Raw genomic sequence first — 57671 nt, 5'->3', positions numbered from 1 at the left:
GGGCCCCACCTGCACATCGGCCACATCGCTGATGCGCACGGGATAGCCGCTGACCTGCGCAACCACGACATTGCGGAACTGTTCCACGGTCCGCAGGTCCGTCGACGAAACCACGGAAAACTCCCGGTCGCGGGATTCGATGCGGCCTGCCGGGATCAGCACGTTCTGCGAGCGCAATGCGCTTTCCACGTCCTGTGGGGTCAGTTGGAACGCCGCCAGCTTGGTTCTGTCGACGAAAATTCGCATGGACGGCAGGCGTTCACCGAACACACGCACCTCGGCGGCGCCGGGCAGCACGGAAAGTCGCGTCTTGATGTAGCGGTGGATGAAGTCCGACGCTTCGACCTGGGTGTAGTTGCCGGTCGTCACGCCGATGTAGATGATGGGAGTCGAGTCCGCCTCGACCTTGCTGATGATGGGCTCGTCGATTTCGTCCGGCAGCCAGCGCCGTGCGCGCGATACTTTGTCGCGCACATCGGCGGCGGCGGCATCGGGATCGCGCGACAGATTGAAGCGGATGTCGATCAGGCTGCGCTCGGAGCGGCTGCGCGAAGTCATGACGTCCACGCCCTCGATGCCCGCCAACTGGTCCTCCAGCGGCTTGGTCACCTGCGACTCCACCACCTCCGGCGAAGCTCCCTTGTAGTCGGTAATGACGGAAACCATCGGTTCGTCGATGGCGGGGTATTCCCGCACGGTCAGCCTGTCGTAGGAGATCAGGCCTACCAGCACGATGATCAGTGTCAGAACGGTGGCGAATACCGGACGACGGATGCAGATATCGGAAAGAACCATGGCCGCCTCTTTTTCCTTCAGGAAGCGGCGGACGCCGCATCATCGCCCTCGATGATCAGCACCTTGCTGCCATCCGATATTTTCTGCAGGCCGGATACCACGACCTTGTCTCCCGCAGTCAGGCCGGCCACGATCTCGACCTGCCCGTCGCGGCGCTGGCCGATCTGCACGGCCAGCCGCTGGACATGGTCATCCACGACCCTGTAGACATATTGCGTCTGCCCCGACGGCGACAGGGCGGCTTCGGGCACGGTCAGCGAAGGCTCCTCGGAAAAGCGCAGCAGCACGCGCGCGAACATGCCGGGGCGCAGCAGGCCGTCGGCATTGTCGACCGAAGCGCGCATCAGCAGGGAGCGGCCGCCCACGTCGACCACGGGACTGATCGCCCTGACCCTGCCCGGGCGCACTTCGCCAGGAAGGGCGTCGAATTGCAGCGTCAGCGACATGCCCACATTGACCTGCGCCAGATATTGCTCCGGAATGCGGAAATCGACATTGAGGGGGTCGATGGACGCCAGCAGCACAATATTGTCGCCCACATTGACGTAGTCGCCGACGGATACGTCGCGCAAGCCGATCACCCCGTCGAAGGGCGCAACGATGACCGTCTTGTCCATGCGGGCCTTGGCCAGCGCCACGGCGGCTTCCTGCACACGCATCTGGCTGGCCGCCTCGTCCCGCCCCTGCTGGCTGATGAAACCCTTGCGGCTCAGTTCGCTGGCCCGGCGGTGCTGGCTGCTGGCAAGGCTCAGATTGGCCTGCGCCTGCGCCAGCTCGGCCTTGACCACGCTGTCGTCCAGCCTGACCAGCACATCTCCCCTGGAAACGCGGCTGCCCTCGGAAAAGCGTATTTCGCTGATGCGTCCGGCGATTTCAGAGCGGATCTGCGCGGAATCCTCGGCCCTGAGGTTTCCAACCGCGGAAATGCCGCGCACGAGATCGCGCAGTTCGACCGTGGCGACCTCGATCCGCACCGCCTGCGCCTCGCTGGGCGCCGCCGCCTTCGGTTCGCCGCCGGACACTGCCGTCCGGCCGGAGCCATACCAATGCGCGGCTCCGGCGCCAATGGCTGCGCCGGCGACCAGAATGATCAATACACCGGGAATGTTGAGTTTCATCAGTTCTAGAATATTCGTATCGGAGGAAACGTCCAGCCAGGGCCGGTACGGATAAATGCAGAATGTATCACCTGATGACCTCGTGCTGAACGGGATGTTTCAGAAATACTGATTCTTTTTCGTATCAGCCGCCGAACTGCGCCGCGCCCTGGTTGGCAAGCATGTCCGCCCGCTCGTTGCCGGGGTCTCCCGCATGCCCCTTGACCCATTGCCAGCGCAGCTCATGCCGTTGCGCCAGATCGTCCAGCGCCTGCCAGAGATCCGCATTCTTCACCGGCTTGTTGTCGGCGGTGCGCCAGCCGCGCCGCTTCCAGTTGGACAGCCATTCCGTCATGCCTTTCTGCACGTATTTGGAATCGGTATGGATCACGACGCTGCAGGGACGCTTCAGCGCCCCCAGCGCCTGTATGACCGCCATCAGCTCCATGCGGTTGTTCGTCGTCTCCGCTTCGCCCCCGAACAAGGTTTTCTCGTGCGGCCCCTGCCGCAGCAACACCCCCCATCCGCCCGGCCCCGGATTGCCCTTGCAGGCGCCATCGGTCCAGATCTCCACTGTCCTGCTGTCCACTGCCTTGCTACTCACACTCGGCTTCCTGATTCATGCTGAATGATTTCCATTGCTCTTTCCGTCGATGTCGCGGCGATTGCCGCTCCTTGCCGCCCGGCCGCATCGCCGCTCTCGTGTGCCTGCCTGCTCGCGACCGCCGCCTGCCGCCGCTCCCGACGCTTGCGCTTGCGCTTCCAGGCGGGCGCCACCAGGCGCATGCCTGCCACCCGTTTAACGGCGGATACGGCATACGCCGCGCCGCATACCGGCCACCAGCGGTCGCCGGCGTGCTCCATGAACGCCCAGCGCTCCAGCCATTTCTGCGTCTGGCACAAGGGGGCGTAGCAGCCGAAGCGGCCGCGGTCGATCTCCAGCTGCAGCAGCTTGCACCAGTCCTTCAGGCGCGCGACCGAAACCTGCTGGTGCACGGGAGACGGCAGCAGCGGGTCCAGGCCGGGAATGCTCTCGCGCAGCCCCCAGAGGCTCCAGGGGTTGAACCCCGTCATGACCAGCCTGCCCTCGGGCACCAGCACCCGCTCGGCCTCTCGCAGGATCTGGTGCGGCGAGGAGGAGCACTCCAGCACATGCGGCATGACCAGCAGGTCGACACTGTCCGAATCGAACGGCAGGTTCTCGGGTTCCAGCACCAGCGATACTCCCGCCGCCCTGTTGCCCGGCGAAGATTCCTGGTGCGTCCTGGCCTTGAAGGGCATGCGATTGGCGGAAAGCAGATCCCATTCCGGCAAACCGATCTGTATGGCATGATAGCCAAAGACATTCGCCACCATGGCATCGACCTGCGCCTGCTCCCACCTCCGGACATACCTGCCGGCGGGAGATTGCAGCCACTGCGCGAGTTCTACAATTGTCGATTGATCCAATGCCACTTCCGCTCCTGACGGACGATGAACAGATACACAGAAGAACACAGATGAACAGCCAAACAGAACGAAAGATCGCCGGCGCCACGCTGGTTCCCCTGCCCGCCCTCTCTGACAACTACATCTGGCTGCTGTCGAAAAACGGCAAGGCGCTGGTCGTGGACCCCGGCGAGGCCCGTCCTGTACTGGATTATCTTCATAGGCACGACCTGGCGCTGTCGGCCATCCTGCTCACGCACCACCACGGCGACCATACAGCCGGGGCTGCCGAATTACAACAGGCTACGGGCGCTCCCGTCTACGGCCCTGCGAGAGAAAAACTTCCGGTCTGCGACCATCGCCTCTCGGAAGGCGACACTATAACGCTTCCCGAGTTCGGGCTGACGCTGTCCGTCCTGGACGTGCCCGGACACACCGCCGGACACATCGCGCTGCATGGCCGTATCGGCGGCGAGCAGCCTGTGCTTTTCTGCGGCGACACCCTGTTCGCAGCCGGCTGCGGGCGCCTGTTCGAGGGCACTCCCGCGCAAATGGTCGAATCTATGGGTAAACTACGGTCTTTGCCGCCAGACACCCTGGTCTGCTGCGGACACGAATACACTTTGTCCAATCTGCGCTGGGCCCTGCATGTCGAGCCCGGCAACGGCGCACTGCAACAGCGCCGGGACCAGGCTTCGAGGCTGAGGGATAACGGATTGCCCACGCTGCCGTCGACGATAGGCGACGAGCTGGCCATCAACCCGTATCTGCGACTTTCGGAGCCTGCCGTCATTGCCGCGGCATCGGCGCACGCCGGCGCCGCGCTTTCCTCGGATGTCGATGTATTCGCCTGTCTGCGTGAATGGAAGAATAACTTCAGATAATGCCCTGCATCCAATGACGATCCTGCGTACCCTGCTCCTGGCAATGGCCGTCCTTCTCGGCGGCTGCGCCGCGACACAGTCGCCATCCGATACCACCTCCGCCAAGACGAGCTATCTTGCGGCGCAGACGTCCCGCAGCACCATCGACCTGACCAAGCCGCCGCGCGACATGTGGGACCGCATCCGCCGCGGATTCGCCATCCCCAACCTGGAAGGCGAGCTGACGGACTACTGGACCAACTACTACGCCTCGCACCCCGAAGCCATTCAGCGCATGAGCCAGCGCGCGGGGAAATTCCTGTACTACATCGTCGACGAGCTGGACAAGCGCGGCCTGCCCTCCGAACTGGCGCTGCTGCCCTTCGTCGAAAGCGCCTACAACCCCACGGCATTGTCCCGCGCCAAGGCGTCGGGCCTGTGGCAGTTCATTCCCAGCACAGGCAGGCACTACAATCTGCGGCAGGACGCGTGGCTGGACCTGCGCCGCGACCCGATCGCCTCCACCCAGGCCGCGCTGGACTACCTGAGCTACCTGTACGATTTCCAGGGCGACTGGTATCTCGCCCTCGCCTCCTACAACTGGGGCGAAGGCGCGGTCAAGCGGGCCAGGGATCGCAACACCGAGGCCGGCCTGGACGCCGACTACGCCTCGATCCGGATGCCCGACGAAACGCGCAATTACGTCCCCAAACTGCAAGCCATCAAGAATATTGTCGCAGACCCGCAACGCTACGGCATCACGCTGCCGGAAGTCGCCAATATCCCCTATTTCGTCACCGTCAAGAAAACCCGCGACGTCGATATCGCCATCGCGGCGCAACTGGCGGAAATGCCGGAAGAAGACTTCAAGGCGCTCAATGCCGCGCACAACCATCCCGTCATCCTGGCCGAGCACAACCCGACCTTGCTGTTGCCTGCCGACCGCGTCGACATCTTCAATGCCAACCTGCAGGCCTATCAGGGCAAGCTCAGCACCTGGAACACCTACAAGGCCAAAAAAGGCGAATCCTACGCCGAAATCGCCAGAAAACATGGCATAACCCTGGGCCAATTGCGTAAAATCAACGGCCTTGGCAGCAAAAGCACCCGCGCTGTCGCCCAGACGCTGCTGATACCCTCCCAGCAAGGAGGCATCCAGTTGGCATCGCTGGACAGCTCTCCGCAGCCGTCCGCAACTCCGCAAGCGCGGCAGCGCAAGGGAGACGTCACTGTGCTGCGCCGCCAGGCAAACGTGCGCACGCATACGGTAAAGCGCGGCGACACATTGTTCTCCCTAGCGAAACGCTACAGCACGACGGTAGAGGAATTGCGCAAGCTGAATAATCTGAAAGGCAACAATCTTGCGCTCGGAAAGCGGCTGCGCGTTCCCGGCACGAATATCCGCGGCTAGGGGCGATCCCGCCCCGGCCCGCATCGACAACCATCATCTGAGAAAACATACATAGGATCTGCATCATGGGTTTCTTGAGCGGAAAACGCATCCTGATCACAGGAGTCATCTCGAATCGTTCGATTGCCTACGGCATTGCGCAAGCCTGTCGGCAACAAGGCGCCGAGATCGCGCTGACCTACGTCGGAGAACGCTTCAAAGAGCGTGTGGAAGAATTCGCCGAGGAATTCGGCACCAACATCGTCCTTCCCTGCGACGTCGCCGAAGACGAGCAGATCGACGGCCTGTTCCGCGAGCTCGGCAAAGTCTGGGACGGCCTGGACGGCCTGGTGCACTCCATCGGATTCGCTCCCCGCGAATCCATTTCGGGCACGGTCCTCGACGGCATGACACGCGAGAATTTCCGCATCGCCCACGACATTTCCTCGTACAGCTTCGCCGCCATGACCAAGGCCGCGCTGCCGATGCTGGAAGGCCGCAAGAGCTCGGTGCTGACCATGTCCTACCTGGGGGCCGAGCGCGCCATTCCCCACTACAACACCATGGGCATGGCCAAGGCTTCGCTGGAAGCCAGCGTACGCTACATCGCCGCCGCGCTCGGCCCCCAGGGCATCCGTGCCAACGGCATTTCCGCCGGCCCGATCAAGACGCTGGCCGCCGCGGGCATCAAGGACTTCACCACGATCTTCAAGTTCGTGGAAACCCATGCGCCGCTGCGCCGCAACGTCACCATCGAAGATGTAGGCAACGTCGCGGCGTTCATGCTGTCTGACCTGGCCGCCGGCATCACCGGGGAAATCACGCACGTCGACGGCGGCTTCAATGCCGTGGTGCCCGGCATGTCGCCCGACGACCTGCCCTGATCCCTCCCTGGATCCCGCACGCGTCCGCTATGCCCGGCGCGTGCGCATCCGGCCCTCCTGCCAGGCCAGCCAGAAATAGCAGGCCGCGCCCATGAACAGCACGGCCGCTGCCGCCGCCAGGGACACCTGGAAACTGCCGAACATATCGTACAGATAGGCTGCCAGCACGGGCCCCACGATCTGTCCCAGAGCGTAGGCGGCTGACATCGCTCCCATCAGCGCAACCACTCTCTCCCCTCCCAGCCTGCGGGCCTCCCGCATGCCGAACAGCGTGATGGCCGTAAAGGGCAATCCCAGCAGCGCGCTGCCCAGTCCGAAACCGGACAGGCTGCCGAACAGAATCGTGATCAGCACGCCGGCTCCCTGCACGACATAGGCCGCGCCCAGGAGGACGCTCTGGTTCCAGGCCACCGGCAAGCGCGTCACCAGCAGTGCGCCAAGCGCCACGCTCAGGCCGAACAGGGGCCACAGCCAGGCCTGTCCCGGCTGCCCGGGCAAGGCCAATTCCGCCATGACGGGAAGAAAGGTTGCGGTAATGATGTAGCCGAACCCCGCAAGGCTGTAGCAAAAGATATGCATGCCCACCAGCCAGCGCGGAGGCCGCACAGTCGCCGTCGGCGAAACCTGAGTTTGAGTTTTCTTGCTATCGGCCGGCGCAGCCGCCCTTCCGGCGCCGCCGGATACCCGGCGCGCCGTGTCCTTCCACGCCAGCCAAGCGCCGGCGAATGCAATCGCCGCGCTGCATAGCCATCCGGCATCGGCATGCAGGCCGATGGACTGCACATAGGCCCCCGCGATACCGCCCACCATGATGCCCAGCCCCGGACCGACGTACATGATGCCGCCCAGGTCGCCGCGCCCCATGGCCGCCAGCCACGACAGGCACCAGCCCGAAATCGTCACGAAAGCCACGCCCATCGCCACGCCGGCCAGGAGCCGCAGCGCGGTCCAGGCGATCATGCCGTCCGCCAGCCCCATGCCCGCGGTCAGCGCCGCCAGCGCCATCAGGCTCGCGCGTATCGTCTGGCGCGAATCGACGCGCACAACGGTGCAGAGCAAGGCCCCGAGGAAATAGCCGATATTGTTGGCGGAAGCCAGCCAGCCGCCCTGCACCATATTCACTTGCCGTGCGTCGAGCATCATGGGCAGCAGCGGCGTATAGATGAACCGGCCTATGCCCATCGCCACGCCCAGCGCGACCATTGCCACCAGCGCAATGCGCCACGGCGATGGCTGGACGCCAGCCGCCTCGGGCGGTTTCATGTTCATGATGGCCTGAGGGTCAGTGCCGGGCCGCGACGCGACTCTCCACGGCTGCCTCCGCGCCAGCCGGCGCATCGGGTCCGGGCTGCGCCTTCTGCTGGGCGCGAACGCCGATATGGCGCTGGCGCCTTGCCCTGGCCAGCAAGACCTGTTTCTGGCGCTCGCGGAATCGCTGCAGTTGCTCTTCCGTGTGCTTGCCATGGCACGACGGACAACTGACACCTTCTTCGTACATCGGCGATTCGCGGTCGGCAAGGCTCAGCGGCATGCGGCATGCGCGGCAAAACGTATACTCACCCTGCCTCAGCCCATGCCCGACGGACACCCGCTCGTCGAACACGAAGCACTGTCCGTTCCAGCGGCTGTTCTCTTCGGGCACGGTTTCCAGGTACTTGAGGATGCCGCCTTCCAGGTGATAGACATTATCGAAACCCTGCGTGCGCAGGTATGCGGTGGATTTCTCGCAGCGGATGCCGCCGGTGCAGAACATGGCGATGCGTGCCTTGCCATGCAGCACGCCGCCTTCGCGTGACTGCTCCTTCACCCACTCCGGAAACTCGGTGAAGGACGCCGTTTTCGGATTGACGGCCCCTGCGAACGTGCCGATGGAGACCTCGTAGTCATTGCGCGTATCCACCACCACGACATCGGGGTCATCGATGAGCTCATTCCAGTCCTCGGGCCTGACGTACTGGCCGGCCATGGTCGCGGCATGGATGTTGGGCACCCCCATGGTGACGATTTCGCGCTTGAGCTTGACTTTCATGCGGTAGAAAGGCTGCGAATCCGCCCAGGATTCCTTGTGCTCCAGAGAGGCGAGCCGGGGATCCTGGCGCAGATGGGCCAGAACTGCGCGTATGCCCTGTTCGGGCCCGGCGATGGTGCCGTTGATGCCTTCTTCGGCCAGCAGCAGCGTGCCCCGGACGTCGCGCGCTTCGCAGAAGGCGAGCAGCGGCGCGCGCAGGTCGGCGAAATCGCTCAGATGGACGAATTTATAGAGGGCGGCAACGAGATACTGGTTGGACATTGTGCGGGCTATGAAAAATGCAATACGGGCCGCGAGACGGCCCGGGGGTTTTCTATTTTAGCGCCGGCAAAGCCGACATACAGACCGATTCCGATTTCTATGCAAAAATAGCGCGCATTATGCTGAACGACATTATCAATTACACCCTTCCCTTTTCTTTCACGATCCTGGTGGCCTGCGCGCTGACGTGCCTGGTATCGATGCTGATGATTTTCCTGTTCCGCATCCGCCGCATCAACGAAGCCATGCAGCACCCGTATCTCAAGAAACTGCCCTGGGAGCGGCATACCTTCGGCATGCGCGCCACGATCCTGCTCGATTACTTCCTGCGCATCATGTTCCCCCGCCGGAAGAAAGGCATGGCGGGCCAGGCCAACCTGCTGCTGGCCCACATCGACCCGACGGACGTGCCCAACTCCCTGAAATGGCCTATCATCGGCATGTGGGGCGGCTGCCTGCTCGGACTGATCGTCATGCCGCTGCTCTGGGTCATGATCTACCTGAAAATGAACGCCGGGCTTTGATTTCCCGGAACCGACCTCCGGAACGCCAGAGCGCGGACGGCGGCAGCGACGCAAAGAGACGACGAACAATGAAACGCGCAATTGAACACAACGCTTCGGCCAGCAGGTTCGAATGGACGGAAGACGGGCATTTGTGCATACTCGAATACGTGCTGTCGGGCTCGACCATGGACATCACCCATACGCTCGTCCCGCCGGAAGCGGGCGGCAGGGGCATCGCCGCCGATCTCGCCAATGCCGCCCTGGACACGGCGCGCGAAAACGGCTGGCGCGTCATTCCCAGTTGCTCCTACGTCGCCGTTCATATCCGCAGGCACAAACAGTACCAGGATCTGCTGGCCTGACGCCTGTCGGCCGTTTAAACTGATCCTATACGCAACAGTCCGCCGCCCCGCGGCGCTACAGCCATGACCAGGATAAGCAAGACAGACGAACAATGGCGCGAAGCGCTCAGCCATGACGAATTCATGGTAACGCGCCGCAAAGCCACCGAGCGCGCCTTCACCGGCCGCTACTGGGATACCGTCGACATGGGCATCTACCGCTGCGTCTGCTGCGGCACCCCCCTGTTCGCCTCCGATACGAAATTCGACGCCGGCTGCGGCTGGCCGAGCTACTTCGAACCCCTCGATCCCGCCAATGTGCGCGAGGAAACCGACACCTCCCACGGCATGATCCGCACGGAAGTGCTCTGCAACGTCTGCGACGCCCATCTGGGCCACGTATTCCCCGACGGCCCGCCCCCCACCGGACTGCGCTACTGCATCAACTCGCTGTCGCTCGTGTTCGAGCCCGCCGACGAAACCTGAGCCTCCGCGCTTTCTCCAGCCCTCTTTTTCTCTCGAATCAACCTCTTCTATCCATGGATCGCCTCTGCGGCGTATCCATGGCGCGACATCTTTCCCATCAAGTCTTATATAAGATACAAGACATTTGCCAGGACTCCAGCTTAGCTCTACAATTGACGATAACTTCCACCCAATCGAGAAAGAGACACCAACATGCTGGAAAACTATCGCAAACACGTCGCCGAGCGCGCTGCGCTGGGCATTCCTCCGCTGCCCCTGTCCGCACAGCAGACCGCCGATCTGATCGAACTGCTGAAGAACCCTCCCGCCGGCGAAGACCCGGCCTTCCTCGTCGAGCTGCTCACGCACCGCGTGCCAGCCGGCGTGGACGATGCGGCCAAGGTCAAGGCATCGTATCTGACATCGCTGGCGCTGGGCGAGGAAACCTGTGCCCACATCTCGGCCAAGCATGCCACCGAGCTGCTGGGCACCATGCTGGGCGGCTACAACATCGGTTCGCTGATCAAGCTGCTGGATAACGCCGAACTCGCCGCCACCGCAGCCGAAGGCCTGAAGAAGACCCTGCTGGTCTTCGACGCCTTCCATGACGTCAAGGAAAAGGCCGACCAAGGCAATGCATACGCCAAGGCCGTGCTGCAAAGCTGGGCCGACGGCGAATGGTTCACCAGCCGCCCCGAACTCCCCGAAAGCCTGACCATCACGGTCTTCAAGGTTCCCGGCGAAACCAATACTGACGACCTGTCGCCCGCTCCCGACGCCACGACGCGTCCCGACATCCCTATGCACGCCCTGGCCATGCTGAAGAACCGCCGCGAAGGCGCGGCGTTCGAGCCCGAAGAAGACGGCAAGCGCGGCCCCGTCGACTTCATCAAGTCCCTGCGCGACAGAGGCCACCTGGTCGCCTACGTCGGCGACGTGGTCGGCACCGGCTCTTCGCGCAAGTCCGCCACCAACTCCGTGCTGTGGTTCACGGGCGAAGACATCCCCTTCGTGCCCAACAAGCGCTTCGGCGGCGTCTGCCTCGGCAGCAAGATCGCTCCCATCTTCTTCAACACCATGGAAGATGCCGGCGCCCTGCCCATCGAGCTCGACGTTTCCCAGATGGAAATGGGCGATGTCGTCGAACTGCGCCCCTACGAGGGCAAGGCCCTGAAGGACGGCAAGGTCATCGCCGACTTCGAGATCAAGTCCGAAGTCATGTTCGATGAAGTCCGCGCCGGCGGCCGCATCCCCCTGATCATCGGCCGCGGCCTGACGACCAAGGCGCGCGAAGCCCTGGGCCTGCCGCCCTCCACGCTGTTCCGCCTGCCCAAGAATCCCGTCGATACCGGCAAGGGTTTCAGCCTGGCGCAGAAAATGGTCGGCCGCGCCTGCGGCCTGCCCGAGGGTCAGGGCATCCGTCCGGGCACCTACTGCGAACCCAAGATGACCTCCGTAGGCAGCCAGGACACCACCGGCCCCATGACCCGCGACGAGCTGAAAGACCTGGCCTGCCTGGGTTTCTCGGCCGACCTGGTCATGCAATCGTTCTGCCACACCGCCGCCTACCCCAAGCCCGTCGACGTCAAGACACACCACACGCTGCCCGCCTTCATCAGCACGCGTGGCGGCATTTCGCTGCGCCCCGGCGACGGCGTGATCCACTCGTGGCTGAACCGCATGCTGCTGCCCGACACGGTCGGCACCGGCGGCGACTCGCACACGCGCTTCCCCATCGGCATCAGCTTCCCCGCCGGCTCCGGGCTGGTGGCCTTCGCCGCCGCCACCGGCGTCATGCCGCTGGACATGCCTGAATCGGTGCTGGTGCGCTTCAAGGGTAAGCTGCAGCCCGGCGTCACGCTGCGCGACCTGGTCAACGCCATTCCTCTGTACGCCATCAAGCAGGGCCTGCTCACGGTCGCCAAGCAAGGCAAGAAGAACATCTTCTCCGGACGCATCCTTGAAATCGAAGGCCTGCCCGACCTGAAGGTGGAACAGGCGTTCGAACTGTCCGACGCTTCGGCCGAGCGTTCCGCCGCAGGCTGCACGGTGCGCCTGAACAAGGAACCCATCATCGAGTACATCACCAGCAACATCACGATGCTGAAGTGGATGATCGCCAATGGCTACGAAGACGAGCGCAGCCTGCGCCGCCGCATCGCCGCCATGGAAGAATGGCTGGCCGATCCCAAGCTCCTGCAGCCCGACGCTGATGCGGAATACGCCGCCGTCATCGAAATCGACCTGGCCGACGTCCACGAGCCCATCGTGGCCTGCCCGAACGACCCCGACGACGTCAAGACGCTGTCCGAAGTGGCCGGCGCCAAGATCGACGAAGTGTTCATCGGCAGCTGCATGACCAACATCGGCCATTTCCGCGCGGCATCCAAGCTGCTGGAAGGCAAGCGCGACATTCCCACCAAGCTGTGGGTGGCGCCGCCGACCAAGATGGACGCGGCCCAGCTGACCGCGGAAGGCCACTACGGTGTCTTCGGCACCGCCGGCGCCCGCACCGAAATGCCGGGCTGCTCGCTGTGCATGGGCAACCAGGCGCAGGTGCGCGAAGGCGCTACGGTCATGTCGACCAGCACGCGCAACTTCCCGAACCGCCTGGGCAAGAACACCAATGTGTACCTGGGCTCCGCCGAACTGGCCGCCATCTGCTCGCGCCTGGGCCGCATCCCGACCAAGGAAGAGTACATGGCCGATATCGGCGTCATCAACGAGAATGGCGACCAGATCTACCAGTACCTGAACTTCGACCAGATCGAGGAATACCGCGAGATCGCGGAATCCGTCTGATCCCGGCCGAGACCGGCGCTCCGCCAGCCCGCGCAGCCCCAGGCCCGCGCGGGCTTTTTCATCGCCAGGCCTTTTCCCGCCTGGCGCAACAGATTACCCACGGCAGCGCTTACTGCCCTAAAATGACTGCATACGCTGCGTTGCATTTCTCTTCCGGAGCCAATCATGCCGCATTCTCTGTTCGATACCCTGCAAACCTTCCCCATCGGCCGCAAGAAAGGCAAGTTCTATTCCCTGCCGCAGCTCGGCAAAGCGCTCGACGTCGACCTGTCGAAGCTGCCCGTCTCCCTACGCGTCGTGCTCGAGGCGGTGCTGCGCAACTACGACGGCGAGCGGATCACCAAGAAACACGTCCGCCAGTTGGCCACCTGGAAGCCCAAGGCCAAGCGCACGGAAGAAATTCCCTTCGTCGTCGCGCGCGTCGTGCTGCAGGACTTCACCGGCGTTCCACTGCTGGCCGACATCGCCGCCATGCGCTCCGTGGCGCAGCGCCAGGGCAAGGACCCCAAGCGGATCGAGCCGCTGGTGCCCGTGGACCTGGTCGTCGACCACTCCGTCATGATCGACTACTACGGCACGCCCGACGCGCTGGACCTGAACATGAAGGTCGAATTCCAGCGCAACCGCGAGCGCTACCAGTTCATGAAATGGGGCATGCAGGCCTTCAAGACGTTCGGCGTCGTGCCTCCGGGCTTCGGCATCGTGCACCAGGTCAACCTGGAGCACCTGGCGCGCGGCGTGCATCGCGATGCCAACGACGTCTATTACCCTGACACCCTGGTCGGCACCGACAGCCACACCACCATGATCAACGGCATCGGCGTCGTCGGCTGGGGCGTGGGCGGCATCGAAGCCGAGGCCAGCATGCTGGGCCAGCCTCTGTACATGCTGACGCCGGACGTGGTCGGCGTCGAGCTCAAGGGCCAGCTGCGCGGCGGCGTGACAGCCACCGACCTGGTGCTGACGCTGACGGAATTGCTGCGCCGCAACAAGGTCGTGGGCAAATTCGTGGAGTTCTGCGGGCCGGGCACCTCCAGCCTGTCGGTCACCGACCGCGCCACCATCGGCAACATGGCCCCCGAGTACGGCGCCACCATGGGCTTTTTCCCCGTCGATGACCGCACCATCGAGTACTTCCAGGGGACCGGCCGCTCCAAGGACGAAATCGACGCCTTGCGCGCCTATTTCAAGGCGCAGGGCATGTACGGCATTCCCAATGCCGGCGACATCAAGTACAGCCAGTTGCTGACGCTGGACCTGTCCACCGTGGCCCCCTCGCTGGCCGGCCCCAAGCGCCCACAGGACCGCATCGAGCTGGGCAGCGTGAAGTCCCGCTTCATCGAGCTGTATTCCGAGAAGTCCACCAGCGGATTCAGCCAGCCTCCCGAGAAGCTGACCCAGCCCGTACGCACCTCGTCGGGCATCGAGCTGCACAACGGCGACATCCTGATCGCCGCCATTACTTCCTGTACCAATACCTCCAACCCCAGCGTTCTGCTGGCCGCCGGCCTGCTGGCGAAGAAAGCTGTCGAGGCGGGCCTGAAAGTCGCGCCGCACATCAAGACATCGCTGGCCCCCGGATCCCGCGTCGTCACCGACTACCTGCGCAAGACCGGCCTGCTGCCCTACCTCGAGCAACTGGGATTCGACGTGGCCGCCTATGGCTGCACCACCTGCATCGGCAACGCCGGCGACCTGGCGCCGGACTTCAATGCGGCCATTCTGGAGAACGATCTGGTCTGCGCGGCCGTCCTCTCCGGCAACCGCAACTTCGAGGCCCGCATCCACCCGAACATCAAGGCGAACTTCCTCGCTTCGCCGCCGCTGGTCGTCGCCTACGCCTTGGCCGGCACGATGCTGCGCGACCTGATGAGCGAGCCCATCGGCCGCGGCAAAAACGGCGACGTCTGGATCGGCGATATCTGGCCGTCCAGCGAAGAAGTCCTGGCGCTGCTGCCCACCGCCATGAACCCCGAGGTTTTCCGCGGAAACTATGCCGAAATCCGCACCAACCCCGGCGAACTCTGGAAGAACATCGAAGGCGGCGAAGGCGATGTCTATACGTGGCCGAAATCCACCTATATTGCCGAGCCCCCGTTCTTCACCGGCTTCTCCATGCAGCCGTCGTCCGTCGAGCCCGTGCGCAACGCCAGGGTCCTGGCGATTTTCGGCGACTCCATCACTACGGACCATATTTCGCCCGCCGGCTCCATCAAGGAAAACTCGCCCGCCGGCAAGTGGCTGCTGTCCCACGGCATCATGAAGCAGGATTTCAACAGCTACGGCTCGCGCCGCGGCAACCACGAAATCATGATGCGCGGCACCTTCGCCAACGTGCGCATCAAGAACCTGATGATTCCGCCCAACCCCGACGGCAGCCGCTTCGAAGGCGGGGAAACCATCCACCAGCCCTCGGGAGAACGCCTGTCCATCTACGATGCCGCCATGAAGTACGTGACGGAAGGCACATCCACCGTCGTGATCGCCGGCGAAGAATACGGCAGCGGCTCGTCACGGGACTGGGCGGCCAAGGGTACCCAGCTGCTGGGCGTCAAGGCGGTGATTGCTCGCAGCTTCGAGCGCATCCACCGCAGCAATCTGGTCGGCATGGGCGTGCTGCCGCTGCAGTTCAAGGGCGACGACAGCGCAGCTTCGCTCGGCCTGAACGGCACGGAAACGTTCGATATCTCCGGCCTGGAGAACGGCATCAAGCCGCAGCAGGACGTCACGCTGACCATACGCCGCACGGACGGCAGCGTGCAACAGATACCCATGCTGCTGCGCATCGATACCGCCACCGAGGTCGATTACTATCTGCACGGCGGCATCCTGCCCTACGTCCTGCGCGGACTGCTGGCCGAATAAAGCCATCCGTTCACGGTTACACTAGCGGAACCCGGCGATAAACACGCCGGGTTCTGTTTTCCATTCTTTTTCGTATCGCATTCATGTCCATTCTGTCCGCATCCCGCCCCGCGCGCCTGAGCCGCGACGCCCAGCGACTGGTTTTCCTTGCGCAGGCGCTGGAACTCTCCGGATCCCGCATCGAAGACATATATTGGGAAAAGCTGTTGCTCACGCATCTGGACAAGCTGCTGCGAGGCCGCCAGAACCGCACTGTAGAAACGGCGCTGGAGCACCTGCTGTCGGCCAATTCCAGCGCCTACGAGGTGCTGGCGGAACAGGCGGAAACGGCTTCCGAATCCCTTGCGCTGACGCGCTCCGGCGTCGAATACGACGTATTGCTGGTTTCCGCGCCGGTGCTGGCCTGGACGCGGTACCAGCTGCCGTCCGTCGCCCTGAACCCGTCGCAACAGGAAGCGCTCGTCGCACACCTGAGAGAACACGTCGTCTCGGCCGATGCCAAGGTCGCCATCGTTCCCTACATGATCGGCTTCGAGCAGATGCCGCAATCCTTCCACGACACATGGGCATGGACGGACCGCCTGGGCAGGCAGGCGCTGGGAATGTCCGTTGAACCGCACCCGGCCCAGCGCAACCCGGAAAACGACAGCATGCTGGCGGATACGCAATTCCTGATCGCGGCCGTTGTCGTGCCCAAGGGCGAACCCGTCTTCCGCTGGCAGACCAGTCCGGACAGCATCGGCCCGACGCGCGAAACCTGCCACAAGTTGTGGCAGCAGGCGGCCGGCGAAGTCCTGGCGCCGCTGTATACCGCATGCCAGACCGAACTCCTGCTGCCGGACGCCTTCTACATGACCAATCGCGAAGCCGACCGCCGCATCCGGCCGCTGTCCATCATGGCCTCCGTCGCCTGGCTGCAGATCGCCACCCCGTTCACTGCGCACCAATTGCGCGCCTGCATCGCCGCCTGCGGCAATGAAAACGTGGAGGAATACCGCATCGGATTCAGTCCCTTGAATTCGAACGATGTCATCTACGGATGCATCTGGCCCGTGCTCAGCCGGGAAGAAGCCATGGCCGACAGCATCGACAGCGACCAGCCCAGCGTGTCCGACGAAATCGCCGCACTGCTCAAGCAACTGGACATCCACGAAATCAAGCGGCTGCCCGGGATCCTCCCCAGCGAATTCTGCGAAGACTGCGGCGCCCCCTATTTCCCCAACGCCCTGGGAGAGATGCTGCACCCGGAACTGCCGGAAGACGCGGACACCGGCCCCGTCCAGTTCCACTGAGCAAGCCTGCGCCGCCGGCGCAGGCTGCCCGACAACCGGTCAGCACGAGGCTTCCAGCAGTGTCGACAGCCCCCGAATCCACTTCGCATTCCTTGGCAACGGAAACAGCCGGCGCATCCGGCCAATGGCCTCGCTCCTTCGATATCTTCTGCCGCGTCATCGACAACTACGGCGATATCGGCGTGTGCTGGCGCCTGGCGCAGCAACTGGCTCGCCACCCGGGCGGGTTTCGCGTGCGCCTGTGGGTGGACGATCTGCAAAGGTGCCGCTCCCTGGTTCCGGAAACCGATGCCTCGCTGCCGTACCAGACCGTCCGCCAGGTCGAGCTCGTGCACTGGACGGATGCGCCGCCGCCATGCGAGCCCCGCGACGTCGTCATCGAGGCGTTTGCCTGCGACCCTCCCGGCGACTTCCTGCGGAAAATGACGCAGGCAAACGCCTGGATCAACCTGGAATACCTGAGCGCCGAGGATTGGGTGGAAGGCTGCCACGGACTCGGCTCGCCGCAAGAGATCTCCGCATCACCGCTTCAAGGCGATGGGACGATCCATGGAGCGGCCATGCCCGCCGAAGCAGTCCCCCGGAAAAAACTGGTCTTGAAAAAGCGATTTTTCTTTCCCGGCTTCACACCCGGCACCGGCGGTCTGCTGCGCGAACCCGATCTCCTCGCCAGGCGCCGCGCCTGGCTGGCGCAGCCCTCGCTGCGCTGGCAACTGCTGCGAGACCTTGGCGTTTCCTCCGACGCCATCGCCCGTCTGCGGCAGGACGCGCTGCAGGTCCTGCTGTTCTGCTACCCGCACGCTCCCGCCGGGCAGTTGCTGGAGCGCCTGTCGGCAGCGCATGGGCAGGCCGTCATCCTGCTGCCGGAGGGCGTGCGCGCCGATATCCCCTCGGCGCCGCCCGCCAATATCCGGATCCAGCGCATCCCGTTCGTTCCCCAGGAGCATTTCGACGCCCTGCTGTGGAGCAGCGACCTGAACTGCATCCGGGGCGAGGATTCCCTGGTGCGCGGCCTGTGGGCGGGACGCCCCCTGCTCTGGCATATCTATGCCCAGGACGAGAACGCTCATCTGGAGAAGCTGGACGCCTGGCTGGCGCGTTCCCCCTATCCGCCCGACGCGCAGGCGCTGATGCGCAACTGGAATCGCCAGGACGGCGGCGCGTCATGGCCGGCATTTCCGTCCGGCGACGCCTGGCAAGCCTGGAAGGACAGCGCCGGAGTATGGCTGGAGACTCTTTCCTCCATGCCGGATCTGGTGTCATCCCTGCTGGACATGCTGCGGAAAGAAGCCGCTTGCGCATAACGCGGATCCCTGCAGTCCGCTCTTTCCGCGCGAGAATCCCGCGAACAGGGTAAAATGCCAGGTTTCACACAGCGCGAGCTGCGTCACGACCGGACAACCATCGCTTCACAGGTCACTTCGCAGCCCCCCATCCCCGGAGTCATCTAAGTTTATGAAAACCGCACAAGAACTGCGTGTCGGCAACGTTGTCCAGGTTGGCGGCGAAGCCTTGGTCGTCCAGAAAGCCGAATACAACAAGTCCGGCCGCAACGCCGCCGTCGTGAAGCTGAAGTTCAAGAACCTGCTGACCGGCAGCGGCAGCGAAGCCGTGCACAAGGCCGACGAAAAATTCGACGTCGTCCTGCTCGAGCGCAAGGAATGCACGTACTCCTACTTCGCCGATCCCATGTACGTTTTCATGGACAGCGAGTACAACCAGTACGAAATCGAAGCCGACAGCATGGGCGACGCCCTGAACTACCTGGAAGAAGGCATGGAAGTCGAAGTCGTGTTCTACAACGAGCGCGCCATTTCCGTCGAGCTGCCCACCATCGTCGTGCGCGAAATCACCTACACGGAACCCGCCGTGCGCGGCGACACCTCCGGCAAGGTGCTCAAGCCCGCCAAGATCAATACCGGCATGGACATCAACGTCCCGCTGTTCTGCGAGATCGGCGACAAGATCGAAATCGACACGCGCACCGGCGAATACCGCAGCCGCGTTTAAGCAGATATCTGCATACGCCGCATACGAAGCGGGCCTCTTGCGAGGCCCGTTTTTCTTTTCACTTATTGCTTGAGATATTCGGTACCGCCGATATTCAGGACGCGCCCATTGAATGAGCACGCCGAGCTGCCGCCCGGCATGGACTGGCGCCGGATCACCCTCCCCCCGGCATCCTTGTAGACAGCCTCGTCGTAGGTAAACTGCAAGCTGTCGCGCTCCCCTCTGTAGGCGAAGTTCACTTCGAAGAAATACCGGGTCGACCCGCCAGTGGTCGCCTGCCAGAAGTGTCCTCGTCCATTCCCGTCGAAACGGATTCGGCTCAGATTGCTCGAAGTGGCGAACTGGCCATTCAGGGCCGAGCAGCCGTCGGGCGGCGCAGAGGATGCCGAAGCGGAAGCCGCGGCGAGCGCCGGCTGCGCCGCAGGCGGCGCGGGGACGGCCGGGCTGGCTTGCGGGACCGCCTGCTCAGCCGCCACGGCGGCGAGCTCTTCGGCTTGTTTTACCGCATCGGCCAGACTGCTGCTGCGCCAGCCGACCTTCTTTTTGTACTCGACTGCGGATGCGATCCGCTCGCCTTCGAAATAGTGGCAGGATGTTTTCCTACCCTGGGGCAGCACGCAATCGTAGCTGCCGTCGAAGGCCGAAGTATCCATGCCGGGGACACCTTCGATATTGGTGCCGTCGGCCAGGCCCAGCGAACCTGAGCCTTGCGGCGCATCATCCTTGAACGAGCCTGTCCAGCGCCGGCCATCCGGATAGTTCATGACGCCCTCTTTCGGGCCCATGCCTTCATAGGCGCCATGAAACTCGCGTCCGTCCTTGTACCGGGTAGTGGTGTCCGGAGGAACTTCTCCGCTTGCAATATCGTAGCCTTCGATCTGGCGTCCGTCGTCAAACACCGGTTCACCGGCCAGCTTGCCGTCTTCCTGGACGACGGCTTCTTCGACGACCGCAATCCTTTCGTCGCCTTTATACAGCGTCAGCCGGCCTTTGTCCGCGGGGGCATTGTTTTCGCGCGGACCTTCATAGCGTCCCGTTATGCCGGGAATGAGCATGACGGGCAGCGGATTGAAGGTTTGGCGGATGCCTATTTTCCGCGTGGGAACCGATGACCCGGCCTCCTGGGCGGCTTCTTCCTGCTCCAGGACATCCACCTTGTTGCGAAGCATGGAAATGCGCACGAACACAACCGTGGGCTGGCCGGCCTTGATTTGCACGAAGCCATCGTACACAGGCTTATCTCCGAGCGTAACGCTCACATGATAGTGATCGGGCCACAGGTCCGCCTGCATGTGCTCGCCCGCCTGCATCACCGCTGAAAGCAGCGGCTTGAATCCCTTGTTGAATTTTGCGCTCAGTATCTGGATACGCCAGCCATGGTAGTCGCCCCAGCCGGTATCCTCGAGAATGAAATGCAGACTGCCCGGTGCATACCGATTCGCAGCCGGGGGATTCGCCGGCTGGACCAGGGCGGGCGCGGGGGCCGCCTGCCCGGAATGGGCAGGCACGGCTGTCGGCGCAGGTGTGCGAAAAGCGGAGTGGATGCTTTCCAGCGTTTTGCAGCCGCCCAGCAGGCCGCATGCAATGAATAGTGGCGCGTAGCGATAGCCGACGCGCAGGTTTCTTGTTTTTATCATGGCGTTCCTGTCAGTCCGTGCATTGCGGCGTACCGCAGCCGCTGCTGCAGAGCCCTTGAACCTTGCTGAAATCATTCACCATATTGCAGGCGTAGATGCGGGTCATCTCTTTCTTGGCCGCCAGGCATGAGGCGGTCTTGTAGCTGATCGACACTGTGGAAGACTGGCCGCTTGGGCAGCTGAAACTGTACGAGGTCGTCTGCCCCGGAGTGCTTGCCGCCGCACCAGGACGACCGGAGACTGCGGAGACAGCCGAAGCCGATCGCAGGTTGGCGCCGGTAGCGGCGCCAGTCGCATAGCTGCCTGATTTCTCGCGGGTCAGGCTGGCCAGGGCGTCGGTTTGCCCCTGGCTCATGACGTCCTTGAAAAGCGCCGTGCCTATTTCCATGCGGTCCGCGCCGGGAATATCGGCGGAAGCCAGCATGAGGCCGCCAAGGCCCAATGCCAGCAGTTGTCCGAAATTGAACATCGATTTTTCGGACGCCTGGGCTTCGCGGGCAAGGCGCAGCTGCTCTTCGCGATAGTTCGCGACTTGCCGCTGGTAGCGTTGTTCGATGCGCTCCAGATAGGCCGGCGTAGCCTTGATGAAATACAAAGGCGTGGCATAGAAGCTGTTTTCCGCCACGTAGATGCCGGTGTCCTGCACGCCATCGTGGCGCGTAAAGGAGCCGATCATGACGAACGTGGCCGAAGAAGGCGCCCTGCCGCCTTGCACGGGCGGATCCTGGAAATACAGGAAATCCCCGCGGTACAAGCCGTTGTTGGCTTGCGCGACGCCATAGTGGAAATTGGACTGGTAGCTGCCTTTATCGTAGGTATAGCGCTTGGCCTGCGTATAAGGGTCTTCGTGTATTTTCCAGCGGCCTTCGAATACGTCATTGCCTCTGCTCATGACGCCTTCGACCGGCGACATGTCCCCGCTGCGCAAGCGGTAGGCGAACGTTTCCGGGCTCAGGGTGTCGCCTTGCCGGAGCTGCTCAAGCCTGCTGGCCTGTTGCTGGCTGCGTATTTCCCGATCCGCCGCCAGCTTGGCGCGCTCTTCCGCCGTGTAATGGGCATAAGGGTCGTAGGCGGTCACGCAGGCGCCAAGACTCGATGCGGTCAGGAGCAGGACGGTGAATTTCGAAATGCGCATGGATAATCTCCGATCGTGCGTCGCTGCAAGGCTCGCAACGCGGCGATCAGGTGTCTGGGCACTCGACGGCCTGGATCATTTGTCCGTTTTGAAAGCACAGCTTGCCCATGCCCATTTTTATGACGCCTGGATCGAAATTTTCTATCCAGCCATGCTGCTGATGGTTCTTGTACCTGGCGCGAGTGGCGAGCTTGCCGTCGTTATAGTGGTCCCTGACGACGCGATCGCTACCGATCGCCCGGCTGACGATTGTCATTGCGCCTATAGGCGATCCACCCGACCATGAGAAATCCACTGAAGGGCTTGCCGGCACGGAATCGCTGTCCAGGCTCTGATAGTAGACGGAATAGAAGGGAAGCTTGGGATGTCCGCTTTTTACCTCGATCAGCTCTCCGGAACTCAGGCGATTGAAGCTGGTCGTCAGAGTCCAGCGGGAAGTAAGATGTTCGCCTACGGGATTGCCTTTGATGAACACGCCCGCGGAGCGCTGTTTGTTTTCCGTGGTAACGACTATCGTGTCGAACACGACACGAACCTTCGTTTCAGTCATGTATTCCACCGGCCCATTGAACATGCCGCCCTGAGGGCAGGCTCCTGACAGTACGGCCATCCGGGAGACTTCGGGCGGCGGCTCGGCTTCCAGAAGGTGCGCCATTTTGGCGTAGGCGAGAGGTCCGGCAGTCGCGCGAGTAATGCCTCCATGGTCGAGCGGACATAGCGTACCCTGGCTCAAGTCGAAGAATGCGGGGCCGGCATCGATGGCGCGGGCCAGATCGTTCTCCGCTCGGCCGATAAGCGCGGACGCATCGGGATCAGCCACAGGCGGAAGGCGCTTGCCTTGCCCGTAGGCGCTATTCATGGAAAGCGCCATGCCCATGGCAAGGCCGGCTGCGCCCAAGGGGCGAAGTGACTGGATAACGCGCGCGATGCGGAATATCGGCATATTCGTCCTTGACGGCATGAGCGTGACGAAACGAGATGCCGTCCAGTCTATGACATGCCAAAAGATGGAAATCCGGTAATGCAAAATACTGCTGCCCGGAGCATCATAGTGACAGTTTTTTTATTATGCAAGCATTTTGATACAAACTGTCTGACGAAAAAACGGGACGGGAGCAGCCCGTGAAACGCGCGAGTGCAAACGCTACTGCATCCTGTCGTCGTCGAGAAAGTCCGGGATCGGCACGACCTCGATGCCGTCTTCCGCCAGGGATTCGCGCTCCTTGCGGGTTGCCGTGCCCCGGATGGCGCGTTCTTCGCTTTCGCCGGAATGAATGCGCCTGGCCTCTTCCGCGAAACGGTCTCCCACGTTTTCCGTGGCCCTTACGGCCGCGCGCAAATGCCTGAGCAGCCTGGCCTGCATCTTCGCCATCTCCGATCCGGCCGGCACCGACATGGCGGAAATGGTTTCTCCGGACTTGGCAGCCGCAGAGCCGGTCTGCGCCTGGGCGGCGCCCTTGCCCAGGTTGATGCGCGCCGCCGACAGCTTACGTTCGATGTCGTGCCCGCCGCAGACGGGGCAATTCAGCAATCCTCGCGCCTTCTGGTCTTCGAAGGCGTCGCGGGATGCGAACCAGCCTTCGAACACATGTCCGTTGGCGCACTGCAGATCGAACACTTTGAGAGCCATGAAATCCAACCGTGGGGGCAAAATCGCAATAATGAGCGCAATGCCTTGATTGTAAAGGCATTGCATCCAGCATACGTCTCATATCCAAGCCTCGCCTGACATATATCAGTCTCAAGTCAGACGCGGCACGCTGTCGAGCAGACGGCGAGTGTGATCCGAAGCCGGCTGGCGCAGGACGGCATGGACGTCCCCCGTTTCCACCAGCACGCCTTCGTGCATGACGGCGATGCGATCCGCCAGATACTCCACGACGCCGAAATTATGCGTGATGAATAAATAGGAAACCTGCCGCTGGCGCTGGATCTGCCGCAGCAGGTCAAGTATCTGCGCCTGCACAGAAACATCCAGCGCCGAGGTCGGCTCGTCGCACACCAGGACGGCTGGATCGACCGCCAGCGCCCTGGCGATGGCGACGCGCTGCCTCTGTCCGCCCGAAAACTCGTGAGGGTAGCGGGAGGCTGCATTGGATGGCAGGCCAACATCGTCGAGCAGCGCGCGGATGCGCTGTACGCGTTGCTGCCCCGACCAGTCCGGCTGCAGCGCCCGCATGCCCTCCTCCAGGCTGTCGCCGACCGTCATGCGCGGATCCAGCGACGCATAGGGGTCCTGGAACACGACCTGTATGGATCGCCGCAGCCGGCGCAATACCGCGCCCTTCGCCGCCAGCAGGTCTTCTCCCGCCAGCGATGCCCGGCCCCGAACCACTGCCGAGCGCTCCAGCAATCGCAGCAGCGCCTTGACCAGCGTCGTCTTTCCGCATCCCGATTCACCCAGCAGCGCCAGCGTCTCGCCCCGCGCCAGATCCAGGGACACGCCGCGCACCACATCCCGGCCAGAAGCGCGTCCACGCCACCAGGCCCCCGGCTGCAGATAGGAGACGTGCAGGTCGCGGACGGACAGCAGCACAGAGCCCGGCTCCGCCTGCCTGCTGCCGGCCGCCGCTCGCGTCACAGCAGCATCGCCCTCGGGCTGCGCCGTGCCGGGCAGGCCATCCAAGGCCTGGGCAAGCGCCTTCCAGGGATCTTGCCCAAGCCGGGTCGATGCCTCGGGCGTGAGCGGGCGCCCGCGCTTTTCATAAGTGGGGATGGCGTCCAGAAGTTCTCTCGCATATGGATGGGAAGGATCCTGGAAGAACTCCCGCGCCGGCTGCGTGGCGACGATGCGGCCATGGCGCATCAGCGCGACGTGGTCCGCCACCGTGCGCACCACGGCGAGATCATGCGTGATCAGCAGGATGGCCAGTCCCATCTCCCGCTGGATGTCCTGCAGCAGCTCCAGCACCTGCGCCTGCACGGTCACGTCCAGTGCGGTCGTAGGCTCGTCCGCGATCAGTACGGCGGGACGTGCGGCCAGCGCTATGGCGATCATGATGCGCTGTTTCTGCCCGCCGGAGAACTGGTGGGGATAATCCTCCAGCCGTGCCGCCGCGTCGGGGATGCCCACCCTGTCCAGCCACCATTGCGCGCGCTCCCGCAATGCGCTTCCCCGCAAGTCCGTATGCTGGCGGAGCATCTCCATCAGCTGGCTGCCCACTGTCATGACGGGATTCAGGCAACTGGCCGGCTCCTGGAAAATGATACCGATCCGTGCCCCGCGCACCTGACGCATGATCCGTTCCGGCAATGCATTGAGCTCGATGCCGTCCAGGAAGGCCTGTCCGTCCGACAGGAACACGCCTTCGGGCAGCAGGCGCAGCAGCGCCAGCGCCGTCATGCTTTTGCCGCAGCCCGACTCGCCCACCAGAGCGAACGTCTGGCCGCGCGACAGCGTCAACTGCAAGGCGCTGACGGCTTGCTTCGTGCCGTCGTCGCCCGCGATGTCCACGCAAAGATTTTTCACGCAGAGCACAGGCTTGTCCGGCGCGCCTGCCTGATTGCTTTCAGGCAGGCCTTCGGATACGGGAAAGAGTGCGTCCCTGTCTGTCTGCCCGCTCATGCGCCCGCCTCCTTGTTGCCCCGCCGGAACCGCCCGACGCGAAAGCTGCCGGCCAGGCGCCGGCGGCGCGGGTCGAATGCCGTCTGCACAGCATCGGCGAACAGGTTGGCGGACAGCACCAGCGCCAGCAGGAATGCGAATGCCGCGCCCAGGTTCCACCAGATCATGGGGTCGCGCGACATTTCCAGCCGCGCCGCATCGATCATGGTGCCGAACGACGGTGTGCTGGGATCCACGCCGATGCCCAGGTACGACAGCACGGCCTCGTACAGCACCAGTCCGGAAAATTCCAGTGTCATGGTGATCAGCACGATATGCATGAGATTGGGCAGGATGTGCCGCCGCATGATCGTCCAGTGCCCAACACCGAAGGCGCGCGCGGCCTGTACGTAGTCCAGCTCGCGCAGCTTCAGGGTTTCCGCGCGCAGCATGCGGCACAGTCCGGCCCAGCCGGTCAATCCGAGGATCAGGCACAGCAGGAACAGGCGCAGGTCGGCGCGCGCCGCCATGGAATCGAACAGGTCGGGATGGGTATCGATATACACCTGCATCATCAGCACGCACGCCGCGATCAGCAGCACGCCGGGCACCGAGGTCAGCGTCGTGTAGAGGTACTGGATCAGGTCGTCGATCCAGCCGCGGAAATAGCCGGCGGCGATGCCGAAGAAGATCGCGGGCGGCAGCATGGCGATGGTCGTCAGCGAACCGATCACCAGCGCCGTACGCACGCTCTTCAGGGCCATCCACAGCACATCGTTGCCGGTGCGGTCCGTCCCCATGACGTGGTAGTGCGTGCCCAGGCACAGGACCAGCGCAATGCACAGGCCGAGCAGGCTGAAGGTAATCCATATCGCCCGCCAAGGCTTGTCTGTGCGTCCCCTGAACCAGTCCAGCCGCGCGGCCTTTCTCCCCCCCGCACGACACAGGCTGAGCAGCACAGCCATCAGCAGGCTGGCCAGCAAGGCGTAGACGACGGCCATCAGCGCCCGCTGCCGCAGGTCCGCGCCGTGATCCGACTCCTGCGCCAGGTGCGCGCCGGCATGTACGAGGCGCTGGAAGTCCCGCACAGGCTCGCCGTCGATCAGCCGCGTCTCCTTGGTGAACTGCCGCACGGCCAGCGGCGCGGAGTACGTCGTTTCCCGCTGCCCGATGGACAGGCCCGACAGCACGTCGTCCAGCACGGAGCGGGTCACCGGGGAATGCACCCTGGCCAGGCTGCCTTCCATCGCGGGCAGCAAGGGGCGATAGTGCACGGAATCCAGTAGTCCCACCAAGGCGAAAAAGGCCAGCACGACAGCCGCGCACATGGCCGACGGCGTACGCGCCACACTGGCCCAGGCCATGCGCAGCGCCGGCAGCCGGCGCGCATGCCGCGCATACAGCAGCACGGCCGCCAGCATGACGTACAGGAAGACATCGGTCCAGAGGAAAACAAAAGCCGGCATGGTTCCCCTCCCCTATTCGAACCGGATCCGGGGATCCGCGAGCGTGTAGGAAATATCGGCCAGGATCAGGCCGATCACGTACAGGGTCGAGCCCAGGAACACCATGGCCCGGACGATGGAGAAATCCTGCGCATTGATGGCGTCGATGGTATAGCTTCCCAGCCCCGGGATGCCGAAGAAGGACTCGGTGATCAGGCTACCCATGAACAGCAGCGGGATAGCGGACACGGTGCCTGTCAGGATGGGCAGCATGGCATTGGGCAGCACGTGGCGGAACAGCACGACGCGCTCGGCCAGCCCCTTGGCCCGCGCGGTGCGTACATAATCCCGCGAGATTTCCTCCAGGAACAGCGTGCGGTAGAAACGCGACTCGCCGCCCATGCGCGAGATTATGCCCACCAGGACGGGCACGAACAGGAAGCGCAGGCTGCCCCAGCCCTCGATATAGCCGGAATACGGAACCCAGTTGAGCACCTTGGCGAACAGCCATTGCCCGGCAATGATGTAGAACAGTCCGGAAATGGACAGAAGGATCACGCACAGCACCACGCCGGCGAAATCCAGCGCCGTCCCCCGGAAGAACACCATGCCCAGCGCGAATGCCACGCATACGCCCAGCCCCAGGATGAAGGTAGGCAGGGCCAGCGCCAGGCTGGGGCCCATGCGGTTGCGTATCTCGCGGCTGATGGAGTGTCCGCCATCGGAGAATCCGAAATCCATGACCAGCAGAGGCACCGAACGCGCGTAGAACACGGTATCGGTCAACTTCTGCGCGCCCTGCGCCTGCGCGTTGTACCAGAGCGGCTTGTCGTATCCGCGCTCGCGCTTCCAGTTGTCGATGGCCTCCTGGCTGACGCGCTGCCCGCCGATGGCCAGGCGCGCCATGTCGTCCGGCGTGTTCACGGCGAAGAACAGCACGAACGTCAGCAGGTTCACGCCGATCAGGACCAGCACGCCGTACAGCAGGCGCCGGAGAATATAGCGCATCATGATGGCCCGCCTCCCTTTTTGTCGCCGCCAGGCAGCGCCGGGCGCGACTCGCGCCTGCGCACCAGCCATGCGCCTGCGGCAACAACCACGGCCAGCACGCCGATCAGCAACGGCAGCGGCCACCATGACGGCGCATTCCATCGCCTGACGCTGGCGGCCCGCGCCTCGGGATCCAGGCGGTAGTAGCGCAGCATGTCGCGCACCATCAGGCTGGGCTTGGCATTGTGGACCCAAGCCTGGAAGGCGCCGCCCGCCATGGGATAGAAGCCGAACATCCACGGCGCATCCTCCTGGACGATGCGCACCATGCGGTCCACGGTTTCCGCCTTTTCCGGCCCGTCGTCCTGATAGCGCATCTGCTCGAACAGCCTGTCGTATTCAGCGTTGCGGTAGTTCGTTGCGTTCTCTCCACCCTTGTCCGCCTTGGAGTGCGGCCCGTACAGCAGGAACAGGAAGTTTTCGGGATCGGGATAGTCCGCCACCCAGCCCATGATGAACATCTGCGCCGTGCCGTTGCGCATCTTGTCCTGGAAGCGGTTCCAATCGGTGGCCCGCACTTCCAGCTGCACGTTCAGCGCGGCCATCTGGCGGCGCATCCAGTCCAGCATGGGACTGGAGCCCATGCCGCCGGTCGCGTCAAAATACAGGATCAGGGGCGCCCCGGTTTGCGCATTGCGGCCATCCGGATAGCCGGCTTCGCGCAGCAGCCGGCGCGCCTCGTCCAGCGGCTTGCGTACCGGCCTGCCGTTCTCCACGTCGTACAGGAAAGGATTGGGGTTTTCGTCCGGAGGCTGGTAGCCCAGCACGCCGGGCGGCACCGGCCCGTGCGCGACCTCGGCCTGCTCGTTGCGGAAGATGGTGACGTACTGTTCCCAGTCGAACGCAATGCTCAGGGCGCGCCGCAGCTTGCGATTCTTTTCCTGTTGCTCCGGGCTATCGCCCTGCCCCACGACCGGATCCTTCCAGTTGAAGCCCAGGTAGAATACCTGCGCCTCCGTCGTGTTCACCAGCTGGATGCCGCGCTCGTTATAGAGCGACGCCTTTTCCGGAGAGTCGTCGGCGGCCACGCGCATGGCGACGCCGTAATCGCTGCGGCTGATCTCGGGGATGTCGTAATAGCCCTGCAGGAACTTGCCCATCAGCGGCACGCCTTCCTTTTCCAGCGTCATGACGACACGATCGATGAACGGCGTGGGCTTGCCGCAATCGTCCAGCCACCCCGCCGCACGGTCCCGCTCTTCTCCTTCGCAGGGATAGGGCTCGTTGCGGTAATTCGGATTGCGCACCAGGACGTGCCGGCGATTGCGCAACGACTCTTCCAGCATATAGGCGCCGGTTCCCACCGGCCATGTCTCCATGGCGAAGCCCCGCTCCGCCATGCCGGGCTGCAGATAGAAACGCTCGGCCTCCCACGGGATGGGGGCGGTGAACGTCATGGCCAGCCAGTAGCGGAACTGCGGATACTTGCCGATGACCCGTATCCTGAGCGTGTGATCGTCCAGCGCTTCCACGCCCTCGAAGCCATGCTCGCGCAGATCCAGCCATTCCCGCCCCTTTCCAGGCCCGTCGGCGTCCAGCGCCCTCAGACTCTCTCCGTACGCGCGCATGCCGACGACATGCTCCGCCATCAGACCGTAGACCGGAGAAAACACCCGGGGGCTGGCCAGCCGGCGAAACGCATAGACATAATCGTGCGCGGTCAGCTCCCGGCTGCCCAGGGCATCAAAGTCCGCGATCCGCTCGAGCCCCGCCAGTTGCTCCGGCGTCATCGGCCAATAGACATAGCTGCCATCCCCGCGCTGCGCAAACGCGGGATGGGGCTGGAACCGTATGCCTGGCTTGATGGCGATGTCGTAGACGCTGACGGCGACCTCGTCGCCCGGGGCGTCCTCCGGCAATTCCCCGCCCTGCGCATCGTAATAGCGCGGCTCGACCAGGGACACGGCCGTTCCCGCCTCCAGGCGGTAGGGACGCGCCAGGTAGGAGTAGCGGAACAGCGGTTCGTAGATGGAATAGGTGAACGGCGTCTCATCCGCCGAATAAGAGCCGGCCGGATCCAGTGTCTTGGGCGAGCTCTCGGCGAAGGCGGTGTAAAGCGTGTTTTCCTGGAGTTCGCCGAGCGCGTAGGGGCTGTTGACGGGCTCCTGCGTGCAACCTGCAAGAAGCGCCGCAAAAAATACCCCCACGCTGCGCCTTCGGCTTGCTGCCCCCCGAGGGGGCGCTTTTTGCCTAGGGAGCGGCCCGGCAGCAAAAAAGGCCGCGCCTGCGAAACGCCGAAGGCTGCGGCGCAAGCGGGAAGCGAACGCGGCGATTCCCTTGCAGTAGCGAGACGGACGCATCGGATTCAGCAACGCGTTTGCCTCCAGCATTCGTAGCGCCAGACCCAGGGCGCGACAGGATCGCGATCGCGCCACAGTCCAAGGCGCTGGTCGCGCGCCTGCCGTTCAAGCCCGCCGATGGTGGGATCGCGCAGGAATTTTCCCTTGCCCTCGCGGTTGGCCCATGCCATGCCGCTGGCGACCAGGCGCTGGTTCGCCGTGCCCCCGTCGGGCAGCGGCACATCGCAGATATGGCGCTCGAAGCGATCCTGCTCGAAGCAGCGCAGGCTGAGCTTTTTACCGGCGATCAGATCCGACAGCGCCTCGCGCGAAGCATTGGCGAACGGCTGGCCCGGCTGCTCTCGCGAGTGCGTGGTTTCGGGAGCATCGATGCTGGCCAGGCGCACGCGCTCCTGGCGTTTTCCGGACAGCAGCGTGAAGGTATCGCCATCGGCCACGCGCACGACCTCGCCCGCCAGCGTATAGGCGCCCTGGCTGTCGGCCGCCGGTGCGCCGGCCTCCTGCCGCGCATTCAGCATGCCGGCAAGTCCGGACACCAGCACCAGGCCGGCCGCCCACGCATACGATCGCCACCGCTTCCGGTTCATTCTTCTTCCATGTTCAGGCAATGGCCGCGCCCAAATCGCGGCAAGTGCTAAAGTAACAAAAACTCGGCCTTCTGTGCCGTTTCCGCCGTCCGCATGCGAAGAGAAATCACTGCCGGAATCATAAAGGAGTCTCGATGAACGAGCGTCGTATCGCCGCTGTCGGCGCCCTTGCGCTGATGATCGCCGTCGGAACCGGCGCGTTTGGCGCGCATGCGCTGCGCCGCGTGGCAAGTCCGGAAATGGTGGCGGTCTGGCAGACGGCCGTGCTCTATCAGTTGGTGCATGGCCTGGGGCTGCTGGCCATCGCGGCGCTGCTGCCGCGCTTTTCCTCCAGGCTGCTGCCCGCCGCCGCATGGCTGATGCTGATCGGCATCGTGCTGTTCAGCGGTAGCCTGTATGTGCTGGTGTTGAGCGGCGTTCACTGGCTGGGCGCCGTCACTCCAATCGGCGGCAGCGCCTTCATCGTGTCCTGGCTGCTGGTGGCGCTGGCCGCGCTGCGGTCACGCTGACAGTTGGCCGAAGCGCAAGCATTCAAGCCGTCTCTCCACATCCCGCCATGCAAAGACCCTAGAGCACCGGAATCACAATCAGGGACTCTAGGGCCGGTCGCCGCCTGTTGCGAAGATCAATCCAGCGTCAAAATAGTCGCTCCAGTCGTCTTGCGGCTTTCCAGGTCGATATGCGCCTGGGCGACGTCTTCGAGCCGATAACGCTGGCCGATGTTGATGCGGATTTTCTTCTTCTTGATCATGTCGAACAGCTCATCGGCCGCCGCCTGCAGCTTTTCGCGCGTATTGACGTGCGCCGCCAGCGTGGGGCGCGTGACATACAGCGAGCCCTTGGCCGCCAGGATGCCAAGGTTCACGCCTTCGACGGGGCCGGAGGCATTGCCGAAGCTGACCATCAGGCCGCGCGGCTGCAGCGAATCCAGCGAGGCCAGCCAGGTGCTCTTGCCCACGCCGTCATAGACGACAGGCACTTTTGCGCCATTGGTCAGTTCCAGCACGCGCGCCGCCACGTCTTCCCTGGTGTAGTCGATGGTTTCCCATGCGCCGTGCGCCTTGGCGAGTGCGGCCTTTTCGGGGCTGGACACCGTGCCTATGAGCTTGACGCCCAGGGCCTTGGCCCATTGGCAGGCGATCAGGCCGACACCGCCGGCCGCGGCGTGGAACAGGATGGTCTCGCCGCCCTGCAGGCGGTAGGTCTGACGCAGCAGGTATTGCGCCGTCAGGCCCTTGAGCATGGCGCCCGCGGCCTCTTCGAAACTGATCTGCTTGGGCAGCTTGACGAGCTGGTTAACCGGCATGTTGCGGGCTTCCGCATACGCGCCGATCGGACTCTGGCCATAGGCGACGCGGTCTCCCACCTTCAGGTGCTTGACGCCGGAGCCCACGGCCTCGACAATGCCCGCGCCTTCGAAACCCAGGCCATGCGGCAGATCGTGCTTGTACAGGCCCGTCCTGAAATACGTATCGATGAAGTTCAGGCCCAGCGCCTTCTGGCGGATGGTGACTTCGTTTTCCTGCGGGGCGGGTACCGTCACCTCGACCAGTTCGAGGACTTCCGGACCACCGTGCTGCTTGATTTGAATGGCTTTGACCTGGGTTCCCACAGCGATCTCCTTGGCTAAGACTGCATGCTTATGCAATGATGCCGCATAGTTTATCGCCGAATCGCATTTTTATATATGCCGCGGCGGCGTATTTTCACAGCTTTCCATGACTCGAAAACAAGCCTTGCTCTCCATTCACCTGTCGGCGATTCTCTTCGGGCTGACGGGGATTTTCGGCGAGCTCATCCATGCCAGCGCCTCCATGATCACGGCCGGCCGCGCCGGCTTCGCCTGCCTTGCGCTGTATGCCTTCATGCGCTGGCAGAACCAGCCCCTGATGCGCGGCGTGGACGGCAGGACATTCCTGCTGCTGGCCTCGGCCGCGCTCATGCTGGCCGTCCACTGGGTCACATTCTTCATCGCCGTGAAGGTGGGCGGCGTCGCCATCGCCACGCTGGGCTTCGCCAGCTTTCCCGCGTTCATCACGCTGTTCGAGCGCTTCGTCCTGAAAGACGCCGTCGGCACGGAGGAATGGCTGATCCTGCTGCTCGTCACTGTGGGCCTGCTGCTGGTCACGCCGTCGTTCGACTTCCAGGATGAAGCCACCGTCGGCCTGGGCTGGGCGGTGCTGTCGGGCCTGACGTTCGCGCTGTTCACCCTGCTCAACCGCGTTACGTCCTCGCGGCTCGCCGCGGAGCAGGCGGCCTGCTGGCAGAACCTGCTGGTGCTGCTGCTGACCCTGCCCTTCGTTACGGACGATCCGGCCGGGCTGGGCGCGATGGACTGGATGTGGATCGCCATGCTGGGCGTATTCTGCACCGGCCTGTCTCATTATCTGATGGTTGGCAGCCTGTCCGTGCTGAATGCGCGCAGCGCCGGCATCATCATTGCGCTGGAACCCGTGTACGCCATCGCGTTCGCCGCCCTGCTGTTCGCGCAGTATCCCTCCGTGCGCATGCTGCTGGGCGGCGCGATCATGGTCGGCGCCATCATATGGTCGGGGCTGAGAAAACACGCCCCGGCATAATGGCAAGAAGGCCCGGACCGCATCCGGCCTGGCCTTGCCTGTGCGGCGCCTGGCCGCGAAAGCAATAATTACTCTACAACCACCGTCGCCAGCTTGCGCGATGCGATCAGGGCATGGTCGTATTCCACGCCGACGCCCGGAAGCTGAGGCACGGGCAGCGTGCCGTCCTTGGCGATGGAGTGATAATTGTCGTTGTAGCCGCAGGTATAGACGAGCGGCGACGGATCCTCCATGGCCGGCGATACGTTGGCGACCTCGTACCAGGAGGTGTTCTGCATGGCGGCGATCAGGTGCCTGTGCACGGGGCTGGGACCGTGCGGCTCGACGTTGACGCCGATGGACTCGGCGAAGCGGATGGTCTTGAGGCATCCGGTCACGCCCAGGTCGTACCGGACATCGACGCGCAGCAGGTCGGTGCCGCCATTGAGCAGGAAGTCCGCCTTGGCCTCCGGGCCAGGCACGTGCTCGGTCTGCAGGATGGGGATGTTCAGCGCCTCGCGCAATTGCTTGTGCGCGTGGATGCCGATGCCCAGCGGGCGCAGCGGATCTTCGTACCATTTGAAGCCGGCATCCTCGCACGCCTTGCCGACGTAGATCGCATCCGACAGCGAATCGAATACGCAGGCGGGATCCAGCATAAGTTCCACCTTGTCGCCCAACACCTTGCGCAGGTTATGGACGTTCTCGGCCTCTTCGCGCTTGTTGCCCTCGTGCCAGCTGTGCATCTTGAAGCCGCCGAAGCCAAGATCCAGCACGCTGCGCGCAAAGTCGGCCACGGCCTCCTTGGAAGACAGGTTGCCCAGCCTGTCGCCGTTGTGGCAGGAGAAATAGGCCGGGATGTTCTTGCGGAACCCGCCCAGCATCTGGTAGAGCGGGACGCCGTAGGCCTTGCCGGCCAGATCCCACAGCGCGGTGTCGAGGAACGATAGACCATAGTTGTGCGCCGGACGCGCAGCGCGGCGCGCCTTGCGGAAGATTAGCTCGCGCTCGTGCCATTGATGGCCGATGGCGCTGCGCGCCGCTTCCACCGCCTGCTCGGGCGCGCCCGCCATGGTGAAATCAACATACTCGCCCGTCAGTCCGTCCTCGGTATGCACCTGCACCAGCAAGCCCTTGCGATCCGTGACCACGTCCGGCTGATAGACCAGCGAACCGGAGATCGGATAGTTGTAGTCCCGGGCGAAATTCGGGCAAGGCAGCGTGAAAGTCGTGACTTCCACTTTTGTGATGCGTGACATGAAGCAGGCCTCCTGGTGATTGGCGATGAGTGAGTATCCAGTGCGCGGCGCTACCGTCCGCTCGCTTGATGTACAGGATTTTGATCCAATAATATAGGATCGTCAACAAAATCATGCATGATTTTGTTGAATGTGCACACGATCCTGATGATAGAATCGGCGCGGCAACATGTGAGACAGGAGAAAACATGGTTTCCGGCACAAAGCAGGCGGCAGCGGGAACGCAGGACAAGCCAAAGCGCCTCTCCCTGGCGGACAAGACCTATGCTGTGCTGAAGGAGCAGATACTCGACCAGCGCCTGGCGCCCGGCGCCCGCCTGAACATTGATGCGCTGGCCCGCGAACTGAATGTCAGCTCCTCGCCGCTGCGCGAGGCCCTGTCGCACCTGGAAGCCGAACGCCTGGTGAACTACGCCACCAATACCGGCTACTCGGTAGCATCCAGCCCCACGCCGCAATTCCTGCGCGATCTGATGGAATACCGGGCCGTCACCGAAGGCTATTGCGCCCGCATCGGCGCCGCCACGGCGACCGAGGAAACGATCCAGGCCATGAAAGAAACCGAGCAGGACATGCGTGCGATGCGCGAGCTCGGTTCCAGGTTTCGCGACTACAAGGAATACACGGAACTGGACAGCCTCTTTCACGGGCTGATCGTCGACAGCGCGCGAAACGAGGTCCTGTCCATGACGTACCGTTCCATGCATGCCGTGCTGACGCAGGCCCGCATGTCGCTGTTCCGCGATGCGGGCAGCATCGGCTCGGATGCCGCCATCGAAGAACATGCGGAAATCGTGCGCGCCTACGAAAGCCGCGACGGCGCGCTGGCGGAAGCCGCCGTGCGCAAGCACCTGAAAGGCTCCCAGGACCGCATGTTCGAGGCATTGCAGCGCAGGCAGGGACTGGACAATCCGCCTCTGCCGAGGTGGGCTCCCGGCCAGGACGCGGGCTCCCGCTGAAACCCGGGGCGGAAGAAAGCCCAGTCCCGCCGATACAGGTGCGCCGCCGGACCTAGGGCCTGTTAACACTAAAAGGAGCCTGCTCACCCTGCGGGCTGGCTGGTTATCGGGCAGCATGCGTCGTTGCCCAGGCCTTGCGTGGAACCACCACGCGGCGACCTGTGCGCCTAGCCTGCCGCCCGATAACCAGCCAGTGTGAGGCTCCTTTTAGTGTTAACAGGCCCTAGCGCTTGCGCCCTACCAGCGAACCCAGCACGCCGCGCAGCAGCTTGCCCGCCTCGCGCCGGACCATGCTCTTGACGGTGGACTGGACCAGCCCGTCGCGCTTGCCGCCGCGTGGTCCGGTCGAGCCGAACAGGAAATCGTTCACGGTGCCCAGCAGCCCGCTATCTCCCGCCTGCTGCGCCGCCTTGGCGGATCCCTGGGACCTCTCTCCCGCGCCTTTCTCGGCGCGCGCCAGCAGGATTTCATAGGCCGACTCGCGGTCCACCGCCTTGTCGTACTTTCCCCCGAACATGGAGCCATTGCGCAGGGCCATGCGCTCGACATCGCTGGCCGGTCCGATGCGGCTGCCCGGCGCCAGCATCCATACCCGTTCCGTCACGGACGGCTGCCCCTTTTCGTTCAGCATGGACACCAGCGCCTCGCCCACGGCCAGCTCGGTAATGGCCGCCTCGATGTCCAGCTCCGGATTGGGCCGCATGGTCTGCGCCGCTGTGCGCACCGCCTTCTGGTCGCGCGGCGTGAACGCCCGCAGGGCATGCTGGACGCGGTTGCCCAACTGGCCCAGCACGGTCTCCGGGATGTCCAGCGGATTCTGCGTGACAAAGTACACGCCCACGCCCTTGGAGCGAACCAGCCTGACGATCTGCTCGATCTTCTCCAGCAGCGCCTTGGGCGCGTCGCTGAACAGCAGGTGCGCTTCGTCGAAAAAGAAAACGAACTTGGGCTTCTCGGGATCGCCGATTTCCGGCAGGTTTTCGTACAGTTCCGCCAACAGCCACAGCAGGAATACGCCATACAGGCGCGGCGACTGCATCAGCCGGTCCGCCGCCAGGATGTTGACCACGCCCTGCCCGCCGGCGTCTGTGCGGATCAGGTCGAAAATGTCCAGCATGGGCTCGCCGAAGAACCGGTCCGCCCCCTGGGATTCAAGCTGCAGCAGGCTGCGCTGGATCGCACCTATCGACGCGGCCGATACGTTGCCGTAGCGCGTACGCAGTTCCCCCGAGCGCTGGCCGACCTCCTGCAGCATGGCGCGCAGATCCTTCAGATCGAGCAGCAGCAGGCCTTCCTCGTCGGCCACGCGGAACACGATGTTCAGCACGCCCTCCTGCGTGTCGTTCAGCTCCAGCATGCGGGCGAGCAGCAGCGGCCCCATGTCCGATACGGTGGCCCGCACGGGATGCCCTTGCTCTCCGAAAACGTCCCACAGCGCGGTGGGGCAGGCGCCCCATTGCGGCTCGGGCAGGCCCAGCTTGTCCAGCCGCTCCTGCAGCTTGGGATTCATGGATGCCGCCTGCGAAATGCCTGTCAGGTCTCCCTTGATGTCCGACATGAACACGGGCGTGCCCATGCGCGAGAAGGCCTGCGCCAGCAACTGCAGCGAAACCGTTTTCCCCGTGCCGGTGGCGCCGGTGATGCAGCCATGACGGTTGGCCAGCTTCGGCAGCATTTCCACGGTCGCATGGGAGTTCTTTGCGATGACGACGGGGTCGGACATGAAGCACCTTGAGATGGGTTGAATACGCATGCCGGCCAGCGCAGGCCGGACTTCCGTTGCCGGAGCATAACGCCGAATAGCGGCAGACCGCCAGCGGTAAGAGACCGTTATGCAGGATGGGCGTCGCTGTGCTCCGCCCTTCCTACGGGAAGCCTGCCTCATCGGGTAAAATCCCTGTTTTACCCATCTATTCAGCAGATTGAGGAATTTTAATGGCCGGACACAGTAAGTGGGCGAACATCCAGCACCGCAAAGGCCGCCAGGATGCGAAACGCGGCAAGCTCTGGACCAAGATCATCCGTGAAATCACCGTGGCCGCCCGCGCCGGCGGCGCAGACCCCGACACCAACCCGCGCCTGCGCATGGCCTGGGACAAGGCCACCGCGGCCAACATGCCCAAGGACAACATCATGCGCGCCATTTCGCGCGGCGCGGGCGGAGACGACGGCAACAGCTACGAAGAAATCCGCTACGAAGGCTACGGCATCGGCGGCGCGGCTGTCCTGATCGACTGCATGACCGACAATCGCCAGCGCACCGTGTCCGAGGTGCGCCATGCGCTGACCAAGCACGGCGGCAATCTGGGCCAGGACGGCTGTGTCGCCTTCCAGTTCAAGCACTGCGGCCAGTTTCTGTTCGCGCCCGGCGCATCCGAAGAGCAGATCATGGAAATCGCGCTCGAAGCCGGCGCCGAAGACGTACAGACCGACGAAGACGGCCTGATCGAGGTCACATGCCCCCCTTCCGACTACACCGCCGTCAAGGCGGCCTTCGAAGCGGCCGCGCTGGTCCCCGAAGTCCAGGACGTCGTCATGAAGCCGCTGACCGAAACCGAACTGACCGGCGACGACGCCATCCGCATGCAGAAAATGCTCGATATGCTGGACGGCCTGGACGACGTCCAGGAAGTCTATACCACAGCGGTCCTCGACGAATCCGCCGCTTCCGATTAATCACACGCGCAGGTCTGCCCGCAGGCCTGGCCAGCATCGCATGCAGTTTCCCGAACCTAGGGTCTGTCAATACTAAACCATGAAACTACTCGTAATCGGCGGCGGTGGCCGCGAACACGCCCTGGCCTGGCGCCTCGCCCAATCGCCTCGCGTCCAGACGGTATACGTCGCCCCCGGCAACGGCGGCACGGCCGGCACCGACCTGCTGCGCAACCTGCCCATCACGGACCTGGACGAACTGGTCGAGTTCGCCCGCACCCAGGGCATCGCCTATACCGTCGTCGGGCCGGAAGCCCCCCTGGCCTCCGGCATCGTCGACAAATTCCGCGCTGCGGGCCTGAAGATCTTCGGCCCGACCAGGGCGGCCGCACAGCTGGAAAGCTCCAAGGACTTCGCCAAGGCGTTCATGACGCGCCACGGCATTCCCACGGCCGCCTACCAGACCTTCACCGACCCCGAGCAGGCCAAGGCCTATATCCACAAGCTGGGCGCCCCCATCGTCATCAAGGCGGACGGCCTGGCTGCCGGCAAGGGCGTCGTCGTCGCCGAAACGCTGGAACAGGCGCTGGAAGCCGTCGACCACATGCTGGGCGACGGCAGCCTGGGCGAGGCCGGCGCGCGCGTCGTCATCGAGGAGTTCCTGCAAGGCGAGGAAGCCAGCTTCATCATCATGTGCGATGGCCAGAACGTACTTGCGCTGGCCACCAGCCAGGACCACAAGCGCCTGAACGACGGCGACCAGGGCCCGAACACCGGAGGCATGGGCGCCTACTCCCCAGCCCCCATCATCACGCCGGAACTGCACAACCGCATCATGCGCGAAGTCATCTACCCCACCGTGCAGGGCATGGCGGCGGACGGCATTCCCTTCACCGGCTTCCTGTATGCGGGCCTGATGATAGGCGACGGCCCCGACGCCACGCGCGCGCTGAAAGTGCTGGAGTTCAACTGCCGCCTGGGAGATCCCGAAACCCAGCCCATCATGATGCGCATCAAGAACGATCTGACGGAAGTCTTCGCCAAGGCCATCGCCGGCAAGCTGGACGAAGCCGCCATCGAATGGGACCGCCGCACCGCGCTTGGCGTCGTCGTTTCCGCCGCCAACTACCCGCAGGCGCCTCGCACGGGCGACGTCATCGCTTCGCTGCCCAAGGACACCGATGAATGCCGCGTCTTCCATGCCGGCACGAAGCTGGAGGACGGCGTGCTGAAGACCGCCGGCGGCCGCGTGCTGTGCGTCACGGTGCTCGCCGATTCGGTGCGCCGCGCCCAGGCGAATGCCTATGCGGCCTTGCGCGAAGTCCAGTTCGACGGCCAGCACTATCGCCGCGACATCGGCTGGCGCGCCCTGCCCGACCGGCCGCGCAATCCATCCTGAGCCATGCGCCCGCCTCACGGCGGGCGCGCTGTCCGCCAACCCTGTGAGCCAAGCGTCCTTCCCATGAGCATTCCCATTCCTTCGGCCTACGACTATTTCCTCGACCTGCAGTCCCGCATCGTCCAGGGGCTGGAGCAGGCGGGCGGCGACGCTTTCCTGTCGGACGCCTGGACGCGCGAGGAAGGCGGCGGCGGGCTGTCGCGCTACCTCGAAGGCGGCCGGACATTCGAGCGCGCCGGCGTACTGTTCAGCCACGTCAAGGGCAAGACCCTGCCGCCATCGGCCAGCTCGCATCGCAAGGAACTGGCGGGCCGCTCGTGGGAAGCCATGGGCGTGTCCATGGTGCTGCATCCGCGCAACCCTTACGTGCCCGTCTCGCACATGAATGTGCGCCTGTTCGTGGCGCACGCCCCGAAAGACTCAAATGAGCAGGACGTCTTCTGGTTCGGCGGCGGCCTGGACCTTACACCCTGCTATCCGTTCATGGAGGACGTGCGCCATTTCCATACGGTCTGCCGCGATGCGGTCGCCCCTTTCGGCGAAGACAAGTATCCGGCCTACAAGAAGTGGTGCGACGAGTATTTCTATCTGAAGCACCGCCAGGAAACGCGCGGCGTGGGCGGGCTCTTCTTCGACGACCTGAACACGCCCGATTTCGATTCGTGCTTTGCAATGGTGCGCTCGGTGGGCGACAGTTTCCTGTCCGCCTATCCACCCATCGTGGAAAAACGCAAGAACACCGCCTACGGCGAGCGCGAGCGCAGCTTCCAGGCCTATCGACGCGGCCGCTACGTGGAGTTCAACCTGGTCTTCGACCGGGGCACGCACTTCGGCCTGCAGTCCGGCGGCCGCACGGAATCCATTCTGCTTTCCATGCCTCCGCAGGCAAGCTGGCGCTATTGCTGGACGCCCGAATCGGGCTCGCCGGAAGCGGAACTGACCGGCTATCTTAAGCCGCAGGACTGGATATGAGTGCAGGCCGAGCCGCATCCGGCGAGCCCGTCGGCGTCGGCAAGCCCCGGATAGGCCTGCTCGGCGGCAGCTTCGACCCCGTGCACTCGGCCCACGTCGATCTGGCCCGGGCCGCGCTCGAGCAGCTGGCGCTCGACCACGTGGAACTGCTTCCTGCCGCCGATCCCTGGCAGCGCCGGCCGCTAGGAGCCAGCGCGCGGCAACGCCAGACCATGCTGGAACTGGCCACGGCGGACCACCCCCGCCTGCTGGTCAATCCGGTGGAGCTCGAACGCGGCGGCAAAACCTACACCATAGACACAGTATCGCAACTGCCCGATACCGCGCAGTACATCTGGATCCTGGGAACAGACCAACTGCAGAATTTCTGTTCCTGGCACCGTTGGCGCGATATCCTCGGCCATGTGACGCTGGCCGTGGCGCAACGGCCCGGCAGCGCGCTACAGCCGCCGGCGGAGCTTGCCGATGCGCTCGACAGCCTGGGCGCCGGACTGCTGCACATCGATTTCACGCCGCAGAACATCTCGGCCACGGACGTACGCAGGCGCATCGCCGCCGGAGAGCCGACTGACGATTGCCTGCCTCCCGCCGTCGCCCGATATATCGGACAACACCAACTCTATCTTTCCTACCCCGCGTGACAATCGCGGTATATTCCCACCTATGAATCTGACACAACAGCAACGCTTGGTCATCGACGCGCTCGAAGACGTCAAGGCCCAGGACATCAAGGTATTCAATACCTCCCACATGACGGGTCTGTTCGACCGCGTCATCATCGCCAGCGGCGCATCCAACCGCCAGACACGGTCCCTTGCATCCAGCGTGGCCAACAAGGCCCGCGAGCACGGGCTGTCCATCATCGCCTACGAAGGCGAGGACAGCGGCGAATGGGTCCTGGTCGACCTGGGCGACATCGTGGTGCACTGCATGCAGCCCGCCATACGCCAGTACTACAACCTGGAAGAAATCTGGGGCGGCAAGCCCGTGCGCGTCAAGCTGCTGCCGCAATCGACCCAGCCCTCGCTGCCTTCGTATTCCGAAGACTTCAACGACGGCGATTTCGGCGACGAATGAAGCTGCTCGTGCTGGCCGTCGGCAACCGCATGCCCGACTGGGTGGAAACCGCCTGGCGCGACTACGCCAGGCGCATGCCGGCCGACCATGCCGTCGAGCTGCGCGAGATCAAGCCCGAACCGCGCACCAGCGGCAAGACGCCGCGCCAGATGATGCAGGCCGAAGGCGTGCGGCTGCGCGGCGCGCTGCCTCAGGGCGTCACGCTGGTCGCCCTGGATGAGCACGGTCGCGATCTCACCACCGAAGCGCTGGCGCAAAAGCTGGAAGCCTGGCGCAACGATGGACGCGACGTGGCCTTCCTCATCGGCGGACCGGACGGCCTGGACAGCGAACTGAAGGCGCAGGCCCACGAACGCATCCGCCTGTCGTCCCTGACATTGCCGCATCCCATGGTGCGCGTGCTGCTGGCGGAACAGCTTTACCGCGCCTGGTCCATCAACGCCGGGCATCCCTATCATCGGGCCTGAAACAACCGAAGCCATGAACGAGCAGGCACTGTTCTCTCCCATCTACCTGGCATCCGCCAGCCCCCGCCGACATGAACTGCTGACGCAGATGGGCATCCCCCACGAAGTGCTGCGCATACCGTCGCCCCCGGGCGAGGACGAACCGCGCCTTGCCGGGGAAACCCCGGTCGACTATGTCAGGCGCACGGCCCGCGAAAAGGCGGAGCGTGCCGTCGCCTGGGTGCGTTCGCAAGGCCTGAAGGATCTTCCCATCCTGTGCGCGGACACGACCGTGGCGCTGGACGGGGACGTGCTGGGCAAACCGGCCGACCTGGCCGATGCCGCCGCCATGCTGCGCCGCCTGTCGGGCCGCGCCCACCATGTGTATTCGGCCCTGGTTCTGGCCGACGCCCAGGGCATGCGCGAAGCCCTCTCCCGCACCGAGGTCAGCTTCAAGACGCTGTCGGAAGAGGAAATCGCCTGGTATTGCGCCAGCCGGGAGCCCCTGGGCAAGGCCGGCGCCTACGGCATACAGGGCAAGGCCGCCCTGTTCGTCGCGCATCTGTCGGGCAGCCACAGCGGCGTGGTCGGGCTGCCGCTGTACGAAACCTACCAATTGCTGACGCTGCCTGCCGGCCGCTGATTCCCCCGCCGGCCCATCAGGAGCGGTAGATGTAGTCGCGCCGCCACGGATACGCCAGGTCCTGAGGGAGATCCAGCTCATCCGAGCGCGCGCTGACGCGCGGTTGCGCCAGTATCTGGTGCAGGGCGATCCAGCCATGCTCGAAACCCATGGCGCAACCAGCCAGGTACATGCGATAGGCGCGCAACGAACGCTCGCCCTGCTCTCCCCCAAGGATTTCCCGCGCCTGCGGCAGCCTGGCCTCCAGCGCGTCGCTCCATGCCCACAGGGTGCGCGCATAGTGCGGACGCAGATTCTCGATGTCCACATCCTCCAGGCCGCCATCGGTCAGGCTGGTCAGGACGTGGCCGATATGCGTCAGCTCTCCGCCGGGGAAGATATAGCGCTCGATGAACTCGCCCATGCCGGCTCCCAACTGCCCGTGCGCCACGCCGCCGGCCGTGATGCCATGGTTCATGATCAGCCCGCCCGGGCGCAGCAGATCGCACAACCGCGAGAAATAACCCTGCAGTTGCGCCCGGCCCACATGCTCGAACATGCCGACCGATGCAATTTTGTCGTAAGGCTGGCCGGCCTCCAGCTTGCGGTAGTCCAGCAGATGCATGCGCACCCTGCCCGACAAGCCGCGCTCTTCGATCAGGCGATTGACGTACGCATGCTGGTTGCGCGACAGCGTGATCCCCGTGGCATCCACGCCATAGTTTTCCGCCGCCCACAGCAGCAGGCCGCCCCAGCCCGCGCCGATATCCAGGAAGCGCTCGCCCTCCGTCAGCCGCAACTTGCGGCAGATATGGTCCAGCTTGGCCTCCTGCGCCTGCGCCAGCGTCATGTCCGGCTCGCGGAAATAGGCGCATGAATAGACGCGCCGGGGATCCAGCCAGAGCGCGTAGAAATCATCGGACAGGTCGTAGTGGAATTCGATCTGCCGCGCATCGCGTTCGATGGAATGGCGCCAGACGGACATCACGCGCCGCACCAGATCGGTGAACCAGCCGCCATGAGCGGCCTCGACCGGAGAGCCCGGCAGGATGGCGGCCGCCACTTTCATCAGGTCCCGCATGGATCCGTCCACGTCGAACTTTCCTTCGACATAGGCCTGCCCCAGCACTCCCGCCTGGCCTGCCGCCAGATGCGCAAGCGTGGATCGGTCCTTGATCCACAGCCGTACCTGCGGCTGGCTGTCGCCAAGCCTGGCGCCGTCCGGCATGACCAGTTGGACCGGCAGCGGCAAAGCCGCGAGTTTCTCTTCAACAGCAGAATTTACCGAGTTCAAGACATCCCTCCCTTCTTGTGACCACGCAAAAGACCACTATCGCCGTCGAATGTTGCCATAAGTTCCCCTCAGGGAAAACGGCCTGCGGTCTCTTTAAGACGCAACCAGTCGTAACCGTTGTCCCATGATAAGATGCCATGCTTCGTCTCCCGCATCCGGGCAATGCCGCCACGGACGCCATCACCCGACAACTTCCGCACCGGCCACAGCGCAATGCCTTGGCGATGCCGATTGTTTTTCCCGCATTCCCATGCCAGCTTCGCATCTCACAAACCGCATCCCTTCCTGGCTGTTCCTGATGGGGCTGGTCACCGCGCTCGGCCCGCTCGCCGTCGACATGTATCTCCCCAGCTTCACGTCCATCGCGAGGGACTTCGGCGCACCCACCAGCCACATCGAACGCACGCTGGCCAGCTATCTGCTGGGTCTCGCGCTGGCGCAGCTCGCCTACGGCCCCATCACCGACAGATACGGGCGCAAGATCCCCCTGGCGGCCGGACTGTCGATCTTCATCTTCGCATCCTTGATGAGCAGCCTGGCCGACAGCGCCGGCGAACTCACGTTCTGGCGCGTGGTCCAGGCATTCGGCAGCGCAGCCGGCATGGTAATCCCGCGCGCTGTGATCCGCGACAATCTGGAAACGCGCGATGCCGCCAAGGCGCTGTCCCTTATCATGCTCATCATGGGGGTTACTCCCATACTCGCGCCTCTGCTGGGCGGCCAGGTGCTGCTGTTCTGGAACTGGCGCGGCATTTTCCTGATCATGGCGCTGGGCAGTGCGCTGCTGCTGGCCGGCGCGCTGATGACGATGCGCGAAACACTGCCGGAAGACAGGCGCACTCCGCTTGCATGGAAACGCATCGCCCTGTCCTATGCGGACCTGCTGCGCGACAAGGTGTTCATCGGCTATTCGCTGGCGGGAGGATTCGGTTCCGCCGGAATGTTCAGCTACATTGCCGGATCTCCCCGCACGTTCATCGAGATCTACGGCGTCGATCCCAGCCGCTTCGGCCTGCTTTTCGGCATCAACGCGATAGCCCTGATCCTGGCCTCCCAGGTCAGCGCGCGGCTGCTGAGCCGCCATACGCCGCAGCGCCTGCTGCGGCGCGCGCAGGCCGGCATGATGATCGCCGTGCTGACGGGCCTGGCGCTGACCCTGACGGGCATGATCACGCTGCCGCTGCTGATGGCGTGCCTGGTCTGCTATATGGCCTGCCAGGGCTTCGTGAACCCGAACGCGGCCGCCATGGCCCTGGACAGGCAGGGGCACCGGCTCGGCGTCGCCTCGGCGCTGATGGGGTCGATGCAGATGCTGGCGGGCTCGCTGGCCGGGATGAGCATCAGCGCCTGGCACTCCGATACCGCGCTGCCGCTGACCGGCATACTGGCGCTGTGCGCCACCCTGTCGTGGCTGTTCGGCAGGATGGCGATGAATGCTGCGGCCCCGGGCGCCTGATCATGGAACGGCCGACCGCCAGAAAGGCGGCGCTGGCATAGGTGATGTCACCGCGCGTGTTGGTCCTTGACCTCATTCAGTTATTGATTTTGGCCACGAGCGCGATAATTCCGATCCCAGCCACAGTTTGGTGGCAAACAACGGCAAGAGCTTGCACACAAAAGGGATTTCGTTATAGAATCATTGTCTTTGGTGTACAGACAGAAAGAATTCAAGGGGTATGATCATGGCACGCGTATGCCAAGTTACCGGCAAGGGCCCGATCGTGGGCAACAACGTTTCGCACGCAAACAACAAGACCAAGCGTCGTTTTTTGCCCAACCTGCAATCTCGCCGGTTCTGGGTTGAAAGCGAGAACCGCTGGGTCCGCCTGCGTGTTTCGACCAACGCCATCCGCACCATCGACAAGAAGGGCATCGACGCCGTTCTGGCCGAAATGCGCGCCCGCGGCGAACTGGCTTAATCCGCCAGGCATCTAGGAGCTCATCATGGCAAAAGGCATTCGTGAAAAGATCAAGCTGGAATCCACAGCCGGCACGGGTCACTTCTACACCACGACGAAGAACAAGCGCAACACACCGGAAAAGATGCTGATCAAGAAGTTCGATCCGGTCGCCCGCAAGCACGTCGACTACAAGGAAACCAAGCTGAAATAAGCTGGTCATCCTGTATCGCACCCCAGAAACCCCTGCCTTTGCGCAGGGGTTTTTGTTTTATCGCCGCAATTCTCGCCAACGCCTAGCCGGGAGGGAGGCGATGTGCTCCCGGGCGGTTTCGGGGCCGGCCTGTGTTTTCACGGCTGGACGGGATACAAGGCGTGCGCTGTCCGAGCAAGGCGTTTTCGATGGTCCGGGGGACCATCGATCTTGCGAGTTCGCACGCCGCCCGTCCAGCCGTGAAAACACAGGGAAGTCCCGGAGCGCAGCGCAGGGACCCGGACACGCTAGCCCGGGAGCACATCGCCTCCCTCCCGGCGGGTTAGTTACGGCGGGCAAACCAGCCGACTGGCACAGAGACACCAGAACCTCAGCGTCCGCCCTATAATGTCGGGTTCACATACCGTTTTCTCAAAAAGAACCTCATCCATGCAGGAACGCTACATCCCCTACCAGGTCGAAGCCGAAGCCCGCCAGAACTGGCAATCGCGCAATGCCTATCTCGTCGACGAGAAAGCCGCCGCCCCCGACGGCTCGCCCAAGCCCAAGTTCTACGCCTGCTCCATGCTGCCCTACCCCAGCGGCAAGCTGCACATGGGACACGTGCGCAACTACACCATCAACGACATGATGGCGCGCCAGCTGCGCATGCGCGGCTACAACGTCCTCATGCCCATGGGCTGGGATGCTTTCGGCATGCCTGCGGAAAATGCGGCCATCAAGTCCGGCGTGCCTCCTGCGAAGTGGACGTACGACAATATCGCGTACATGAAGAAGCAGATGCAATCCATGGGCCTGGCCATCGACTGGTCCCGCGAAATGTGCGCCTGCGATCCCGAATACTACCGCTGGAACCAGTGGCTGTTCCTGAAGATGCTCGAAAAAGGCATCGCCTACCGCAAGACCCAGGTCGTCAACTGGGATCCGGTCGACCAGACCGTGCTGGCCAACGAGCAGGTCGTCGACGGCCGCGGCTGGCGCTCCGGCGCGCTCGTCGAAAAGCGCGAGATCCCCGGCTATTACCTGCGCATCACCGACTACGCCGAAGAACTGCTGGACACTGTGCAGAACAAGCTGCCGGGCTGGCCCGAGCGCGTGCGCCTGATGCAGGAGAACTGGATAGGCAGGAGTGAAGGCGTGCGCTTCGCCTTCACCCACGACATCCGCGGCGAAGACGGCCAGTTGATCCAGGACGGCCGCATGTACGTATTCACGACACGCGCCGACACCATCATGGGAGTCACCTTCTGCGCGGTTGCTCCCGAACATCCGCTGGCCACGCATGCCGCGCGCAACAACCCCGAGCTGGCCGCATTCATCGAAGAATGCAAGAAAGGCGGCGTTACCGAAGCCGAACTCGCCACCAAGGAAAAAGAAGGCCTGCCCACCGGCCTGCAGGTCATCCATCCTCTGACCGGCGATGCCGTCGACGTCTGGGTCGGCAACTACGTGCTCATGAGCTATGGCGACGGCGCCGTCATGGGCGTGCCCGCGCACGATGAGCGCGATTTCGCCTTCGCACTGAAATACGGCATTCCCATCAGGCAGGTCATCGGCGTCGAAGGCAAGGCCTACTCCACCGAGCAGTGGCAGGACTGGTACGGCGACAAGCAACAGGGCGCCACCATCAACTCGGGCAAATACGACGGCCTGGCGCATGCCGCCGCCGTGGATGCCGTCGCCTCCGACCTCGAAGTCAAGGGCCTGGGCCAGAAACAGACCACGTGGCGGCTGCGCGACTGGGGCATTTCCCGCCAGCGCTACTGGGGCACTCCCATCCCCATCATCCACTGTCCCAGTTGCGGTCCTGTTCCCGTCCCCGAGAAGGACCTGCCGGTCGTATTGCCGGAAGATCTCGTACCCGATGGCAGCGGCAACCCCCTGAACAAGAGCGAAGCCTTCCTGAAGTGCAAGTGCCCGTCCTGCGGCGCCGACGCCCGGCGCGAGACCGACACCATGGACACCTTCGTCGATTCCTCCTGGTACTTCATGCGCTACACGTCGCCTGGCAACAGCCAGGCCATGGTCGACGAGCGCAACGATTACTGGATGCCCATGGACCAGTACATCGGCGGCATCGAGCATGCGGTCATGCACTTGCTGTACGCCCGCTTCTGGACCAAGGTCATGCGCGACCTGGGCCTGCTCAAATTCGACGAGCCCTTCACGCGCCTGCTGTGCCAGGGCATGGTGCTCAACCACATCTATTCGCGCCGCACGCCGCAGGGCGGCATCGAATACTTCTCGCCCCAGGAAGTCGAGAACGTCACCGATGCCAAGGGCGCGGTCATCGGGGCGAAGCTGCTGGCCGACGGATCGCCCGTGGACTACGGCGGCATCGGCACCATGTCCAAGTCCAAGAACAACGGCGTCGATCCGCAGTCCCTGATGGACACCATGGGCGCCGATACGGCTCGCCTGTTCGTCATGTTCGCCAGCCCGCCCGAACAGACGCTGGAATGGTCGGAAAGCGGCGTGGAAGGCTCCAACCGCTTCCTGCGCCGCGTCTGGGCCTTCTGCCACGGCAACCTGGAAGCCCTGCGCGCAGGCGCTGCCGACTACAACGGCAACTGGGACGATATCGACGAAGCCAGCAAAACGCTGCGCCGCGAAATCCATACGCTGCTGCGCCAGGCCGACTACGATTACCAGCGCATGCAATACAACACCGTGGTATCGGCCTGCATGAAGATGCTCAACACCCTGGAGGCCGCCGAGCTGCCGGATACGCCCGTGGCCAGGCGGGCGCTGGCGGATACCACCGGCATCCTGTTGCGGGTCCTGTATCCGGCCGTGCCGCACGTCACCTGGAGCCTGTGGAAGGAACTGGGCTTCGAAGCCCAGTTCGGCGATCTGCTCGACGCCCCCTGGCCCGAGGTCGACGAAGCCGCGCTGGTCGCCGATGAGATCGATCTGGTCCTGCAGGTCAACGGCAAGCTGCGCGGCAACCTGCGCATCGCCAACGGCATGGAAAAGGCCCTGATCGAACAGGCCGCGCTCGCCCACGAGGCCGTCGCCCGCTTCCTCGAAGGCAGGCCCGCCAAGCGCGTCATCGTCGTCCCCGGCAAACTGGTCAACGTCGTAGGATAAACCACGCATGCACAGCACAATTCGCGTCAGCCCGGCCTCCAGTTCCTTCATCCCGGACAGTTTCCGGCGCTGGCTGCGAAGCCTGCTGTGCCTGGGCCTCGCCCTTGCAGTGGCCGGCTGCGGCTTTCAACTGAAAGGCACATCCCCCCTGCCGTTCGAAACGCTCTACACCAATATCCCGGACTCCTCCGAGTTTGGCGCGCAATTGCGCCGCGCCATACTGGCGGCCTCGCCCGACACGCGCTTCGTCAGCGACCCGCAGGATGCGCAGGCCAAGCTGGTGCAGCTGGCGAACCGACAGTTCCAGCGCGAGCTGTCCATCGATGCGCAAGGGCAGGTCGAAGAATACGAACTGAACCTGGAATTCGTGTTCCAGCTGACCGACGACAAAAACCGGCTGCTGCTGCCGCCGACCACGCTGCGCTCGACACGCGACATGCCCTACGACCCCAACTCGGTCCAGGCCAAGCAGGGGGAAATCGCCACGGTATACCGCAATATGCGCCGGGGCCTGATCGACCGCATCGTGCGCCGCCTGACATCGCCCGAAGTCACCGAGGCATACCTCGATCGCGACGCGCAGCCCATCGACGAAAATCCTCCGGAAATGCCGCCGACGCCCTCCTCCTCGCAAGAGCTGGACCTGCAGGAGATCGAACCGTGACGGCGGCCCGTACCGCGCCGGCCATCGCAGGATCTGCCGGCGTCACGAGACCCTGAGGCCGGCCATGGGACGATCGCTGGACGCCGACCGCTTCCTGAAGCTGCTGTCCGAAGAACGGCCGGCGCTGGATCCTCTGTATCTGGTGTCGGGCGACGAGCCGCTGCTGATCACGGAAGTCGCCGATGCCGTGCGCGCAGCGGCCTCCCGGCTGGGCTTCACCGAGCGCACCAGTCTCGTCATGGATGCGCGCAGCGACTGGGGCGCCGCCATCGCCGCCACGCAAAACGTATCGCTGTTCGGCGACCGCCGCCTGGTCGAGCTGCAACTTCCTTCTGGCAAGCCGGGCAAGACCGGCGCCGACACCCTGGGCAAGCTTGCCGCCATGGCCGCCAGCGGCGCCCTGGCCGATACGCTGCTGCTCATCAGCCTGCCCCGCCTGGACAAGGCCACTCGCAGCGCCAAGTGGGCGCAAGCGCTGTTCGATGCAGCCACCGGCATCGAAATCGCCTCCATCGGCCGCAACCAGCTTCCCGGCTGGATTGCGGCCCGCCTGGCGCGCCAGGGCCAATCCCTGCAGCGCGACAGCCTGGAGTGGATGGCCGACAAGGTGGAAGGCAATCTGCTGGCGGCCCACCAGGAAATCATGAAACTCGGCCTGCTGTATCCGGAAGGCGCCATTTCCCAGGAGGACCTGGAAAAAGCCGTGCTGAACGTGGCCCGCTACGATGTGTTCGGCCTGCGCGACGCCATGCTGGCCGGCCACGGCGACAAGGCCCTGACCATGCTGGCCGGCCTGCGCGCCGAAGGCGAGGCCCTGCCGCTGGTCCTGTGGGCCGTGGGCGACGAGATCCGCGTCCTGGCCCGCCTTGCCGAAGCCCAGGCCAAGGGCGGAGACCTGTCCGCGGAAATCCGCAGGAACCGCATCTTCGGCAATCGCGAGCAACTGGCAAGGCAGGCGCTGCGCCGGATTCCCGCCAGGGCCTGGCCCGCCGCCGTGCAGCACGCCCACGATGTCGACAGGCTCATCAAGGGCCTGCGGGCGGAAGGCCGGCTGAACGATCCCTGGGAAGAACTTTCGCGCCTCGTGCTGCGCATCGCAGTCGCGGGAAAACGCTGAGGCCTGCGCCGACAGGCCCCAGGCCCCGGCAGGCATTCGCAACACAGGCGGACCGCGTTTGCGCACGCATCCACACAGCAACCTCGAATACTGGGATAATCAGAGAATTGTCCAGATTTTTCCCGCAAGCATCATGAGCCACACCGACAAGCAGCTCTCCGACATCGCCCTCATGGCAAAAAGCGCGCGCGCCGCGTCGCGCCAGATGCTCTCCGCCTCCGGCCGCGACAAGGCCCGGGCGCTGCGCCTCATGGCTCAGGCCATCCAGGAACAGCGCCAGGCGCTGCAGGCGGAAAACGCCAAGGACCTCGATGCCGCCCGCAAGAACGGCCTGGAAGATGCGCTGGTCGATCGCCTGGCCCTGTCCGACAAGGCGCTGGACACCATGGCCGCCGGCCTGCTGCAGATCGCCGACATGCCGGATCCCATCGGCAGCACGACGGCTTCGGCCATTCGTCCCAACGGCATGCGCGTCGCGCAGATGCGCGTGCCCATCGGGGTCATCGGCATAATCTACGAGTCCCGCCCCAACGTCACTATCGACGCCGCCGCCCTGTGCCTGAAGACCTCCAACGCCGCCATCCTGCGCGGCGGCAGCGAGGCCTTTCATTCCAACCGCGCCCTCGGCGCCATCATCCAGCAATGCCTGGCGCAAGCGGGGCTTCCCGTCGACGCCATCCAGGTGGTCGGCACGACGGACCGCGCGGCCGTCGGCGAGCTCATCACGCTGAGCGACGACGTCGACGTCATCATTCCCCGCGGCGGCAAGAGCCTGATCTCCCGCATCGCGGCCGACGCCAAGGTGCCCGTCATCAAGCACCTGGACGGCAATTGCCACCTCTTCATCGATGCCGATGCCGACCTGGACAAGGCCCACGACATCACGCTGAACGCCAAGACGTACCGCTACGGCATCTGCGGCGCCCTGGAAACGCTGCTGGTCCACCAGGACATCGCAGACCGGGCCCTGCCGCGCATCGCGCAGTCCCTGACGGAAAAAGGCGTCGAGCTGCGCGGCTGCGAGCGCACGCGCGCCATCGTGCCGCACGCGGCTCCCGCCACCGAGGCCGACTGGGAAACCGAATACCTGGGCCCCATCCTCGCCATCCGCGTCGTCGACGACCTCGATCAGGCCATGGAGCACATCGCCCGCTACAGCTCGCAGCATACCGAATCCATCGTCACGGAGAATCTGGCGGCCGCCAATCGCTTCCAGCGCGAGGTCGACTCCAGCTCCGTCTACGTGAACCTGCCCACCTGTTTTGCCGACGGCTTCGAATACGGCCTGGGCGCAGAGATCGGCATTTCCACCAACCGCCTGCATGCGCGCGGCCCGGTAGGCCTGGAAGGACTGACCACCATGAAGTGGGTACTGTCGGGCGACGGCCAGTTGCGCGGCCAGAACTGAGGCAAGGCGCTCCATCATGCTCTGGGTCAAGACGCTGCACCTGCTGTTCATCATTTCCTGGTTCGCCGGGCTGTTCTACCTGCCGCGCATCTACGTCAACCTGGCCCAGGCCGACAACGACGAGGTCTACGCCTGTCTGCTCGGCATGGCCGAGCGGCTGTACCGCTTCATGACGCCCCTGGCCATCCTCGGGGTCGCCTTCGGCCTGTGGCTGTACCTGGGCTACGGCCTGGGCCGCGCCCAGGGCTGGATGCACGCCAAGCTGGCCCTGGTCTTCGTACTGGCGGGCTATCATCTGCACTGCAAGCGCGTGCTCGACCGCTTCCGCAGCCGCAACAACCGGCGCAGCCACACGTACTACCGCTGGTACAACGAACTGCCCGTCATCCTGCTGATTTTCATTCTCATCCTGGTCGTCGTCCGACCATTCTAGGCAAGTCACTCCATGGCCGACGATACGCCACGCAAGACCCTCTCCCTGAAGAAATCTCCGCCGGCCTCCGGCAGCCAGGCCGAGCGCGAAGCGCCGCGCCAGCGCACAGGCGCGCGCGCGAAGGCGGTCGCCCAGGCTCGCTTCGAGCGCCGTCCCGAGGCCACGGACGCGCCGCAAGACAAGCGCCGCCCTCAATCTCCGGACAAGGGCGGCCCGTCCCGGGCCGGATTCCGGCCGGTCGTCAAGGTTGATGCAGACAGACAGGTCGAAGCCAGGCGCCCATCCCGCGCCAGTTCCGACGTACGCCCGCAAAGCCGGCAGAAGCCCTCCACAGGCTCCGAACAAGCTTCCGGCGACAGGCGCAGGCGCCCGGAACTCAAAGAGCATGCGTCCAGATCGGCTTCGCATGCTGTATCCGACCGGCCGGCAAGGCTCTCCCGGGCGGAAGCCATGCCCTCCTATACCGAACGCATGCGCCATCGCGGCCCCGAAATCGAAGGCGGCATGGGCAGGCCTCACCTGCTGGCCGACACCATGCCCAGGGAACGGCAGATCATCGACACGCGGCCGGGCGAGCAATTTCCCGTCTTCGCCCCGTGCCCGCAGGGCCTGGAGCAGCCACTGGCGGAAGAACTGACGCGTCTGGGCTTTGCCGACGTCAAGGCCGGGCGCGCCGGCTGCCGATTCCGCACCGACTGGGCAGGCATCCAGAAGGCGAACCTGCATTCCCGCCTGGCCACGCGCATCCTGGTCCAGGTTGCCAGGAGCCTTGTCGCAAAGGAAGACGACATTCTCGAGCTGGCGCGCGCCACGCCCTGGGAGCAATGGTTCGGCCCCGACCATACGCTGCGCGTCGACACCTCCGCCATCCGCAGCCCCATGCAAAGCCTGCAGTACTGCAATCTTCGCGCCAAGGACGGCATCTGCGACCGCCTGCGCGAGCGCGAAGGCAGCCGGCCCAGCATCGACACCGTGCGTCCCGACGCGCGCGTCCATCTGTTCCTGGACGAGCGCTCGGCCACCCTGTACCTGGACACTTCCGGCGAGTCCCTGTTCAAGCGCGGCTGGCGCCTGGACAAGGGCGAAGCGCCGCTGCGCGAGAATCTGGCCAGCGGGCTGCTGGCGCTGTCCGGCTGGAAACCCGGGCAGACGCTGCTCGATCCGTTCTGCGGCAGCGGCACCATCCTGATCGAGGCTGCCGGCATCGCATTGGGCGCGCCCCCCGGCATCTGGCGGCCATTCGCCTTCGAGCGCCTGCGCAACCATAACGACAGGCTGTGGCACGACATCAAGGACGAAGCCCGCGCCGGCATCGCCACGCGACTGGACACCCCACTGTTCGGACGCGATCTCGACGAAAACGCCATCCAGGCCGCTCGGGCCAATGCCAAGCGCGCATGGCTGGCTCCCGATGCCATCGATTTCCGCGCCGGAGACGCGCTTGCCATCGAGCCGCCCTCGAAGCAGGGCTGGATCGTAACCAATCCGCCCTATGGCGAGCGCCTGGACAGCACTGGCGCGACCTTCTGGCGGCAATGGGCCGAGCACCTGAAGCGCAGCTTCTCGGGCTGGCAGGTGGCCGCCATCACCAGCGACCTGGACCTGCCCAAGCACCTGCGGCTCAAGCCCCGCCAGCGCATTCCCCTGCACAATGGCGCGCTGGACTGCCGCCTGTTCCTGTTCGAAATGGTGGCCGAAGGCTACCGTTCCTGAATCACGCATGAATCAACAAGCCTCCGCATCCCCCGTATCCTCGCCCGCGCCGGCGGGCCGCCTGCGCCGCTTCGCCAGCATGATGTACGAATCCGTGCTGCTGTTCGGCGTCATCTTCACCGCCGGCTATCTGTTCGATACGCTGACGCAAAGCCGCAGCGGTCTTATCTTCCGCCACGAACGCCAGCTCATCCTGTTCCTTGCCATCGGCATCTATTTTTTCCTCAGTTGGCGCCGCAGCGGGCAGACCCTGCCCATGAAAACCTGGAATATCCGGCTGGTCGACAAAAACGGCAAGGTGCCCGGCGCCGGCGTCCTGGTCCTGCGCTACCTGCTGATCTGGCCCATTCCGCTGCTGGCGGCCTATGCCGTGCGCCTGGCTTCGGAGGCCACAGGCTATGCCTCGACCGATCTCCTGATCGTATTCACGCCCTTCACGCTGTTCATCCCGACGTGGCTGAATCGCGACGGCGACTTCCTGCACGACCGCATCCTGGGAACCCGGCTGGTCGACGCGCAGCGGAAAAAAGGGGTATAAACCCCAAGGTCTGTATTTCCAGCGGGGGGATTGCGTACAAGGCGCTTGTCGTTCATGCTTAGGGCTAAACACAATTCCGCCGTCACGTACGTCAACAGCCGAATGAATAACCAATATCCGGAGCTTTACCCCTCGTACCTCTGGCTCGTTCCCTCCGTGTTCAACATGGCGGATGCATGTGCCCACCGCTGGGCAGGCAACACGCACGAGGGCCGGAATGCAGCCATCTACTACGAAGATGAAGCAGGACGGCGCGACGTCTGGACCTACACCCGCCTGTCGGCCACCGCGCAACAGCTCGCCAACGGGCTGGAGCGCATGGATGTCGTACCCGGAGACCGCGTCGCCATCGTCATGACGCAGCGGCCCGAGGCCGTGGTCTCCCTCATGGCCGTTCTCAGCGCGGGCGCCATCGCCGTTCCCCTGTCCAGCCATGCCAGCCCGATCGCGCTGCGCAACAGCCTGCTGGATTCCGGGGCGCGCGTCGCCATCGTCGACAACATCTGCGGCAACAGGGTGCTGCAGGCACAGTGCCCGCAGCTGAAGCAGGTCATCGGCTTCAACTTCGAAAGCGACGCCATCATCCCCTGGCGCACCCTGCTGGCGCGCCAGCCCGCCGTCTTCCGGACCTTGCCGACGCTCTCACGCGCACCCGCCCTGCTGCTGTACCCCACCGATACCGAACACACCGCCGACGGCGTCCTGCTGTCCCATGCCGCGCTGATCGGCGCCCTGCCCGGCTTCGTCGCTTCGCAGAACTGGTTTCCCCAGAAAAACGACATACTCTGGTCGCCCGACTGGAACGCCTGGGGCAGCCTGCTGCATGCCCTGTTGCCGGCCCTTTACTTCGGCCGTCCCGTCGTGGCGGCGCCCAACGGATTCTCTCCGCACCAGGCGCTGACCATCATGTCCCGCTATCAGGTCACCAATGCCTACCTGTCGACCGCCCTGGCCGCCCGCATCGCCCAGGAGCCCGACCTGCTGGAGCGGCATGCCGAGCAGCTTGCTCTTCGCGCCATCGCCGTCAGCGGTCCGCCGCTGCCCGACGCCGTCGCCGACCGCCTGCAGCAACAGATCGGCCTGAAACCCAACCTGGCATGGAGCCACCTGGAAACCAACGCCCCCATCGGCGACAGCCACCTGAAATGGCCCGGCCGTCCCGGCAGCCTGGGGCTGCCTTACCCCGGCCATCGCGTCGCCGTCATCGATACGCGCGGTACGGCGCGCCCTACGGGCATGGCGGGCGAAATCGCGGTGCACCGCAACGACATCCACGGTCATCCCGACCCTGCGCTGTTCCTGGGCTACTGGCAAAAAGACGACCTGACCCGCAGCCGCTACATCGGCGACTGGTGCCTGACCGGGCTATGGGGGTTCATGGACGCCGACGGCTATGTCTGGCTGAAGCCGCGCAAGGCCCAGCCCGCATAAGATGCCCCCACGCTGCGCAGGCTGACGCCCGCTTGCTGCCCCCCAAGGGGGCGCTTTTTACCTTGGGGCGGCCCGGCGGTAAAAAATGCCCCCACGCTGCGCAGGCTGACGCCCGCTTGCGCTCCACCTCGCGGTCTGCATGCCGCTCGGATTCGCCCAATTCGGCTAAAATCCACGGATGTCCGAATCCCTGAAAAAATACCTGTTCCCCGACCACGGCACCCGCGTGCAGGCCGTGCGCCTCGTAGATGCCTGGCAAGCCGGGCTCGCTCACCAGCAGTATCCAGCCTGCGTACAGACTTTGCTCGGAGAGCTGACAGTCGCCGCCACCTTGCTGTCCGCCAACCTCAAGTTCGACGGTTCCATCGTCCTGCAGCTGCAGGGCAACGGCCCGGTCGCGCTCATCGTGGTCGAATGCACTTCCAGCCTGAATGTCCGGGCCAGCGCCACATTGCGCGAAGATGCCGTCATCCCCGATGACGGCGATCTGCAATCGCTGATCAATCCCGACGGACAGGGCCAGTTCATCGTCGTCATCGATCCCCGCCGCAGCGGCAGCCACCTGACGCCATACCAGGGAGTCGTTCCCATGGAAGGCGACAGTGTCGCCAAGGTGCTCGAACACTATATGCGCCAGTCGCAGCAGTTGGACACCCGGCTATGGCTGGCAGCCGACAGCCGGCAAATCGGCGGCCTGCTGCTGCAGCGCCTGCCGGATCACGGCGGCAACGAGCACTGGTCCGAATCCGTGGAGCCCTCCTGGGAACGCGCCTGCCACCTGGCCTCCACGGTCAAGCAGGAAGAACTGCTCACGCTCGATCCCGACACGCTGGCGCACCGCCTGTTCTGGGAAGAGCAGCTGCTGATGTTCGACCCTCTTCCCGTCCGGTGGCATTGTCCCTGTTCGCGCGAGCGCGTGGCCGAGATGCTGCGCATGCTCGGTAGCGAAGAGATCCAGGACATCCTGAACGAACGCGACAGCATCGAGGTTGCCTGCAATTTCTGCGGCAAACCCTATCGTTTCGACGCGGTGGACTGCGCCGGACTGTTCGCCGGCCAGACGGGCCAGCCAGCTCCACCCAGCATGTCGGTGCACTGAGCCCCGTTACTATCTTCCTGTCCCGAGATAGTCGGGACTCTGGCCAGCCAGGTCCGGCATGATTCCTGCCCCCAGTCGTCCATGATCCGGGGGGTGTTG

52 protein-coding genes (1 of these 52 running past the window's edge) are annotated in these 57671 nt (G+C 64.1%); 33 read left to right on the top strand and 19 right to left on the bottom strand.

Annotation, left to right across the window (positions count from 1 at the left end; translation table 11 throughout):
- The 4 genes from EV686_RS03965 to EV686_RS03950 all read right to left on the bottom strand — a co-directional run.
- On the bottom strand, window positions 1–795 hold the start of the coding sequence (locus EV686_RS03965) for an efflux RND transporter permease subunit (RefSeq protein WP_132473795.1). Its footprint begins 2307 nt before the window's first position; 795 of the gene's 3102 nt are visible here — the first part of the coding sequence; it begins with the start codon at window positions 793–795; the stop codon falls past the left edge of the window.
- A 17-nt stretch (window positions 796–812) separates the two neighbouring features.
- Window positions 813–1913: an efflux RND transporter periplasmic adaptor subunit gene (locus EV686_RS03960; RefSeq protein ID WP_132473793.1), complete on the bottom strand. Its 1101-nt coding sequence runs from the start codon at window positions 1911–1913 to the stop codon at window positions 813–815.
- A gap of 124 nt (window positions 1914–2037) precedes the next feature.
- Window positions 2038–2496, bottom strand: a complete 459-nt coding sequence (gene rnhA / locus EV686_RS03955) for a ribonuclease HI (RefSeq protein ID WP_132473791.1) — start codon at window positions 2494–2496, stop codon at window positions 2038–2040.
- Window positions 2493–3347 carry a class I SAM-dependent methyltransferase gene (locus EV686_RS03950; RefSeq protein WP_243650739.1) on the bottom strand — a complete coding sequence of 285 codons (855 nt, stop codon included), beginning with the start codon at window positions 3345–3347 and terminating at the stop codon, window positions 2493–2495. Before EV686_RS03950 ends, rnhA begins: the two co-directional genes overlap by 4 nt.
- 44 nt (window positions 3348–3391) lie before the next feature.
- Here EV686_RS03950 and gloB point away from each other — a divergent pair, with 44 nt between their 5' ends.
- The 3 genes from gloB to fabI all read left to right on the top strand — a co-directional run bounded on the left by gloB (window position 3392) and on the right by fabI (window position 6457).
- Entirely contained in the window at window positions 3392–4204 is an 813-nt protein-coding gene (gloB, locus tag EV686_RS03945) for a hydroxyacylglutathione hydrolase (RefSeq protein WP_132473789.1), read from the top strand.
- Between the two features lie 13 nt (window positions 4205–4217).
- Window positions 4218–5594: a transglycosylase SLT domain-containing protein gene (locus EV686_RS03940; RefSeq protein ID WP_132473787.1), complete on the top strand. Its 1377-nt coding sequence runs from the start codon at window positions 4218–4220 to the stop codon at window positions 5592–5594.
- 65 nt (window positions 5595–5659) lie between these two features.
- On the top strand, window positions 5660–6457 hold the full coding sequence (gene fabI, locus EV686_RS03935) for an enoyl-ACP reductase FabI (RefSeq protein WP_132473785.1): 798 nt from the start codon (window positions 5660–5662) through the stop codon (window positions 6455–6457).
- Window positions 6458–6484: 27 nt separating this feature from the next.
- Here the strand turns inward: fabI and EV686_RS03930 are convergent, their stop codons facing one another.
- Together EV686_RS03930 and trhO are read right to left on the bottom strand one after the other, a co-directional pair.
- Window positions 6485–7726, bottom strand: coding sequence for a YbfB/YjiJ family MFS transporter (locus EV686_RS03930; RefSeq protein WP_132473783.1), 1242 nt, complete (start codon window positions 7724–7726; stop codon window positions 6485–6487).
- Window positions 7727–7739: 13 nt separating this feature from the next.
- Window positions 7740–8747 carry an oxygen-dependent tRNA uridine(34) hydroxylase TrhO gene (gene trhO, locus EV686_RS03925; RefSeq protein WP_132473781.1) on the bottom strand — a complete coding sequence of 336 codons (1008 nt, stop codon included), beginning with the start codon at window positions 8745–8747 and terminating at the stop codon, window positions 7740–7742.
- A 119-nt stretch (window positions 8748–8866) separates the two neighbouring features.
- Between trhO and EV686_RS03920 the strand changes: the two genes are divergently transcribed.
- The 8 genes from EV686_RS03920 to efp all read left to right on the top strand — a co-directional run bounded on the left by EV686_RS03920 (window position 8867) and on the right by efp (window position 19028).
- Window positions 8867–9271, top strand: coding sequence for a hypothetical protein (locus EV686_RS03920; protein ID WP_132473779.1), 405 nt, complete (start codon window positions 8867–8869; stop codon window positions 9269–9271).
- A 68-nt stretch (window positions 9272–9339) separates the two neighbouring features.
- Window positions 9340–9615 carry a GNAT family N-acetyltransferase gene (locus EV686_RS03915; protein WP_132473777.1) on the top strand — a complete coding sequence of 92 codons (276 nt, stop codon included), beginning with the start codon at window positions 9340–9342 and terminating at the stop codon, window positions 9613–9615.
- A gap of 63 nt (window positions 9616–9678) precedes the next feature.
- Window positions 9679–10080: a peptide-methionine (R)-S-oxide reductase MsrB gene (gene msrB, locus EV686_RS03910; protein WP_132473775.1), complete on the top strand. Its 402-nt coding sequence runs from the start codon at window positions 9679–9681 to the stop codon at window positions 10078–10080.
- A gap of 192 nt (window positions 10081–10272) precedes the next feature.
- Complete coding sequence (gene acnB / locus EV686_RS03905) at window positions 10273–12861, top strand: bifunctional aconitate hydratase 2/2-methylisocitrate dehydratase (protein WP_132473773.1); 2589 nt, start codon at window positions 10273–10275, stop codon at window positions 12859–12861.
- 165 nt (window positions 12862–13026) lie between these two features.
- Window positions 13027–15726, top strand: a complete 2700-nt coding sequence (gene acnA, locus EV686_RS03900; protein ID WP_132473771.1) for an aconitate hydratase AcnA — start codon at window positions 13027–13029, stop codon at window positions 15724–15726.
- 83 nt (window positions 15727–15809) lie between these two features.
- A complete protein-coding gene (locus EV686_RS03895) occupies window positions 15810–17018 on the top strand; it encodes a DUF2863 family protein (protein WP_132473769.1) in 1209 nt (402 codons plus the stop codon).
- Between the two features lie 59 nt (window positions 17019–17077).
- Window positions 17078–18322, top strand: coding sequence for an elongation factor P maturation arginine rhamnosyltransferase EarP (gene earP / locus EV686_RS03890; RefSeq protein ID WP_243650738.1), 1245 nt, complete (start codon window positions 17078–17080; stop codon window positions 18320–18322).
- Between the two features lie 151 nt (window positions 18323–18473).
- Window positions 18474–19028 (top strand): elongation factor P, encoded by a 555-nt coding sequence (gene efp, locus EV686_RS03885; RefSeq protein ID WP_132473767.1) that lies wholly within the window; start codon window positions 18474–18476, stop codon window positions 19026–19028.
- 62 nt (window positions 19029–19090) lie between these two features.
- Here efp and EV686_RS03880 read toward each other — a convergent pair whose 3' ends face one another.
- The 9 genes from EV686_RS03880 to EV686_RS03840 form a co-directional block, all read right to left on the bottom strand.
- Window positions 19091–20665 carry an MORN repeat-containing protein gene (locus EV686_RS03880; protein WP_132473765.1) on the bottom strand — a complete coding sequence of 525 codons (1575 nt, stop codon included), beginning with the start codon at window positions 20663–20665 and terminating at the stop codon, window positions 19091–19093.
- A gap of 10 nt (window positions 20666–20675) precedes the next feature.
- On the bottom strand, window positions 20676–21800 hold the full coding sequence (locus tag EV686_RS03875; protein ID WP_132473763.1) for a hypothetical protein: 1125 nt from the start codon (window positions 21798–21800) through the stop codon (window positions 20676–20678).
- 46 nt (window positions 21801–21846) lie between these two features.
- A complete protein-coding gene (locus EV686_RS03870; RefSeq protein WP_132473761.1) occupies window positions 21847–22659 on the bottom strand; it encodes a hypothetical protein in 813 nt (270 codons plus the stop codon).
- Between the two features lie 285 nt (window positions 22660–22944).
- On the bottom strand, window positions 22945–23430 hold the full coding sequence (locus EV686_RS03865; protein WP_132473759.1) for a DUF1178 family protein: 486 nt from the start codon (window positions 23428–23430) through the stop codon (window positions 22945–22947).
- Window positions 23431–23541: 111 nt separating this feature from the next.
- Window positions 23542–25365, bottom strand: coding sequence for an ABC transporter ATP-binding protein (locus EV686_RS03860; RefSeq protein WP_132473757.1), 1824 nt, complete (start codon window positions 25363–25365; stop codon window positions 23542–23544).
- Complete coding sequence (locus EV686_RS03855) at window positions 25362–26810, bottom strand: ABC transporter permease (protein ID WP_132473755.1); 1449 nt, start codon at window positions 26808–26810, stop codon at window positions 25362–25364. The genes EV686_RS03860 and EV686_RS03855 overlap by 4 nt, the downstream gene beginning before the upstream one ends.
- A gap of 12 nt (window positions 26811–26822) precedes the next feature.
- A complete protein-coding gene (locus EV686_RS03850) occupies window positions 26823–27800 on the bottom strand; it encodes an ABC transporter permease (protein WP_132473753.1) in 978 nt (325 codons plus the stop codon).
- Window positions 27797–29986, bottom strand: a complete 2190-nt coding sequence (locus EV686_RS03845; RefSeq protein ID WP_243650737.1) for an ABC transporter substrate-binding protein — start codon at window positions 29984–29986, stop codon at window positions 27797–27799. Before EV686_RS03845 ends, EV686_RS03850 begins: the two co-directional genes overlap by 4 nt.
- A 158-nt stretch (window positions 29987–30144) precedes the next feature.
- Window positions 30145–30726 (bottom strand): thermonuclease family protein, encoded by a 582-nt coding sequence (locus EV686_RS03840; RefSeq protein WP_132473751.1) that lies wholly within the window; start codon window positions 30724–30726, stop codon window positions 30145–30147.
- A 134-nt stretch (window positions 30727–30860) separates the two neighbouring features.
- Here EV686_RS03840 and EV686_RS03835 point away from each other — a divergent pair, with 134 nt between their 5' ends.
- Window positions 30861–31235 (top strand): DUF423 domain-containing protein, encoded by a 375-nt coding sequence (locus EV686_RS03835; RefSeq protein WP_132473749.1) that lies wholly within the window; start codon window positions 30861–30863, stop codon window positions 31233–31235.
- A gap of 116 nt (window positions 31236–31351) precedes the next feature.
- On the opposite strand, the gene EV686_RS03830 is transcribed toward EV686_RS03835, so the two are convergent.
- A complete protein-coding gene (locus EV686_RS03830) occupies window positions 31352–32338 on the bottom strand; it encodes a quinone oxidoreductase family protein (RefSeq protein WP_132473747.1) in 987 nt (328 codons plus the stop codon).
- Window positions 32339–32444: 106 nt separating this feature from the next.
- On the opposite strand from EV686_RS03830, the gene EV686_RS03825 reads away from it, so the two are divergent.
- The gene (locus EV686_RS03825) at window positions 32445–33305 is read left to right on the top strand and encodes a DMT family transporter (RefSeq protein ID WP_132473745.1); all 861 of its coding nucleotides are present in this window, start codon (window positions 32445–32447) and stop codon (window positions 33303–33305) included.
- A gap of 68 nt (window positions 33306–33373) precedes the next feature.
- Here the strand turns inward: EV686_RS03825 and EV686_RS03820 are convergent, their stop codons facing one another.
- Window positions 33374–34543 (bottom strand): enolase C-terminal domain-like protein, encoded by a 1170-nt coding sequence (locus EV686_RS03820; RefSeq protein ID WP_132473743.1) that lies wholly within the window; start codon window positions 34541–34543, stop codon window positions 33374–33376.
- Between the two features lie 188 nt (window positions 34544–34731).
- On the opposite strand from EV686_RS03820, the gene EV686_RS03815 reads away from it, so the two are divergent.
- Complete coding sequence (locus EV686_RS03815) at window positions 34732–35502, top strand: GntR family transcriptional regulator (RefSeq protein WP_165972490.1); 771 nt, start codon at window positions 34732–34734, stop codon at window positions 35500–35502.
- A 223-nt stretch (window positions 35503–35725) separates the two neighbouring features.
- Here EV686_RS03815 and EV686_RS03810 read toward each other — a convergent pair whose 3' ends face one another.
- The gene (locus EV686_RS03810; RefSeq protein ID WP_132473739.1) at window positions 35726–37225 is read right to left on the bottom strand and encodes a helicase HerA-like domain-containing protein; all 1500 of its coding nucleotides are present in this window, start codon (window positions 37223–37225) and stop codon (window positions 35726–35728) included.
- Between the two features lie 212 nt (window positions 37226–37437).
- Here EV686_RS03810 and EV686_RS03805 point away from each other — a divergent pair, with 212 nt between their 5' ends.
- The 7 genes from EV686_RS03805 (at window position 37438) to EV686_RS03775 (ending at window position 42694) form a co-directional block, all read left to right on the top strand.
- Complete coding sequence (locus EV686_RS03805; RefSeq protein WP_132473737.1) at window positions 37438–38178, top strand: YebC/PmpR family DNA-binding transcriptional regulator; 741 nt, start codon at window positions 37438–37440, stop codon at window positions 38176–38178.
- Window positions 38179–38257: 79 nt separating this feature from the next.
- Window positions 38258–39556, top strand: a complete 1299-nt coding sequence (gene purD / locus EV686_RS03800; protein WP_132473735.1) for a phosphoribosylamine--glycine ligase — start codon at window positions 38258–38260, stop codon at window positions 39554–39556.
- A gap of 63 nt (window positions 39557–39619) precedes the next feature.
- Window positions 39620–40528, top strand: coding sequence for an oxygen-dependent coproporphyrinogen oxidase (hemF, locus tag EV686_RS03795; RefSeq protein WP_132473733.1), 909 nt, complete (start codon window positions 39620–39622; stop codon window positions 40526–40528).
- A complete protein-coding gene (nadD, locus tag EV686_RS03790; RefSeq protein ID WP_132473731.1) occupies window positions 40525–41169 on the top strand; it encodes a nicotinate (nicotinamide) nucleotide adenylyltransferase in 645 nt (214 codons plus the stop codon). Before hemF ends, nadD begins: the two co-directional genes overlap by 4 nt.
- 22 nt (window positions 41170–41191) lie before the next feature.
- Entirely contained in the window at window positions 41192–41605 is a 414-nt protein-coding gene (gene rsfS / locus EV686_RS03785) for a ribosome silencing factor (RefSeq protein WP_132473729.1), read from the top strand.
- A complete protein-coding gene (rlmH, locus tag EV686_RS03780; RefSeq protein WP_132473727.1) occupies window positions 41602–42072 on the top strand; it encodes a 23S rRNA (pseudouridine(1915)-N(3))-methyltransferase RlmH in 471 nt (156 codons plus the stop codon). The genes rsfS and rlmH overlap by 4 nt, the downstream gene beginning before the upstream one ends.
- A gap of 13 nt (window positions 42073–42085) precedes the next feature.
- Entirely contained in the window at window positions 42086–42694 is a 609-nt protein-coding gene (locus EV686_RS03775; RefSeq protein ID WP_132473725.1) for a Maf family protein, read from the top strand.
- 16 nt (window positions 42695–42710) lie between these two features.
- On the opposite strand, the gene EV686_RS03770 is transcribed toward EV686_RS03775, so the two are convergent.
- The gene (locus EV686_RS03770) at window positions 42711–43901 is read right to left on the bottom strand and encodes a class I SAM-dependent methyltransferase (protein WP_377748304.1); all 1191 of its coding nucleotides are present in this window, start codon (window positions 43899–43901) and stop codon (window positions 42711–42713) included.
- Between the two features lie 316 nt (window positions 43902–44217).
- Between EV686_RS03770 and EV686_RS03765 the strand changes: the two genes are divergently transcribed.
- The 12 genes from EV686_RS03765 to hslO all read left to right on the top strand — a co-directional run bounded on the left by EV686_RS03765 (window position 44218) and on the right by hslO (window position 57572).
- Window positions 44218–45423, top strand: a complete 1206-nt coding sequence (locus EV686_RS03765) for a multidrug effflux MFS transporter (RefSeq protein ID WP_243650736.1) — start codon at window positions 44218–44220, stop codon at window positions 45421–45423.
- A gap of 226 nt (window positions 45424–45649) precedes the next feature.
- The gene (gene rpmB, locus EV686_RS03760) at window positions 45650–45886 is read left to right on the top strand and encodes a 50S ribosomal protein L28 (protein ID WP_132473721.1); all 237 of its coding nucleotides are present in this window, start codon (window positions 45650–45652) and stop codon (window positions 45884–45886) included.
- Between the two features lie 25 nt (window positions 45887–45911).
- Entirely contained in the window at window positions 45912–46079 is a 168-nt protein-coding gene (gene rpmG / locus EV686_RS03755) for a 50S ribosomal protein L33 (RefSeq protein WP_014750397.1), read from the top strand.
- 429 nt (window positions 46080–46508) lie between these two features.
- Window positions 46509–49169: a leucine--tRNA ligase gene (gene leuS / locus EV686_RS03750; RefSeq protein WP_132473719.1), complete on the top strand. Its 2661-nt coding sequence runs from the start codon at window positions 46509–46511 to the stop codon at window positions 49167–49169.
- A gap of 7 nt (window positions 49170–49176) precedes the next feature.
- Entirely contained in the window at window positions 49177–49833 is a 657-nt protein-coding gene (locus tag EV686_RS03745; protein ID WP_132473717.1) for an LPS-assembly lipoprotein LptE, read from the top strand.
- A 64-nt stretch (window positions 49834–49897) separates the two neighbouring features.
- On the top strand, window positions 49898–50950 hold the full coding sequence (holA, locus tag EV686_RS03740; RefSeq protein WP_132473715.1) for a DNA polymerase III subunit delta: 1053 nt from the start codon (window positions 49898–49900) through the stop codon (window positions 50948–50950).
- 133 nt (window positions 50951–51083) lie between these two features.
- Complete coding sequence (locus EV686_RS03735) at window positions 51084–52358, top strand: glutamate-5-semialdehyde dehydrogenase (protein ID WP_132473713.1); 1275 nt, start codon at window positions 51084–51086, stop codon at window positions 52356–52358.
- A 16-nt stretch (window positions 52359–52374) separates the two neighbouring features.
- Window positions 52375–52791, top strand: coding sequence for a CopD family protein (locus EV686_RS03730; RefSeq protein WP_132473711.1), 417 nt, complete (start codon window positions 52375–52377; stop codon window positions 52789–52791).
- A gap of 12 nt (window positions 52792–52803) precedes the next feature.
- Window positions 52804–54504 carry a THUMP domain-containing protein gene (locus tag EV686_RS03725; protein ID WP_132473709.1) on the top strand — a complete coding sequence of 567 codons (1701 nt, stop codon included), beginning with the start codon at window positions 52804–52806 and terminating at the stop codon, window positions 54502–54504.
- A gap of 7 nt (window positions 54505–54511) precedes the next feature.
- Complete coding sequence (locus EV686_RS03720; RefSeq protein ID WP_132473707.1) at window positions 54512–55042, top strand: RDD family protein; 531 nt, start codon at window positions 54512–54514, stop codon at window positions 55040–55042.
- A gap of 102 nt (window positions 55043–55144) precedes the next feature.
- Window positions 55145–56473, top strand: coding sequence for an AMP-binding protein (locus EV686_RS03715; RefSeq protein WP_132473705.1), 1329 nt, complete (start codon window positions 55145–55147; stop codon window positions 56471–56473).
- A 178-nt stretch (window positions 56474–56651) separates the two neighbouring features.
- Window positions 56652–57572, top strand: a complete 921-nt coding sequence (hslO, locus tag EV686_RS03710; RefSeq protein ID WP_132473703.1) for an Hsp33 family molecular chaperone HslO — start codon at window positions 56652–56654, stop codon at window positions 57570–57572.
- Window positions 57573–57671 lie beyond the last annotated feature (99 nt).

This window comes from Paracandidimonas soli (assembly GCF_004342005.1).
Lineage (GTDB): Bacteria > Pseudomonadota > Gammaproteobacteria > Burkholderiales > Burkholderiaceae_B > Paracandidimonas > Paracandidimonas soli.
Note: the sequence above shows the minus strand (reverse complement) of the source record. Positions and strands in the feature narration are given on the sequence as shown.

What these genes read in the sequence shown, in the direction of transcription:
- EV686_RS03960 (WP_132473793.1), bottom strand. Translation starts at nt 1,913, where the DNA reads ATGAAACTCAACATTCCCGGTGTATTGATCATTCTGGTCGCCGGCGCA.
- gloB (WP_132473789.1), top strand. Translation starts at nt 3,392, where the DNA reads ATGAACAGCCAAACAGAACGAAAGATCGCCGGCGCCACGCTGGTTCCC.
- EV686_RS03940 (WP_132473787.1), top strand. Translation starts at nt 4,218, where the DNA reads ATGACGATCCTGCGTACCCTGCTCCTGGCAATGGCCGTCCTTCTCGGC.
- fabI (WP_132473785.1), top strand. Translation starts at nt 5,660, where the DNA reads ATGGGTTTCTTGAGCGGAAAACGCATCCTGATCACAGGAGTCATCTCG.
- EV686_RS03930 (WP_132473783.1), bottom strand. Translation starts at nt 7,726, where the DNA reads ATGAACATGAAACCGCCCGAGGCGGCTGGCGTCCAGCCATCGCCGTGG.
- trhO (WP_132473781.1), bottom strand. Translation starts at nt 8,747, where the DNA reads ATGTCCAACCAGTATCTCGTTGCCGCCCTCTATAAATTCGTCCATCTG.
- EV686_RS03920 (WP_132473779.1), top strand. Translation starts at nt 8,867, where the DNA reads ATGCTGAACGACATTATCAATTACACCCTTCCCTTTTCTTTCACGATC.
- EV686_RS03915 (WP_132473777.1), top strand. Translation starts at nt 9,340, where the DNA reads ATGAAACGCGCAATTGAACACAACGCTTCGGCCAGCAGGTTCGAATGG.
- msrB (WP_132473775.1), top strand. Translation starts at nt 9,679, where the DNA reads ATGACCAGGATAAGCAAGACAGACGAACAATGGCGCGAAGCGCTCAGC.
- acnB (WP_132473773.1), top strand. Translation starts at nt 10,273, where the DNA reads ATGCTGGAAAACTATCGCAAACACGTCGCCGAGCGCGCTGCGCTGGGC.
- acnA (WP_132473771.1), top strand. Translation starts at nt 13,027, where the DNA reads ATGCCGCATTCTCTGTTCGATACCCTGCAAACCTTCCCCATCGGCCGC.
- EV686_RS03895 (WP_132473769.1), top strand. Translation starts at nt 15,810, where the DNA reads ATGTCCATTCTGTCCGCATCCCGCCCCGCGCGCCTGAGCCGCGACGCC.
- efp (WP_132473767.1), top strand. Translation starts at nt 18,474, where the DNA reads ATGAAAACCGCACAAGAACTGCGTGTCGGCAACGTTGTCCAGGTTGGC.
- EV686_RS03880 (WP_132473765.1), bottom strand. Translation starts at nt 20,665, where the DNA reads ATGATAAAAACAAGAAACCTGCGCGTCGGCTATCGCTACGCGCCACTA.
- EV686_RS03875 (WP_132473763.1), bottom strand. Translation starts at nt 21,800, where the DNA reads ATGCGCATTTCGAAATTCACCGTCCTGCTCCTGACCGCATCGAGTCTT.
- EV686_RS03870 (WP_132473761.1), bottom strand. Translation starts at nt 22,659, where the DNA reads ATGAATAGCGCCTACGGGCAAGGCAAGCGCCTTCCGCCTGTGGCTGAT.
- EV686_RS03865 (WP_132473759.1), bottom strand. Translation starts at nt 23,430, where the DNA reads ATGGCTCTCAAAGTGTTCGATCTGCAGTGCGCCAACGGACATGTGTTC.
- EV686_RS03860 (WP_132473757.1), bottom strand. Translation starts at nt 25,365, where the DNA reads ATGAGCGGGCAGACAGACAGGGACGCACTCTTTCCCGTATCCGAAGGC.
- EV686_RS03855 (WP_132473755.1), bottom strand. Translation starts at nt 26,810, where the DNA reads ATGCCGGCTTTTGTTTTCCTCTGGACCGATGTCTTCCTGTACGTCATG.
- EV686_RS03850 (WP_132473753.1), bottom strand. Translation starts at nt 27,800, where the DNA reads ATGATGCGCTATATTCTCCGGCGCCTGCTGTACGGCGTGCTGGTCCTG.
- EV686_RS03840 (WP_132473751.1), bottom strand. Translation starts at nt 30,726, where the DNA reads ATGAACCGGAAGCGGTGGCGATCGTATGCGTGGGCGGCCGGCCTGGTG.
- EV686_RS03835 (WP_132473749.1), top strand. Translation starts at nt 30,861, where the DNA reads ATGAACGAGCGTCGTATCGCCGCTGTCGGCGCCCTTGCGCTGATGATC.
- EV686_RS03825 (WP_132473745.1), top strand. Translation starts at nt 32,445, where the DNA reads ATGACTCGAAAACAAGCCTTGCTCTCCATTCACCTGTCGGCGATTCTC.
- EV686_RS03820 (WP_132473743.1), bottom strand. Translation starts at nt 34,543, where the DNA reads ATGTCACGCATCACAAAAGTGGAAGTCACGACTTTCACGCTGCCTTGC.
- EV686_RS03815 (WP_165972490.1), top strand. Translation starts at nt 34,732, where the DNA reads ATGGTTTCCGGCACAAAGCAGGCGGCAGCGGGAACGCAGGACAAGCCA.
- EV686_RS03810 (WP_132473739.1), bottom strand. Translation starts at nt 37,225, where the DNA reads ATGTCCGACCCCGTCGTCATCGCAAAGAACTCCCATGCGACCGTGGAA.
- EV686_RS03805 (WP_132473737.1), top strand. Translation starts at nt 37,438, where the DNA reads ATGGCCGGACACAGTAAGTGGGCGAACATCCAGCACCGCAAAGGCCGC.
- purD (WP_132473735.1), top strand. Translation starts at nt 38,258, where the DNA reads ATGAAACTACTCGTAATCGGCGGCGGTGGCCGCGAACACGCCCTGGCC.
- hemF (WP_132473733.1), top strand. Translation starts at nt 39,620, where the DNA reads ATGAGCATTCCCATTCCTTCGGCCTACGACTATTTCCTCGACCTGCAG.
- nadD (WP_132473731.1), top strand. Translation starts at nt 40,525, where the DNA reads ATGAGTGCAGGCCGAGCCGCATCCGGCGAGCCCGTCGGCGTCGGCAAG.
- rsfS (WP_132473729.1), top strand. Translation starts at nt 41,192, where the DNA reads ATGAATCTGACACAACAGCAACGCTTGGTCATCGACGCGCTCGAAGAC.
- rlmH (WP_132473727.1), top strand. Translation starts at nt 41,602, where the DNA reads ATGAAGCTGCTCGTGCTGGCCGTCGGCAACCGCATGCCCGACTGGGTG.
- EV686_RS03775 (WP_132473725.1), top strand. Translation starts at nt 42,086, where the DNA reads ATGAACGAGCAGGCACTGTTCTCTCCCATCTACCTGGCATCCGCCAGC.
- EV686_RS03770 (WP_377748304.1), bottom strand. Translation starts at nt 43,901, where the DNA reads ATGCCGGACGGCGCCAGGCTTGGCGACAGCCAGCCGCAGGTACGGCTG.
- EV686_RS03765 (WP_243650736.1), top strand. Translation starts at nt 44,218, where the DNA reads ATGCCAGCTTCGCATCTCACAAACCGCATCCCTTCCTGGCTGTTCCTG.
- rpmB (WP_132473721.1), top strand. Translation starts at nt 45,650, where the DNA reads ATGGCACGCGTATGCCAAGTTACCGGCAAGGGCCCGATCGTGGGCAAC.
- rpmG (WP_014750397.1), top strand. Translation starts at nt 45,912, where the DNA reads ATGGCAAAAGGCATTCGTGAAAAGATCAAGCTGGAATCCACAGCCGGC.
- leuS (WP_132473719.1), top strand. Translation starts at nt 46,509, where the DNA reads ATGCAGGAACGCTACATCCCCTACCAGGTCGAAGCCGAAGCCCGCCAG.
- EV686_RS03745 (WP_132473717.1), top strand. Translation starts at nt 49,177, where the DNA reads ATGCACAGCACAATTCGCGTCAGCCCGGCCTCCAGTTCCTTCATCCCG.
- holA (WP_132473715.1), top strand. Translation starts at nt 49,898, where the DNA reads ATGGGACGATCGCTGGACGCCGACCGCTTCCTGAAGCTGCTGTCCGAA.
- EV686_RS03735 (WP_132473713.1), top strand. Translation starts at nt 51,084, where the DNA reads ATGAGCCACACCGACAAGCAGCTCTCCGACATCGCCCTCATGGCAAAA.
- EV686_RS03730 (WP_132473711.1), top strand. Translation starts at nt 52,375, where the DNA reads ATGCTCTGGGTCAAGACGCTGCACCTGCTGTTCATCATTTCCTGGTTC.
- EV686_RS03725 (WP_132473709.1), top strand. Translation starts at nt 52,804, where the DNA reads ATGGCCGACGATACGCCACGCAAGACCCTCTCCCTGAAGAAATCTCCG.
- EV686_RS03720 (WP_132473707.1), top strand. Translation starts at nt 54,512, where the DNA reads ATGAATCAACAAGCCTCCGCATCCCCCGTATCCTCGCCCGCGCCGGCG.
- EV686_RS03715 (WP_132473705.1), top strand. Translation starts at nt 55,145, where the DNA reads ATGAATAACCAATATCCGGAGCTTTACCCCTCGTACCTCTGGCTCGTT.
- hslO (WP_132473703.1), top strand. Translation starts at nt 56,652, where the DNA reads ATGTCCGAATCCCTGAAAAAATACCTGTTCCCCGACCACGGCACCCGC.